Source organism: Chryseobacterium sp. Leaf394, assembly GCF_001424105.1.
Classification (GTDB): domain Bacteria; phylum Bacteroidota; class Bacteroidia; order Flavobacteriales; family Weeksellaceae; genus Chryseobacterium.
Map to the genome: position 1 here is coordinate 1 of NZ_LMQH01000014.1, position 42,522 is coordinate 42,522.

Sequence of the window (42,522 nt, forward strand, 5' to 3'; positions counted from 1 at the left end):
GGTTAAGGTTAAGGTTAAGGTTAAGATGGGATCTGCGGGATGCGGGTTATAGGTTCAGGCAATTTTGATAAACCAATACCATACACACCGGTCTGGTGTAAAGGCAAAAAATGCTGATCAGGCTTACTCAAGTATAAATCATCAAACATCATTTATCAATCATCATTTATTACACATTATCCATTGCTCATTGCTCATTGCTCATTACCAATTATTCTTGCCATAAGTTTGTTTTAGAAATGCTTTTCCGGCATACAAAATCCCCTAGCCCCGATAGCAGCGGCATCCTTTTTTGCTATTTATGAATTCTGTTTTGATCACGAGCCTTTGGGAAGCAAAAAAGATATAGCGGATAGCGGGAAACAGCTCCTGAAAAAAAACTATTTGAAACAGTTAATTTCTATTAACAAATAAGGAAATAGACTAAATCTTTCGTGATGGTCGTGCTTTATGTCGTAACTTTATATTATGAAAGAAAGAATTGTAAGCGGTTTCAGATTTGGAAACTATACGGCACCGGAATCTTCTGTCTTTGACCGGCTGCTGGAAATCTTTACAGATCTGCTCACCCATACCTCAGGCGATTTTGATGAAGCGATAGACTGGCTCAGGATGCTGGATGAAGAATATAAACTGACAACTCCCGATTACACTATCGAAGATTTTATTGAAGATCTGAAAAAGAAAGGTTACATCAGAGAAGAAATCCGTCCCGACGGAAGCGGAACCGGTATTGGACTAAGTGCAAAAATGGAGCAGAATATCCGTAAACAGGCACTCAACCAAATATTCGGAAATCTTGCTAAGAGTGGAAGTGGAAATCATAAAACCAACAAAAGCGGAACCGGCGAAGACAGCACCGGAGAATTCAGAAATTATACTTTTGGTGATCCGGTAGAGAAGATTTCAATTACTGAAAGTCTGAAAAATGCTCAGATCAATAACGGAATTGGAGATTTTCATCTTACAGAGGACGACCTGATTGTGGAAGACAGCATTCATCAGTCCCAGATGAGTACGGTTTTGATGATTGACATCAGTCACAGTATGATTCTGTACGGAGAAGATAGAATTACTCCCGCTAAAAAAGTTGCTATGGCTCTTGCAGAACTCATCACGACGCGGTATCCGAAAGATACTTTGGATATTATTGTTTTTGGTGATGATGCGTGGCCTGTGAAAATTAAAGAGCTTCCTTATCTGCAGGTTGGGCCTTATCATACCAACACTGTTGCGGGACTTCAGCTGGCAATGGATATTCTCCGCAGAAAAAGAAATACCAATAAACAGATTTTCATGATCACCGACGGAAAGCCGAGTTGTGTACGTGAATCTGACGGTACTTACTACAAAAACTCATTTGGTCTGGACGAGTACGTCGTTCAGAAGTGTTATAACATGGCGGCTCAGGCGAGACGTCTGCATATTCCCGTAACGACGTTTATGATTGCTCAGGATCCTTATCTGCAACATTTTGTAAGTGAGTTTACCGCAGCCAATCAGGGAAAAGCTTTTTATACAGGCTTAAATGGTCTGGGACAGATGATTTTTGAAGATTATGAAAGCAACAGGAAAAAGAGAATTCGTTAATCATTTTTAATGTAAATGAGCATTAAAAATTTCAATATTTAATTAGATTTTAAAAAAGATGACATCAAGACCGGAAATAAATACATTAGGACTACTGAAAACATCAGGCTACACAGTAAAAAGCATTAAAGATGAATTAAGAGACAATTTAAAAAAGAAAATACTCAATAAAAAAAATGTTTTTGAAGGCATTTTTGGATATGAAAATACGGTCATTCCTCAACTGGAACAGGCTATTTTAAGCCGACACAACATTAATCTTCTTGGCTTGCGGGGCCAGGCAAAAACGAGATTAGCGAGAATGATGACGACTTTACTGGACGAGTGGATTCCGTTTGTTGCAGGAAGCGAAATAAACGATGATCCTTTAAACCCAATTTCAAGATTTGCCAAAGAACTTATCGAGGCTGAAGGTGACAACACGCCTATTGAATGGCTTCACCGTGACGAAAGATTTTTCGAGAAACTGGCAACGCCGGACGTGACAGTTGCTGATTTAATTGGTGACGTGGATCCCATCAAAGCTGCCAATTTAAAACTGTCTTATGCTGATGACCGTGTGATTCACTTTGGAATGATACCGAGAGCCAACAGAAGCATATTTGTAATCAACGAACTTCCCGATCTCCAGGCGAGAATACAGGTTTCCCTGTTTAATATTCTGCAGGAAGGTGATGTTCAGATCAGAGGTTTTAAGGTGAGAATGCCTTTGGATATTCAGTTTGTATTTACAGCAAATCCTGAAGATTATACCAACCGTGGAAGTATAGTTACTCCTTTGAAAGACCGTATCGGTTCGCAGATTTTAACGCACTATCCTGAAAATATTCAGACGGCTAAAGAAATTACAAAATATGAATCTTCACTTGACGGGCGTCAGAATGAAATGGTCTATGTTCCTGAATTAGCTAAAGATTTATTGGAACAGATCAATTTTGAAGCAAGAGAAAGCGAATATGTTGATGCCAAAAGTGGTGTAAGTGCAAGAATGAGTATCACAGCTTTTGAAAATCTTTTAAGTACTGCCGAAAGAAGAGCTTTGATCACGGGTGATGAAAAGACATCTGTGCGCCTCAGCGATTTTGTAGGAATCGTTCCTGCAATTACCGGAAAAGTAGAATTGGTCTATGAAGGTGAGCAGGAAGGTGCCGAAGCCATTGCCGAACTGCTGATTGACAATGCAGTACGTACTATATTCGGAATACTTTTCCCGAAAATTGAAAAATTACAGAAAAAAGATGCTGCAACGCCGTACGATCAGGTACTCAACTGGTTTACGGATGATAAAGGTTTTCTTGAAATAACTGATAATTCTTCGGACGAAAATTACATCAGACAGCTGAATCAAATCACGCCACTGGATGACCTGATCAATGAATTCAGACCTGAAACTGATGAGAAAGACCGTCTGTTCTTAAAAGAATTTGTACTTTGGGGACTGGCAGTAAGTAAAAAGCTTAATAAAGAAAGATTCAGAACCGGAGTTTTCTTTTCTTAAGATATTCTGATTTAACATAACAAAAAAGCTTGAGATATTACATTTCAAGCTTTTTTTATAGTAAAAAATAATTTTAAGGTTGTACTTACGCTGTTTTAAGCGTTTTCCTGTCTTCAATAAGTTCAAAATGGAACTTGATATTGGCAATGTTTTTCCACGTTGCATATTTAAATAAAATAAAACCGATACACATTCCGAGCGTGTTGAGAAAAACATCATCAATGTCTGCAACACCTCTTCCGGAAATATACTGGATAGATTCAATTACAGTAATTATTACCAGAAAGAATGCTGTGATCGGAATCAGTGAATTAAATTTCCTGATACACAAACCCAGCCAGCCAAACGGGCTGAACACAAAAACATTTCCGACAATGTTGACTAAAAATGCTTCACTGTCTACATCATCTGTAAAAAAATGCTGTATCGTAATAAATGGCTGCATCTGTAAATATGAAACCTCTGAAGCTTCTCTTCCGGAAGCAAAAAACATCATATAAAGTAAAAAAATCGTATAAAGGCTGATAAAAACCACAAAATATCTTCTCATAACTCAATCGCATCGTTAACTAATTCTAAAAGGTGGTTATTAAGGGTAATTATGAGTTAACAATAATCTTTCCTTTTTCTTTTAAAACGCAATTTTTTATGAATCTTTAAAATTATTTAACATAATATATGAGATTTTAAAGATACAAAGATGCAAATTTTGCTGATGGATAGAGGATTTTAAATTTTAGCAGGATACTTTTTAAAGACTTAACATAATAATTTTAAAAATGATTTAGTCTGAATACGGTGACTATTTTTTTATCTCAGTTTGCTGCTGATAGCTTCCCTGAATATATTTCCGCTGTTCAACTTTTTCGGCTTTTGGAAACCAGAATTTTTCTCCGTAAGTCCGGGTGATTACTGAAAAACAATTTGACGATTTGTTGATGATCTTCACAACAACGGAATTAATGTAGGATGCAGGATTATTGGCAAACTGTGGAATTTTTTCTTCAGATTCCCGGGTAGAACCGTCCGCATAAGTCGCCTGCCAGTAGTAAGAATATTTCTGCGACATTCTGTTTGGGAAAAAGGACATGGTATTTTCATCCACTTTTACATCTTTAAAATCTGAAATTTCTATATCGCACTGTTTTTCTTTTTGCTGAGAAGGATTCTGAATTTCCAAATTTTTTTCGCAATTTGACTTTCCATCAGCAGTTTCTGTTGTCAAATTAATTTTTGCAGTTCCTGCCTTGAGAGCTTTCAGCGTAATTTTTCCTTCTGATGAATTGTGTATGGAGAGAAATTCATCAGAAGAAATATTCCATTTGTAGCAGTCGAGGCATTTTGCAGCCGTGTCAGACATTAATTGTAAACTGTCGCCGACTTTTACTGTTGACGGTCCAAGAATCTGGCACTGCGCCGGAAGCAGGAGGCTCGCTGCAGTAAGGATTAAGATTAGTAAAGATTTCATAGTTTTCAGTTTAGTTTTAATTTTTAAAATTTACCCAGTGAGGTATTGATGATTCACACAGCAAAAATCATACATTTAAAAATCAAATCAAACAAAAAAGCCTTACAGTTACGTAAGGCTTCCACACAAAATTATTTTTCAGTAATCAAACCTGAATTACACCCAAGTTAAATTTCTCAGTAATCGGAGAGTGATCTGCTGCTTCAATACCCATCGAAATCCATTTTCTGGTGTCAACCGGGTTGATGATGGCATCTGTCCATAATCGTGAAGCTGCATAAGTTGCTTCAGTCTGTTTCTGATATTTTTTTGTAATAGAATCGAGGATTTCTTTGTGCTCTTCTGCGGTAATTTCTTTTCCCTGTTTTTTCAAAGTAGATTCCTGGATCTGGGCTAAAACCTTGGCTGCCTGAGAACCTCCCATTACTGCAAGATCTGCCCATGGCCAGGCGACAATTAATCTCGGATCGTAAGCTTTTCCACACATCGCATAATTTCCGGCACCGTAGGAATTTCCTGTAATAATCGTGAATTTTGGCACTACAGAATTGGAAACAGCGTTTACCATTTTAGCTCCGTCTTTAATGATTCCGCCGTGCTCTGATTTTGAACCAACCATAAATCCTGTTACGTCCTGTAAAAAGATTAAAGGAATTTTTCTTTGATTGCAGTTCGCAATAAATCTGGTTGCCTTATCTGCTGAATCAGAATAAATCACGCCACCGAACTGCATTTCACCTTTGCCGCTTTTTACCAGTTTTCTCTGGTTGGCAACGATTCCTACAGACCATCCGTCGACTCTTGCGGTTGCGCAGATAATTGTTTTTCCGTAATCCGGTTTGTATTCTTCGAATTCAGAATTGTCTACAAGGCATTTGATGATTTCCAGAGTATCATATTGATCTGCTCTCGAAACAGGCATAATTCCGAAAATGTTTTCAATATTTTCTTTCGGTGGGAAACTTTCAATTCTGTCGAAGCCTGCTTTGTCGTAGCTTCCGACAGATTTCATAATATTTTTGATTCTGTCTAAAGCATCTTTATCGTCTTTTGCTTTATAATCAGTCACCCCAGAAATAGAGCAGTGTGTTGTTGCACCACCTAAAGTTTCATTATCGATTGTTTCACCAATCGCAGCTTTTACCAGATAGCTTCCTGCCAGGAAAATAGATCCTGTTTTGTCAACAATCATTGCTTCGTCACTCATAATCGGAAGGTAAGCACCACCAGCAACGCAACTTCCCATTACCGCAGAAATCTGGATAATTCCGGCAGCGCTCATTTTAGCATTGTTCCTGAAAATTCTCCCGAACATTTCTTTATCAGGGAAAATCTCATCCTGCATTGGCAGATAAACTCCGGCAGAATCTACAAGATATATGATTGGAAGTCTGTTTTCCATGGCGATTTCCTGAGCTCTCAGGTTTTTCTTTCCTGTAATCGGGAACCAGGCTCCGGCTTTTACAGAAGCGTCGTTGGCCACAACCAAACACTGCTTTCCTGCAACATAGCCCATCACCACCACAACGCCGCCACTCGGGCATCCGCCGTGTTCTTCGTACATTTCATATCCGGCAAAACCACCTATCTCTATAGAATCAGAATCTTTATCCAGAAGATATTCAATTCTTTCTCTGGCGGTCATCTTTCCTTCATCACGTAACTTCTGCAGTCGTTTTTCGCCACCACCCTTTTTTATTTCTTTAAAAATTCTGTTGATTTCGGAAAGTTTGAGTTTATTTTGATCTTCTCTTTTATTGAATTCTAAATCCATTAAATTTTATTTTATTGCGTTTTTAAATATACTACTTTTAGATAAATGAGATAAATAAGAATTTTTAGTTATTAAATATGTGGTATTCAGAAAATTATGAAATTTTTAACTATGCACCTCTTTGATTTTGGCAATACTTTTGCTAATTTTACAGTAGAGATAAACGGGATAACATCTTTGTTTACGCTCTAAGTTCCTAGTTTATTTTTTTAATAGTTTATTATTTGAAGGCCCTGAAAGTTTCATAGATTTTCAGGGTTTTTTTGTGCGCATACTTTCGAAAAGTTTTATACCCAATCAGCCTATCTAATTCGTACTTTTGCTGTGTTTAATTTATCAGAATACATGAAGCAACAGGCTCTTTTCAGGCTGCATTTTATCGTTTTTCTATGGGGTTTTACAGCGATTTTAGGAAAACTGATTACTTCGTCTGCTCCCGTGCTTGTATTTTACAGGATGCTTTTTGCTGCCTTTTTTCTGTATCTGTATTTAAGAATATTTAAGAAAGAAAGCATTAAAATTTCAAAAAAGCTATTTTTTCAGCTTGCAGGAATTGGTTTTGCTATGGCGCTGCACTGGTACTGTTTTTTTTATTCCATTAAAGTTTCGAATGTTTCCATCGCTCTGAGTTGTCTTTCATTATCAACGTTGTTCGCTTCTATAATGGAGCCGATTATTTTTAAAAGGAAAATTGATTTGACCGAGGTCATCATGGGAACCGTAATCGTAGCATGTATTCTTCTCATTTTTAAAACAGAATTCCAATACAAAGAAGGTATTTTTTACGGGATTCTATGTGCCGTTTTTGGGACTATATTTTCGGTTTTTAATGGTAAGATGTTCGGCAAAACCAGTTCGGGAAACATTATTTTTTATGAAATTTTTTCCGGATGGTTTATTTTAATGATTATTTATCTGGTTACAGGTCAGTTTTTTACTTTAAATGAAATAAATTTGCGTGATATTGCGTTAATAGTCTTGCTGGCAAGCGGGTTTACGGCCTTTCCAATGCTCGAATCTGTGAAGCTGATGAAATATATTTCGCCATTTACCTTAATTTTAACAGTAAATTTAGAACCGGTCTACGGAATTATATTAGCTTTTTTTATCTTTGGAGAATCAGAGCACATGAGTTCAGTATTTTACGTGGCCTCACTGGTAATGATTTTAGCCATTGTGGTGAACGGTTTTATAAAAGCAAAAAAACAAAAACAACTCAAATAAGCATCAATTTATATGATGAAAAAATATTTTTTACTGGTTTTCTCATTGGCATTTGGGATTTCTCAGGCACAGATTGTAAGAAAATATTCCAACGAATTCCTGAATATCGGCGCAGGTGCGAGAGGTTTAGGTATGGGTGGAGCTGTCATCTCCAATCAGGACGACGTCTATTCACCAATGTGGAATCCCGCGGGACTTTTGGGTATTCAGAAAGACTGGCAGGGAGCAGCGATGCACGCAGAGTATTTCGAATCCATAGCGAAATATGATTATTTAGCGTATGCTAAAGTTTTAGAAAACGGTGTATTCGGAGTTTCAGTCGTAAGGTTGGGGGTTGATAATATTTTAAATACAACACAGTTAATCGATGCTGAAGGAAATATTGATTATGACAAAATCACCCAGTTTTCTCAGTCAGACTACGCCGGAATTTTATCCTACGCATTCCGTCCCGGAGGAAGCGAAAATCTTGACGTCGGTGTGAATGCCAAAATTGTTTACAGAAATGTAGGAAAATTTGCCAGCGGATACGGTTTCGGATTTGATGTGGGAGCAATCTACAAATTAGACAGCGGTTATAAAATCGGTGCAATGTTGAGAGACGCGACTACTACAGTCAACTTCTGGAATGTAAATCAAAAAGAATTGTCAACAGTGGTGAATGGGGAAGAATTTAACCCTGCACCGACCGATAAAATGGAATTAACGATGCCTAAATTAAATATGGGCGTCAGTAAAAATTTCGCCATCAATAATACAATGTATATTCTTCCGGAAGCAGGAATCAATGTAGATTTTGCTAAGACGGCAGCTTTGCTATCAACGGATTTTGCAAGTATTACACCGTATGCCGGAGCAGAATTTGGTTATCAGAAAATGATTTTTGTCCGTTTGGGGGTCAACAGATTTCAGTCGATTACAGACATTGAAGACTTGAGCAGAAAAGTTTCTTTCCAGCCGAGTGCGGGTATTGGTATACGCTACAGAGGTCTGACTTTGGATTACGCCATCAGCAATTCAGGAATTGGAGCATCTAATTTTTACTCGAATTTCTTTTCTTTAAAGCTTGACATCGGAGAATTCAGAAACGACTAATCTGCTTTTGGCCATATGCTGATGTAGAAATAATGTAAATTAAATTTAGAAAATGAAAAAATTAGCCATTGCTTTTTCAATGCTGAGCTTTACTGCAATTTTTGCACAGAAAGTTTCAGATTATCAATATATCTCTCTTGCTGAGAAATTTGAAGGTTTTAAAGAGAGCAATTATGGTTTGGATAAAGCTTTAATTAAATCTTTAAACTCAAAAAAATATATTGTTTTACCTGCTAACCGAAACGAATGGCCTGCAGCAGCCATGCAGAATCCGTGTAACGTTCTTCTCGCAGATGTAGAGAATGACAGCGGAATGCTGAGAAATAAAGTTATTGTAAAGTTTAAAGACTGCAACAACAAGGTGATTGCTACCCAAAAAGGAGCGTCGTCTATCAAGGAATTTGAGGCAGGTTTTCAGGATGCTTTGAAGCAGGCGATGACTACTATCCCAACATCAGTTCCGGTGGAGAATTCTTTGGTTCAATCTTCGGTAAGTAACAACAGTATGCCCGAAATGACGACAAGAGAAGTAGTGTTAGAAGATACAAAGCCAGCTTCAGGAGCGGAGATGTACACCAATCAGAATATTAAATTCCAGAAAATTAAACTGAATGATAAACAGTTTATATTGGCTGATAAAAGTTCAACACCTTTTGCAACCTTTACAGCAACGACCCGAAATGATATTTTCAGAGTAAAACTGCAGAACGGAAGCGATACCATTGCTTATTTGGAAAATGGAAATATCGTAATTGAACTTCCCGTTTCTGATAATTCTTATATGAAACAGACTTTCAAAAAAGACTAAAATCTAAATAAAAATGCCCGATTCTTCAATGAACCGGGCATTTTTTTATATCTAAAAATTTTTATTCATTATTAAAATATGCGTAGACAAATTTCGCTTTCGATTTTCCTAAAATTTCCTCCAGAGTTTCAAGACTGGCTTCTTTTATTCTCTTTACAGATTTCAGTTTAGACAAAAGCAATTCGATCGTTTTACCACCTACACCAGGAATTTCCTCCAATTCCGTTTTGATAGTTGAGTTTTTTCGGCGTGTTCTGTGATGTCTTACTCCAAAACGGTGGGCTTCGTCCCGAACCTGTTGTAAAATTTTCAGCGTTTCAGATTTTTTATCTAAATACAATGGAATGGGGTCTTCAGGAAAAAAAATTTCCTCGAGCCTTTTCGCTATTCCGACGATGGTAATTTTGCCATACAGCCCGAGAAGTTTTAAACTTTTCACAGCGGAAGAGAGTTGCCCTTTTCCACCGTCAATAAGGATCAGTTGAGGCAGAGTTTCGCCTTCATCCAGCATTCTTTTGTAGCGGCGGTAGATGACTTCTTCCATCGTTTTAAAATCATCAGGTCCAACAACAGTTTTTGGGTGAAAAATTCTGTAATCTGCCTTACTGGCTTTGCCATTTTTAAAAACCACACACGCAGAAACGGGATTTGTTCCCTGAATGTTTGAGTTATCAAAACCTTCAATATGTCTTGGTTCAACCGGCATTCGCAACAGCTTCTGCATTTCAGCCATAATTCTGTTGGAATGTCTTTCAGGATCAACAATCTGAACCTGCTTTAATTTTTCAATTCTGTATTCTTTGGCATTTTTCTCTGAAAGTTCAACGATTCTCTTTTTGTCGCCAACCTTCGGAACGATCAGTTTTACATTCGGTATTTCTACAGATAAATGGAAGGGAAGAAGAACTTCTTTTGAATCAGAATCAAACTTCTGACGGATTTCAATCAAAGCTTCCTCCATAATTTCTTCATCCGTTTCCTCAAGCATTTTCTTGATTTCGGTGGTAAAACTCTGGATAATATTTCCGTTTCTGATTTTAAAATAATTCACGTAAGCCGCCGTTTCATCACTCGTCATCGCAAAAACATCCACATCATCAATGTTTGGATTTACAACCGTATGTTTCGACTGATAATCTTCCAGAATATGAAGTCTTTCCTTGATCTGCTGAGCGTTTTCAAACTGAAGATTCGAGGCATATTTTGTCATCTGATTCACAAGATATTCCCTTGCAAGACGGAAATCTCCCTTTACAATTCCACGGATGGCATCGATTTTTTCGTCATAATCCTGTTTGCTTTCCAGTCCTTCACACGGGCCTTCGCAGTTTTTGATGTGATATTCCAGACAGACTTTATATTTGCCCTCATCAATCTTAGACGGAGCTAAATTTAAATTGCAGGTACGGAGTTTATAAATATGCTTAATCGTATCCAGCAAAATCTTTGCGGGACGTACTTTTGCATATGGACCGTAGTATTCTGAGCCGTCCTTGATTTTGGTTCTGGTCAGAAAAATCCTTGGAAAATTTTCATTTTTAATACAGATCCAGGGGTAGGTCTTATCGTCTTTCAACATGATGTTGTAAAACGGCTGATGTTCTTTTATCAGATTGTTTTCCAGTAAAAGTGCATCGTATTCGCTGTTTACGATAGTGGTTTCCAGACGGTTAATCTTCCCGACCATGATTCTGGTACGGTATCCGGAAAGTGTTTTGTTGAAATAGGAGAGTACTCTTTTCTTTAAATTTTTTGCTTTTCCTACATACAGAAGATTTTCGTTTTTATCGTAATACCGATAAACGCCTGGTTCTGATGGTAAAGTTTTAAGCTGTAGTTCTAAAGAAGGATTCATAAGACAAAATTAAGCAATTTAAAGAACAAAAAAAGCCGCAGAAATTTCTGCAGCTTTGTAAAATTGTCTTTTTACAAAATTATTTTACAATCATTTTAAAATTCTTAGAAAACTCTTTTCCCGCAGAAACCTGAAGAGAATATGTTCCTGTCTGTAATCTTCCCTGATAATTAAAAATCTGCTTTTGTTCTCCATTCATTTTCTGGGTGTAAAGCAATCTTCCGGACATATCAAAAATGTTTAGATTAAAATCCTTTTTTCTTAAAATATGACCTTCAACAGTGAAAATACCGTTGTTGGGATTATCGTACAGCACAAGGTCTTGCAGTGCCGGATTTTCTGAAGTAGATAATACTTTTCGGTTGAATTTTGCAATGTAACCATTTAACACATTAGGTACACCGGTTGGCTGAATTGCTCCCGTGGAGGAAATCCCTATGGTAGATCTTGTGGTTCCGTACACATAGAAAGTGTCAGCATTAAATACTGAAATGCTTAAGCTTGGTGGAAAACCAGGCTGTGCTCCCGCTCCTCCATAGTAAGAAGACCATTCTCGCGATCCGTCACTGTTGAATTTAGCAAAGAATAAATAGTTGTGTGCCACATGGGTTGGTCCGGAATAGGGTGGTGGGCTGGAAAGATGTTCTCCCGGTGTTGCCAGATTGTCAGGTGCAACACTGTTAGGCGCAACGGTTTGAACCCCCGTAAGGTAGATATCTCTTCCATACACCGAAAGGCTGTTGTTGTTAAATGACGATATATCATCCGAGCTGCTCCCGAAATAAGTGCTCCATTCTCTACCGCCATCGTGGTTGAATTTCGTAAGATAAATATCACCGCTTCCCAAAGGTGTGGTCTGGAAACTTCCCGGTGTGCTGAAATAAGTATTGTTACTGCCGGTGAGATCAAAGATGTCTCCAGCGACATACAGCCCTGTGTCATTTACAGCAATACCTGAATTTAAATTTAAAAAATTGATGCCTGCAGGTCCATAGTAGGTTCCCCAGATTCGGCTTCCATCAGCAGCATTCAGTTTGGTAATCGATAAATTTGTTTTCAGGGTTTGAAAAGCATTGGTGGTAGCCATTTGCGTTAAAGCTGGATCGTCGTCATCGCCTCCTGTGAGGTATAGATTTCCGTTGTAATATTTTATTCTCTGGATTTGTGCAGGAAAATAGGTTGCCCAAACCAATTGTCCGGAGGAGTTGAGCTTTGCGATATAGGAATTTGACATTACGTTTCCGTTGTTGTCATATCTGATGACAAAAGAAGGTTGAAAAGATCCTGCGGTACCTATATTCTGATTAAGTGTTGTACCAATGATGAATGTGTTTCCGGAACTGTCATGGTTTATTTCATTAATAGAAGTATTTAGTGATGGTAAAAAGGTTTTCCACTGTAAAACTCCGGTATTGCTGTATTTTGATAATAAAATCTTATTTGCCCCTGCAGCAGCAGCTGTTGGAAACCATGTTCCTGCAGTTCCCGTTACACCTGTAATTCCTGTACTTGAGAACTGATAGGCAAATCTTTCTCCTGTATTATTAAAAGACATATTTGGCGCGTCAAAAGAAAGCGAATTGCCTACATAACCGGAAGATACGGCTGCGCCGGAAGGATTGATAATCCCTGTTAAAATATTAGATGCCTTTGTGATGTCATATCCTGCACCCGAAGTAGCAAACTGATTATAATAAGAAGCCTGGTAAGCACTATTGGTTTGCGTGCTTCCCAATAAGTTGATATTGTTACTGGAGTCAAACTGTAAAGTATTCAGAGTAGCATTGCCAAAAAAAGTATCTACCGGCCCATAATAGGTTCCCCATTCTCGTACAAACTCTTGAGCATTAAGCTGGATATAGCTCAATACAATATATAAAAAAAGGAATTTTCTTTTCATGCGATACATTTTGATTTGGTTGATGAATGTAATTTTATCTGAAAATCTACTGCTAATCAGATTTTTTGTGTAAAAATATAAAAAATAAACAGTTTTTTGTCATTATGTTGTGATATTTTATAAAATTGCTATGAATTTCACTTTTAATTTTCAGGAAAACTCAGACTGTAGAAGGTTGACCTTATAGTAAAAAAAAAGCTGCAGAAATTTCTACAGCTTTAGTATTTGTTTTAATTATATTTTACCCGTTGCTCATTTCAGTATATTCATAAACAAGAAAGCTGAAAAAGCCCCACTCAACAGATTTTTTAGGGTATTTTTTCATAAATTCTGCGTTGTCTCCGAAAAGAAAATCGTAGTTATCATCAAAATCATCTTTATGAAGCCACATTATTTTATCTCCTTTTTTTACATAATAAGATTTGACCACTCCGGCATTGCTTCCCAGTCTAGGTCCCATCCCGATATATGAACCACCAACTTCTTTCGCTCTTGGATCATGGTAAACGGTTATGATATCGTTAAATCCTGGATTAACGGTCTGCATTAGAAATTCCATATCATCCTTTTTATTTTTCAGAGAAACGGTCTGATTTACAAACTGTATTCTGTCATCGGTGAATGTTTTATTGATTTTATGGGTATTCATGCTTCTTACATTGCTGTAGTGTTTTGCAGCTTTAAAAATTTTCTCAAATTTTGAAGGGTAAATATACATCTCACTTATTTTCTCTGCATTAAATCTTCCAGGTTTTTTTGTAGCACTGTCTTTAATGGAAATTTCGTAGATCTGACCTTTTTTCATTTCAATATCATCGCAATATCCTTTATGAATGCTTCCATCTTTTAAAATAAGCGTTGATATTTTTTTAGGTGACGGCCCGGAAAATCCTTCGTTAAAAAGGTACTGTTCCATTTTTTTTACCTGATCTTTGGTGTATTTTACCTTCTCCTGTGCGAAGGCAGAAATGCTCATTACGGAAAGAGCTAATAGTAAAGCTTTAATTTTCATGGAAATAAGTTTTATTTTAAAGCGGTAAAAATATAAAATTTATTGTTGTTGCGGTGAATTATTTTATGCAATTTCAAAGCGTTTCCAGTTCGCTTCAAAATGTGTATTTTTAGCCAAATTTTTTTAGAATGATATACGGTATAGATACTTTCAGTTTCCATGATGTTCTGGAAATCTGTAAGACTCCAAATAAAGCTATGCTCAGCGAAGCGGCAAAAAATCAGATCATCAAATCTCAGAATAATGTTAAGCAGATCGTTGAGTCTGATCAGTGTGTTTATGGGATCAATACTGGATTCGGGCCACTTTGTGATACGAAAATTTCTGCTGAAGAGACGGCACAGCTTCAGTTTAATTTGATCATTTCTCACGCAGTAGGTGTAGGAAAACCGATTGATAAAGAATTTTCAAAAATCATGATGATTGCGAAAGTTCATGCCTTGTCTAAAGGCTTTTCGGGCGTTTCTCTGGAAGTGATCGAAAGATTTATTTTAATGCTTGAAAAAGACATTATTCCGGTTGTACCGGAGCAGGGTTCTGTAGGGGCTTCAGGAGATTTGGCGCCTTTGTCTCACTTGGTTTTACCTCTTTTAGGACTCGGACAGGTTTGGGTAGGAAACGAAATCTTCGAAACTGCTGAAATATTAGAGAAAAACAATCTTGAACCCTTAGTTTTAGGACCTAAAGAAGGTTTGGGATTGATTAACGGAACTCAGTTTATCCTGGCTCATGCCATTAAAGGTTTAGAAAAATTCGAATACCTTCTGGATCTTGCGGATATGACTGCCGCGATGAGTCTTGAGGCATACAGAGGATCGGCAAGTCCGTTCAAAAAAGAACTTCACGACATCAGACCTTTTGAAGGAAGTAAAAAGGTTGCAGCAAGAATGCTGAAATTTTTAAAGAATTCAGATAACCTGAAAGCGCATGAATATTGCGACAGAGTGCAGGATCCTTATTCCATGAGATGTGTTCCTCAAGTTCACGGGGCGAGCAGAAATGCTTTCGAACATTTAAAGCTACTTACCGAAATAGAATTGAATTCTGTAACAGACAATCCAATTGTTCTGAGTGCTGAAGAATCTATTTCCGGAGGAAATTTCCACGGACAGTTATTGGCAATGCCTTTGGATTACGCGACTCTGGCGGCGGCTGAGCTTGGGAATATTTCAGACAGAAGAAGTTATTTATTATTGGAAGGGAAATACGGGTTGCCAAGATTATTAACCGAAAGTTCAGGTTTAAATTCAGGATTTATGATCCCGCAATATACCGGAGCGGCTTTGGTTACGGAGAACAAAACACTTTGCTTTCCGGCATCGGCAGATTCTATCCCAACGAGTTTAGGTCAGGAAGATCATGTTTCGATGGGAAGTATTTCAGGAAGAAAATTCAATCAGGTTTTAGGGAATTTAGTTAATATTTTAGCAGTTGAACTGATGTTTGCTGCACAGGGATTGGAATTCAGAAGACCGGCGAAATGCTCGAAGATTATTGAAGAAAACCACGCCATTCTCCGTTCAAAGGTTGCCAAACTGGAAGATGACAGGTTAATTGGAAAAGATATGTTGGCAATCGCTCAATTGATTAATGAGAGGAAATTTGTAGTTAATTTTTAAAACATAGAAGATGAAAAAAATTACTATCTGTTGCGCCCTTATTCTTGGGATTTTTGCCTTTGGTCAGAATTCAAAAGAATTGAAAGTGAGGGAATTGATGACATTAACTGGTGCGGGAAATATTGGTGTGGACTCTTCAAAAAGAATTGCCGATGCTTTCAAAGAAGTTTATCCTAATATTTCTGAAGAATTTTGGAATGAGTTTTCAAAAGAAATAAAAGCATCAGATTTGGAAGATCTAATTGTTCCAATTTATTTAAAATATTATTCAGAAGAAGATTTAAATAATCTTATTTCATTTTATAGAACGCCAATTGGTAAAAAAATAATAGCGTCCACACCCTTAATAATGAAAGAAAGCAGTGAGGCTGGAATGAAATGGGGCAAAGAAATAGGACAAAAGATTCTGAAAAAATTAGAAGCTGAAGATTCTTCAGTTAGAGTTGAATTGCCACCTTCACCAATGAAAATGCCTTCAAAATGATGTAAGGTAACAAAATTTACATCTTTGTACTCAATTTAAGCTTCCAATCCGGAAGCTTTTTTTTGTTTAAATTTAATTTCAACCTTCTGTCTTTCAGTATAAATTAATAACTTGGCTTCACCAAACATTTTAAAATTTTATACATGAAAACAAAAGTATTTTGCATGCTTGTGGCGTTTTTGGCTTTCACATCATGCAGTCAGGACGAGTTGCAGACTAATCCTGCAGAAATGCAGATTACACAGACAGATCCGCTTACCGCAAAACAAATCAATGAGAAAATCAACGAAACCATCAAAACCGGAAAACGTTTTTCATGGAAAGAATCGTCAGATCATTTTGTCTGGAGCGGTATTTTTCAGGGAAATAAACTGGCATCGATCGGTTTTGGGAATTCTTTCGACCGAAGCGAAACTCCCGACAGCAAAGAGATTGAAAACATGATTCTGCAGACTATTGAAAAATATGAGGGCAAAAAAGACAGAATTTTACTGTCATCAGACGAGTTTTTAAATCAGATTGACGTCGTTCTTGAAAAGCAGGAAACTGTAATTGCTTTAAGAAAATTAAAACAAATCCGTTATCTTGAGCCAGCAGACTACCGTTATTTTGAAAATGAAAATAAATTCAGTGGTGCTGCAAAATCAAGTTCATCTTCAGGTTGTGGGTATGAATCTTTAGCATTAAATGCAGCAGACTATACAACTGTAACGCCAAATGCAAAAGCACCCTGGTCATTTGCAAAACACAACATCACAAACGCGTGGAGCTACAGCACGGGAGCAGGAGTGACGATTGGTTTGATTGATTCCGGAGTTTCTTCCAACCAGACCTTGTTGGGAAGCAGCTTCAATAACGGGAATTCTTCCGGACGAACCATCAGCAAAAACGGAGTTTATGTAGATTCAGTGTGGCCGTGGAGTACAGGTTTCGATGGTTCAGACGACAAGTGTGGTCACGGAACGAGCATGGCTTCGGCGATGGCAGCACCGAGAAATAATCAGGGACAGCCCGTTGGTGTGGCTTACAATGCAAACTTGATTTCTTACCGTGCCGCTTCGAATGTAGTTTTGGATGGCTATCACGAGCAGAATGGCGTGAAAACAGCGTTTACCAATCTTGGAAATACAGCAAGCGTTAAGATCATCTCCATGTCGATGGGACATGTTTTCTCGGTAGGAAAAATTGAAGACGGTGTGAAATATGCCTATTCAAAAGGAAAACTCATCTTCTGTGCTGGCGGAACTTCCACAAGCTTCACAACGTTCGTCGGTGTGATTTTCCCGGCCTGGATGCCAGAGACACAAGCAGTGACGGGCGTGAAAGAAAATACATCCAATCAGAAGTGTGACGTTTGCCATTCGGGTGAGGAGATTGATTTTACCTACCAGATGGAAAGAGCTTCGGGAAGCAATATTCCGGTGTTAAGTTATTACAATGGACAAACAGATTACGTGGGCGGTTCATCAGTCGCAACAGCTTCCACTGCGGGAATTGCGGCTTTGGTCTGGTCTAAAAATCCTTCATGGACGAGAGATCAGGTTTTAAATAAAATGAGACAGTCGGCAACATACTACCCAACAAAAAATGCAGATTACGGGTATGGAAATATCAATGTATTGCAGGCAGTTCAGTAAAATATAACGATTTGTAAAATGAAAGCTTCCGTTCTGGAAGCTTTTTGCGTTTAGTCCCCTAATTCATAATCTAAAGGCAGCAGATTTTCAATTTTATTGTTTGCAAATTCGCCCTGATTGGTAAGCATTCCGGGATTTGAAGTGTTTCCGTCGCTGCTGATTTCAAAAGTTTCACCCTCGGGATGCAGATATGAGGTCTGAACAATAGGGTTTTTTGTTTTTACAAACTGACCTTTTCTGTATTCGTAAAAATATTTTTTGAAGTTAATTTGCATCATATAATCATAATCTAGAATCAGTTTTCCATCTGTATTTTTTGTATAGTCTGTTTCAGGAATACGCATCTTCGTGATAGCGATTTTGTAGGCAGGTTCTGTACGTTTTCTGCCTGCAATGTCAGAAATGTCAGACGGTATGCTTAAGATTGCCTGTTTACTTTTTAGGCTTGCAGTATAATCATTCAACTTTTGAAGTTCTGCTGGTGTAGGGTATTTTTCATTTGGAAATTTCGTTATCTGATTGACAATAAAGCCTTCTGATTCTACTTTTTTAGCAAAAACACTCCTGAAAAAGTGAACCTGACTTCCATCGAAGGCATTCATTCTGTTGAGCTTCATTTTTGCGTTGTTCTTTGTCACAGTAAAAAAGCTGGTTCCGTAAAATCTTGTGGTATGATGATCAAATTCAGACACAAATTCCACCAGATTATATTGAATTGTATATCCAAGGTTTTTATTTTCAATGATTAAAGTCTGGGGAGCTTTTACACGGAGAATTTTATTTTCAGAATCGTAGGCAAACTTCAGTGTTCTCTGATTTTTAATCTTAACGTTTTCGTGGTCCATACCGATGAAAGCATTCAGAAAATGACCGATGTAGCGTTTGTATGTTGCTTCGGTGTAAGGAATTATTTTTACTTCTTCAATATTTCTGGCTTTAAGAAGACCTACTTTCAAAGTTTTATTTAAAACTTCTGAAACATTGACAGTATAAGTGTCGAAATTTTCTTTCTGAAAAACCAAAACTCCATTTTTACTGTTCGGAATGTTCAGGCTGAAACTTCCGTCCGCAGCCGAGGTAGTTGCAGTGGTAGTTCCGTCAAGATAAATGCTTACCTGAGGAATTGGTTTGTCTAAATCATTTACAACAGTTCCTTTAACGGTCTGTGCGAATGAGATAGAGAATGGCAGAATAATCAGTAAAAGTAATAGAGTTTTCTTCATAGAATACAATAATACTCTTTTTTGTGTGATTAAAAAAGAAGAATTTTATCCAATTCTCACGCTCGTCATGCTGAGCGATCCCGCAATTAATTCATCATTGAAAAGTTTGAGATCTTCTGATTTTTCTTTTAAACCTAAAGTGTAAAGCAACGGATAATAATGATCGGGAGTAGGGATTGCATATTCCAGGGATGTTCCGTGACTTCTGTAATCGATAAGATTCTGGAAATTTCCGTCAGTAAGCCAGTTGTTGGTTTTTTCTCTTGCTTCTATCGCCCAGTCCCAGCCGGCTCCAATGGTATTGATGTTTTTCCAGTCCACCATTCTCAGGTTGTGAACAATATTTCCGCTTCCGATAATCAGAATTCCTTTCTCTCTGAGTTTTGAAAGTCTTTTGCCTAAATCAAAATGATATTGAGGAGGCTTGTTATAGTCAATACTCATCTGAATTACAGGAATATCTGCATTGGGATACATATGTTTAATGACCGACCACGCGCCATGATCAAGACCCCAGCTGTGATCTTCTTCAGCAACCGGATTCAGAATGCTGATCACTTCCTCAGCCAGTTCCGGATTTCCGTGAGCAGGATACTGCACGTCAAATAATGCCTGCGGAAAACCTCCGAAATCGTGAATGGTTTTCGGCATTTCCATAGCCGTCACAAAAGTTCCTCCGGTCAGCCAGTGAGCCGAAATACAGAGAATTGCATTCGGTTTCTCAATTTCTGCAGCTGCTTTTCTGAATCCCTGTACAAACTGATTTTCCTCGACCGCATTCATCGGCGAGCCATGCCCAAGAAAGAGGGCAGGCATCTTCTGGGAAGATTTAAAACCGCTGCTGATATTTTCGAGATCGTGAAGATTCACAGTGTAAGAAATAGGAAACCTTCAAGGTTTTAAAAACCTTGAAGGTTTGAATTTTTGAGATTAAAAAGTATTAAGCCTGTTTCACAAATTGAAGCTCACCGGCAATTTTCACTTCTTCGCTTACCATTACACCTCCTGCTTCAAGAGCTGCATTCCAGTTCAGACCGAAATCCTTTCTGTTGATTTTAGTTTCAAAAGAAAAACCTGCTTTAGTATTTCCCCATGGGTCAACATTTACACCACCGAACTCCACGTTCAGAACAACAGGTTTTGTAACGCCGTTTACGGTAAGATTTCCTTCCACTTCGTCATTCAGAGAAGAAGATTCGAAGGTGATGGTTGGGTTGGCTTCTGCATTGAAGAATTCTGCAGATTTCAGGTGATTGTCTCTGTCGGTGTTGTTGGTGAAGATAGAATCTACGTCGATTGTAGCATTCACTTTTGCGTTTTTGAAAGTGTCGTCATCAGCATCAATTTCTGCATTAAAACTTTTAAACTGACCTTTGATGTTTGAGATCATCATGTGTTTTACTTTAAAAGTAACTTCGCTGTGTGTTGGGTCAAGGTTCCATTTTGTAGACATAATATTTTGATTTTTAATTGTTATTTTATGAAGCAAATTTAGGGCAAGACTCATTTTCCGTCCATTGATTTAGGATAAGAAATCTAATTTTAATAAAAATTTAACCTCAAAAATCTATAAACTCCTTCAAAACAATCATCCATCATCCATCAGCCATTACTCATTACTCATTTTTTTTTGGGAGCTGTTTCGTGCTATCCGCTCATACTCCTCGCGCCACCGCTGATGCCCGGGCTTGCTGTGGGGTAACCGCTGCTATCACGGCTAGGTGCTGTTTTAGAAATGGAACTGAGTCATTATAAAAGAATGTATTTTAAGAAACCATCCCGTCAAAAATTCTCTCGGATTTCACAATCGGTACTTCAATATTCACTGTTTATTTAATTGATCCGGCGAATCCCGTTACCCGATTTCCAGCGGAGGGTAATTTTTATACATACGTTCTTGAGATATAATTCTGTTTGAATATTAATTTGAAGTAAAAAATGTGAAAAAACATCAAAGTCCATCAATACAGGTCCCTGCACCCCTACAAGAGTTTTGCCGGTAAGCTGGAAAGTCTGTTGTACCTTAGCAACGACCTTTCCGGTAATTGAGAAAGTTTCCTGCACCGGTGATAAGGTTTCCGGTAAAAAAATGCGGAGATGCTCAGAATTTTCAACGAAAAAGTCCCACCGTGAGGCAGGACAAAAAATTAAGCGAACTAACTTTTTTTCTTTTTTTTCTTCCTTACAAATGTAGAAGGTTTCATAAAGATCTCATTCAGTATAAATACGTAATTTAATTTTTAATATTCGGAGATGCAGGTTATTTAATCAGTGGTAAAATTTTGTTCTCAAGCATCTTTTTAGAATTCTGCCAGTCTTTGTTATAATCTTTCCAGTTGGTCACGTAGAGTATTGTTCCAGTCCGGTCAATCAGGATGAATTTGCCATAATCGTTAATCATTTCATTGTGTTGGGGCGTAATTTCGATTGCAAGGGTCTTATTTCGCTTCCCTGTCCTCGTACCGTAAATTTCATCTTTTAAAACTCCAAATTTCACATTTTCAGATATGGATTTAATAAAATTGATGGCATTGACGAGTCTTTTGTCCTCTTCAGATTCTACAAGTACCACAAATAGATTTACCTTTCCGGTTTTTTCAAGTTCCACGGCATCGGGAAAGTGCAGCCGGCAGGGAGCGCACCATGAAGCCAGTGTATAAAAAATGGTGTAAGGTTTATCAGAATTTTTAGCAAGACAGATCATATCGTTCCTGTCAAACTTCAGTGCATCCGAGGCGTCCGATTTCTGAAGATTACAATTTGATATGTTCTGACCAGAAAGGCTGACGGAAATAAAAAGAAGCAGCAGATAGATGTTTTTGTTCATTTTAAACTTTAAAAAAATAGGTGATAAGATTTGATTCAAATTTAACCGGTACTGAATAAGAATTTGTAGGTCTGAATTCAAATACATGATCAGCTCAATTCAGTTCAAAATTAAAAGCTTTATTAGTAATATGCAATTAAAAGTGTGTCTTCTTTACTAAGATTTAACCTTAAACAGTTACGATTTAAAATTTCTTTTATGCTGTTGTAAAAAATGGTTTTTTGTTAACTAAAGCTAAAAAAACTGATTTGAATTTAAAAAAAAGGGCTGCCGGAAATAAATCCGGCAGCCCTCGCTTTGGTGTGAAAAAAATAAACCTAAGGTTTCCAGAAAGACCATACTTTACCATTATAAACAGCAATCTGCTTGGTAACGGTATCATAGGCCATAGTTCCTGGTTCAGGGTTAATAATGTTGAGATGCGGACTCGCTACTTTTGGAAGTATCATCGCCTGATTGGTATTCTCCAAAACCAGAATTCCCGGCGGAGTTCCTGATGAAGAAGGGCCAATATTTACTTTCGCATCCAGAAATTCACTGACGTTTGGGGCATCCTGCAAAGCGGTTGAAACTACGCCTGTAGTATCAAAACTGGTATTGGCACCCACTGTGGTAACTTCATTTTTTGAAAGTGCAAAATAAGAATTGGTACCGTTTTTCAACTTTACAACCTTATCACTCACATCGTAAAAGAAAGTTCCTGCTACAGAATTTGTAACAGCCGCAGCTGAGGTCACGTAGGGAAGTATTATGCCTTTTCCCAACTGTGGGCCGGCATAATCGCCAAACTCCAGTGAGATTGATGGGTTCGGAGTAGTGGTTGCAGGTAAAGGCGTTACAGATGCTTTCCCGATTGCGATCTGTGCAAATGCGAATTGCGCTGCACAGATCATTAATATACTGATTGATTTTTTCATGTTGTTGAATTTAAATTAATGTTAAACTTAAATTGTTAAAAATCCGGACAAGCCTGTGTGCTGTAGCATTGCCATCCGTTTGCCGCTCCTGTATACACTTTCAGACAGTTTACACCGTTGTCATACATGATCATTCCTTCTACATAATTCGCTGCAGGAATTGCAGCTGTAGGTGGAGTAGGTGGAGTAGCAGGGTTGCCATCTTCGTCAACAAAAGTTGTTCTGTTAATTACTAAACCTTTGGTTTTGGCTTCAAGTACCGTCCATGCTCCCTGTCTTACTGTCGGCCATTCTGTACTTCCTGATCCGGCTCTGTTAAGTGCGGTGATACCATGCTTCGAAGGAAGGTTTTTAACAGCTGTCGTGATTGGTTCTTTATAACAGTAACCAGGCAGATCCAGTGAAGTGAGGTACAACGATGCAGTAGAGCAAGCTGGTGTAGGCGTGGCACTGTTACAGGTTGTATACGGAATTACATACGTGCCCACAAATGTTGGAAGCGGTAAGAATGTATAAGCTCCTGTTGAACTTACAGTAATTGTACCCACTCCCGGAACCAATATTCCTGCGCCTGTTGGTGCGGCAGCTGTTCCATTGATTGTTACGCTCGTTACAGACAGTGTTCCTGTACCTGTTGAGGTATCGTTGGTGAGCATATTTCCACTTGCTGAAACACCTTTCACTGTTGCTTTGGCATCGTCATTTGCAAAAACCACCGGTGGAGCCGTTGCTGCTTTTACTTCAATGTTTACAACAGCAGTATCTGTTCCTCCGTTACCATCACTGATCGTATAGGTAATAGGGTTTACAGTTCCTACGAAACCTGCAGCCGGAACAAATGTATAATTTCCTGCTGTGGTACCTGTTCCTGTCAGAGCAAATGTACCTGCAGTAACTGTTGCACCTGATGAATTTATTCCTGTTACAGTTACAGGTGTTCCCGCATTTCCAATTGTTGTGCTTCCTTGAGTTGCACCTGTTACAGTAATTGTGTTTCCAGCATTAGGGTCGCTGTCATTTCCTAAAACATTTGAAGTTAAAGTTACACCCGATTTAGTTACTCCCGTATCGTTTAATGCTATCGGCGCATCATTCGCTGTTGGGTTCGTAACCGGAATCACCTGAATTTCCAGTGATGCAGTATCACTTCCTCCAACCGCATTGGCTGCGGTATAATTTAACGGCACTGTACCTGTAAATCCTGTAGCAGGAATGAAACGGTATTCACCAGTTGAATACACACGGATAGTACCTGCAAGAGTACCTGTTGAAGTGTAAATTGAAGTTGGTGTACCAGTTCCTGGTGCTGTTGTAATTACTGGTAAGTTTGCTAAAGTTCCCGCTGTAGAAGTGTAGAATTGTGCTGATGTCAATGTTACAGCACCCTCTCCGCTTACATCATTGGTAAGTAAGAAACCTGCAACCGCAATATTCACTGGTGTTTGGTTGATATCATTTTTTGCATCGATGTAGCAAGGGCTTTGATTAGCTATTAATGCTGTACCTACTCCCTGACCGTTTCCTGCCAAAGGCGGAATTCCCAGATTTGCTCCGGTTTGACCAACCGGGCCAGGTAAATTTGCGTTAGCAGCAGAAGATCCAGTACCTACAGTTACAGTTCCGCCGGCGGTTGTGAGCTGAGAACTTGCAATTGTTGCACCACCTTCAATGGCATCCAGACATCCATCATTATCAGAATCTAAATCCAGATAATTTGGTATGCCGTCTCCATCAGTATCTGTACCAGATGTAGGACAACCAGATGTAGAAACAAGTCTGAAAAGTAAAACCCCTCCTAAAACTGCATTTGGATTGGTTAAAGTGTAAGTGATTGATTGTGTTCCGGCAGTTCCTGTGAATGATGCTACAGTATTTGTAATACCATCATTTTCTGAGCTTCCTGGAAATGCATTGGTGTCAGTAGAATATGTGCCGTTTGAATTGGTTATAGCAGTGTTGAACACGGTTGTCCATCCGTTTGAAATAATAATTCCGCTATCATTAGATGTACCACCATAGGCGAGCAACAAATTGTTTTGCGCCAGAGTACCTGTAGGTTGAGTTGTAGATGCCATTGGTGCATTTACTGTAACTGATCCCGGATAGTTACTGGTATTGTCGAAACCTGAATATCCTGCATTTTCTATATTCACAACGTTGTCATACACTAAAACATTCGCAACAAATTCATCTCCAGTGTTTATGGGATTAGCAAAGGTAGTAAGACTTATAGTTTGAGCGCCGGCAGGAATGCTGGAATCAGGCAAAACATAAACATATTGAGATCTGCTCAGTCTTGCAGTGGAACCCGAACCTCCAGTAGCACCATGAAATGCATAGCTAAACTGCTGTTTAGTCATGGCTGTTCCTCCATAAGAAACATTAGGCATGTTGGCAATTCCTCCAGCCTGATATATTGCAGATTCCCAGTTATCTGCATAAGGTGTAGGTGTATGATCTCTCTCTACGCTGAGTAATAATACCACCATTCTTTTGCCAGAACCTGTAATTGGGGTTTCGAATGAGATCGTTGGTTTTCCTGCAGCACCACTTCCAGTCGCTGTAAATTGCTGAGATTTAATCAAATTTGGAGTTGATTGGCAAAAGCCTTCAGCATAATTTTGTATTCCGTCGTTATCATTATCAAGATCGTAGAAATTAGTGATGCCGTCACCATCGCTGTCTAAATCTGCAATTGTAACAGTGTGACCGCATGTCGTTGTACTGTTATTGAGGCGAATGGTTAGCTGTCTTGTTCCGGGAGCTCCGTTTCCTGTATAAGTAACGGGAACGTCAATAAAGGTTGTGGAAGATGTTACATTTACGGTCGCAGAAGTAGATTGGAAATCAGGTCCTGAAACGTTAAGAGTGTAAGTTCTTCCTGTAATTGATGATATTACATTTGAAATTGGAACTCGTAAAATCTTTGTAATAGGTACTCCTGCATTAAGTGGAGTGGCTGCATTTGCTCCAGTAAAGGTTGAAGTACCACAGGTTAAGACGAATGGCGTAAAATAGTCTGCTGAAGCCAAATCTCCGTTACCCCCTCCTATTGTACCTCCACTTGGTCCTGTGTACGTTGTTACAAAACTTAATAAACCATTTGAGAGGTCAATGCTTCTAATCTGAACCGTGTTGGTCGTAGCATTTGTAGCCAAATAAATTTTACCATTAAAATACGCTACGCCAACAGCGCTACCTGGCATTGCTTGTGAACTGGTATCAACTTGTAAAAACTGAGTTGCCACAAGTGTACTCAGGTTCATTTTGTACAGATATGTATTGCCTCCCGAACTAACCAGCTGAAAGGCATTGTTCTCGTAGTCAAAACATATATCAGCTCCTACAAAAGTTCCATTAGTAAATGTAGTATCTCCTGTAAAAGTAATAGGCGTGGAACTTGGATTTGGAAAAATTCTGTAAAGATTTCGACCCGACTGACCATAAGTAATACCAAAATAGGGACCAGGAGTATTGTTTGTTCCTAAGCCTCCGACTCCTAAAGGGAGATTTGATTGGGTATCCGAACCATTTTTAAAAATAGAATTTCCTGCTCCGGTACTTGCTGAAAAAAAAGATAATGATCCACCGCCGGATATTGATGTGTCGAATCCGACAGCTAAGCTGCTCATATTTGTTGCAGGAGTTGCAAATATAGCATTTTCTGTTGGCAAAGTTCCTGTAGAATTCCCGTTATTAAGAGTAGTAATGTCGTATGCTCTACCTGCATTTCCAGATGTGTAATACAGTTTAACTGTCGTTGGAGCCTGAGCAATTGCACTTACGCTTATAAGCGCTGTCGCAGCAATCGCCAGACATTTTTTTATAAATTTAAAATTCATTTTAGTTAGTTTTTACGTTAAATTTTTTTTATTTTAAAAAATAAAATATAGGTTAACATAAAACTGGGGGAGGTCTTACGGATAAGACTTTTGTGAAACCAAATTTTTTGCTTTGGCTGTTGTAATCGAATATTTTTTTCTCCTGCAGATAGTTGAATGTTCTGATCAGGATCAAATATTGTTTTTCTGATATTGTCTTTTGAAAATCCTGGGTAGGTGAAGGTTTGATGAAATTCGGCTTCAGAGATCCTCCCAAATGAGCAAACTGTTCCGAAGAATGAGTTTTTATATTGTCCTCTAAATTATATTTTACCTTTGAAATTGTTGCGTTTATTTTTTTGTCAACAGATTTCTTTACCTCTTCAAGCTTTTTTTTCTGGGCTATTTTTGCCTCTTCAGCAAAAGTTATTTTTTTTGACTGATTTTTAATAATAAGTTTTGAACCTATCTTTTTTATGCTTAGAAGACTTTGTTGATCATTGTGAATCTCTATCTTTTGAGATGCTACCTGAGCATTGAATAATTCATCGGAAGAATGTACCGATGCATTTCCCTTTAAAAAAATTCCTACCTGTTCGGGCTTGCCAGTTCCAAAATCTACCTGTGCATTTAATTTAGTGCCGAAAAGTGAAAAAACGAAAAAGAGCATCGCCCAGAACGGGAAACGCTTTACGGTAAAAACCATCGGAAGGCAAAGGGAATTAGCCAAGGTTATTAGTTTTTTAATTTTTTCAATAGTGTTATGCAAATATAATTATATTTTTCAATAATATTCACTAATAAATTTATATTATTAAACTAAATCATTAAATTTTATTAATATTTTAATTAATTTGTGATTTTCTGCTAAAAATTTGTAGAAATTGTAATATTTATGGGTGTAAATCCTGAAATTTGGCTTTTTCTGTCTCCGGCTTACCAAAAATCTTCTGAAAAATCTGCTTTCCATAGCTGTAAATTATATAGTAAAACAACGTTACTGAAAAATATTTTACATCAAATTCTATTTTATGCCAATCACCAACAATAAATTGTCTGATTAATCCCCAAACGTAAAAAGGGTAATCTAAAATCGCGGCATAATTATATCTGATTTCGTAATAAGAAAAAGAGATCACGAAAAACAGATTAAAGACTCCATAAAGAAATAGGAAATAATGGATGTAGTTTTTTGAGTTGAAAAAGGAAAAAGGATGCTTAAGAAAGTCATTCACTTTTTTACCTGATTTGTCCAGTAAGTTAGCTACTCCTGTCAAGTCGCTTAGTAGCCAATATCCATCTGATCTTATAAAAGGAAGTATCTGAATAAAACACATATAGACCAATACTTTACTGAATGCAACAAAAAAATCATTCCCAGTGTAAGTTCCGGCGATGTAAAATACCAGCACAAACCAAAGCTGCATGTAAATACCTGCAAGATTTGCAATTACTTTCTGTTGTTTTGTTGCATGCCACACTGCACTGATGTTGGAGTAGAAAACCGGATAAAGGATATAAATTCCAAAACCGATGCCCCCATTCTTGTCTGTAAATCTTCTGCAAGCCGCCACATGACCGAACTCGTGAAATAGAATTGTTACAAAATAAAGAGCAAAGGTATAAATAATTGATACTGAAAAATTTCCATTATTGTTTGTGCTTGCATCAAAAAAGATATTATAAACTGAAAATATAGTAAGTGAAGAAAACGCAATCCAGAATAATGGCGGATAAAATAAAAAACTGATAAGTTGAGATATTGTACCGGCTGTTTTTTCAGGAATTAGAATTTTTTCAAACAGGAGAAAACTCTTCTTTTTGTTATTTAAATCAAATTTCTTTAAAAGTTCTGTACTGTAATATGTGAAATCTTCCTCAGAATGAACCTCTTGGGTGTATTCATTGTAAAGATCTGTGGCCTGAGAATAATTTTTAGCCCGAGCGAGTGCGAGCATGACGGTTTTTACTTCTTCGTCGATATCGAAAAAGCTGTTGTCGATTTCCATTACATAATTACCATTTTTCGTTTTGGTAAAAACAGGCTGGGCACCAAGCAGATTCATCATCAAATAAGTTTTGAATTTTCTGTGATTGCGTTACTTCGTAATTTTGTTAACAAGTTTGATGCTCTCGTTTACTTCCTCAATAATTTGGTTTAACCAGATTTTAAGTTCAGGGAAATCAATTTTTTTAGAATTCAGCAACGCTTTCTTGTATTGATCTAATGCATAAAGACTGTATTTTTCACACAATCCCGATGCGTAAAAAATGCGTTCTTCAAAACGGTCCAGATTTTCATCATTGACTAAATTTTCATCAGCAATGATTTTTCTTACATCGCTGTGAAGTAAATTCCACTGTCCGGAAGCCAGATCTTTAGCAAAATCATCAATATCATCCATCATCTGCATTCCGTTAAAAATACAGGTGAAAATATTTTTAATGTCATCATATCTGGCCTGAGCTTCGAAAAGCCAGTTCATTCCTCTAATGGGAACCAATGCAAGGTTATGCTTGTTGTAAGACATTTCTTCAAAATCAGAAATTTCCAAAACTGGTTTTCTGATGTTGTTATATTTTTCTTTGGTAATGTAGGAGTAATACAGTTTTTCTTCTACAGCAAGATAATCCCAAAACTGATGATCAGTAGGAAATATTTGTAGTAGAGAAAAGATCGCATTTTTGTAATGTTGGTTGGATTGGGCAAAAATGTTCTCGCTGTTTTCTACCTGAGAAACCCAATCGATATCGTTGTCAATTATTCCATCCTGTAAAAAAACAAAATTCCTGTATTCTTTTACCCCATTTTGAAATGTGGAGAATACGCTTTTGTTATCTATTTTGTACCCTGTAGATATGATGAGTAGGAGATTTTGAAAAAGGTAAAAACCTATGCTGTTTTCATTTTTCATCTTATGGAGGAGGATTGGTTAAAAATAGAAAAAACGAGCCCTGAAGCTCGCTTTTCTTTTTAGCTTATGAAAGTTCTACCAACCTCCACCGCTACCGTTTCCACCACCGTTTCCTGGATTCGTTGGAGGAGTTGTAGGAGGAGTTGTCGGTCCACATGGTGGCTGTGGATTGCAATTCTTAATTGTGTAGAAAGTGAACTCTTTTCTCTCTTCAAGCTGCTCGATCTTAAGACCAGCTAATTTTTCTTTTAAATTTTTCATTGGTATGATGTTTTTAAGTTTTAAAATACGATTGGTGTATTTTTTTAACTTGATGCAAATATAAATACTTTATGTAATATAAAACCAAAAAATATTCATGTTTTTATTAATTTTACTTAATTTATTTTTTTAATAATATTTTAATAATTTAAATTTTAATATCACTCGCAGTTTGGTACGTAATTTATTTTAATATTTTATGTGAAATTCGTTACTTTATTCAACTTTGGATTCGACGCTGTTGTGGGTTTGTCTTCATTGTAGCCAATGTTTAAGTCATTGATTTTTAATGATTCTTTGTGTATTCCGAAATTAAATTGTAATTTTGCAGTCACTTTTGGCGCAAAAATTTGTATAAAAATTTCTAAAATACTCTATATCAGCTCTTTCATGTCTTTTTGAAAGAGGTTTTGCTATGTTTATTTTAAAAATATTTGGCATTTCTGCCTCAAAAGTCCTTAAAAATATTTTGCATTACGCTGTGAAAAGATATACCAGCGTTGCAGTTAGAAAGATCTAGATGTAGTTTAAAGTATTGAGGTTCTTACTGTTTGCGCCAAAAAACACTTTTACCTTTTTATTTTACTGTGCTTCTTCTCTTTCTGATATTTTTTCTAATCAAAATATTTTTTAACCTTTCTTAAAAGTTTTATGAGTAAAACAACAGCTACAACTCAGGAGAAAAGAATTAATTTCTCGTCAGCGAAAGGGAAAATCGTAACGCCTGACTTTTTGGATATCCAGATTGAGTCGTTTACAGAATTTTTCCAGCTGGACACACTTCCTGAAGACAGAACAGACGAAGGTTTGTATAAGACTTTCCAGGAGAATTTTCCTATTACAGACTCCAGAAATCAATTCGTTTTAGAATTTATTGATTATCTGGTAGATTCACCACGTTACTCAATCGATGAGTGTGTGGAAAGAGGGCTGACGTATTCAGTACCTTTGAAAGCAAGACTTAAATTGTACTGTACAGACCCGGAACATGAAGATTTCCAGACTGTTGTGCAGGATGTTTATTTAGGTCCGGTTCCTTATATGACTCCGAGTGGATCTTTCATCATCAATGGTGCTGAAAGGGTTATCGTTACGCAGCTTCACCGTTCACCTGGTGTATTCTTCGGACAGACTTACCACGCAAACGGAACGAAATTATACTATTCAAGAATTATCCCTTTCAAAGGATCTTGGATGGAATTTACAACCGATATCAACAGCGTAATGTACGCGTATATCGACCGTAAGAAAAAATTACCTTTAACTACATTATTAAGAGCAATCGGTTATGAATCTGATAAAGATATTCTTCAGATTTTCGACCTTGCAGAAGAAGTGAAAGTTTCTAAAGCTGCCCTTAAGAAAGTAGAAGGAAGAACTTTGGCTGCGAGAGTATTGAACACATGGTTCGAAGATTTCGTAGACGAAGACACCGGTGAAGTTGTTTCTATCGAAAGAAACGAAATCATCTTAGACAGAGAAACTATTCTTGAAAAAGAACATTTAGATCTTATTTTGGATGCTGGTGTGAAATCTATTTTGATTCACAAAGAAAATTCAAACGAATTCTCTATCATCCAGAATACATTGCAGAAAGACCCTACCAATTCAGAAAAAGAAGCGGTAGAATATATTTACCGTCAGCTTAGAAATGCAGATCCGCCAGATGAGGAAACTGCAAGAGGAATTATCGAAAAATTATTCTTCTCTGAGCAGAGATATTCATTAGGTGAAGTAGGACGTTACAGATTAAACAAAAAGTTAGGTCTTAATATCCCAACTACTACTGAGGTTCTTACAAAAGAAGATATCATTGCGATTGTAAGACACTTAATTGAATTGGTAAACTCCAAAGCTGAGGTTGATGATATTGACCACTTATCAAACAGAAGAATTAAAACTGTTGGTGAGCAGTTGGCAGGACAGTTCGGTGTAGGTCTTTCAAGAATTGCAAGAACGATTAAGGAGAGAATGAACGTTAGAGATAACGAAATCTTTACTCCGCTTGATCTTGTTAATGCTAAAACTTTAACATCAGTAATTAACTCATTCTTTGGTACCAACCAGCTTTCTCAGTTCATGGACCAAACCAACCCGCTATCAGAAATCACGCACAAGCGTAGACTTTCTGCCCTGGGACCTGGTGGTTTATCAAGAGAAAGAGCAGGTTTCGAGGTACGTGACGTTCACCATACTCACTATGGTAGAATTTGTCCTATCGAAACTCCTGAAGGACCAAACATTGGTTTGATTTCATCTTTAGGTATTTATGCTAAAATCAACAGACTTGGTTTCATCGAAACTCCGTACAGAAAAGTAGAAGCTGGTAAAGTAGCATTAAACGATGCACCGGTTTACTTAAATGCAGAAGATGAAGAAGATAAAGTAATTGCACAGGCAAACGTAGAATTGGATGACAGCGGAGCGTTCCTTACAGACAGAATTATTGCCCGTCTTGACGGTGATTATCCTGTAGTAGAGCCTTCTGAAGTTAACTTAATCGACGTTGCGCCAAACCAGATTTCCGGTATTTCAGCTTCATTGATTCCGTTCCTGGAACATGATGATGCGAACCGTGCATTGATGGGATCCAACATGATGCGTCAGGCAGTTCCGTTGTTGAAGCCACAGGCTCCAATCGTTGGTACAGGGCTTGAGCAGCAGGTTGCAAGAGATTCAAGAATTTTGATCAATGCTGAAGGTACAGGTACTGTAGAGTATGTAGATGCTGACAGAATCGTAATCAAATATGACAGAAGCGAAGACGAAGATTTAGTACAGTTTGAGTCTGCTACTAAAACATATAAACTGACTAAATTCAGAAAAACCAACCAAAGTACTACCATTACATTAAGACCAAACGTAAGAGTAGGTGATGTGGTACAGAAAGGTCAGGTTCTTTGCGACGGTTACGCAACCGAAGACGGAGAATTGGCTTTAGGTAGAAACTTAGTGGTAGCCTTCATGCCTTGGAAAGGATACAACTTTGAGGATGCAATTGTAATCAACGAAAAAGTTGTGCGTGAAGACTGGTTTACTTCAATCCACGTGGATGAGTATTCTCTTGAAGTTCGTGATACCAAATTAGGTATGGAAGAACTGACAGCAGATATTCCAAACGTATCTGAAGAAGCTACAAAAGATCTTGATGAGAACGGAATGATCAGAATCGGTGCTGAAGTGAAGCCTGGTGATATCATGATCGGTAAGATTACTCCAAAAGGAGAATCAGATCCTACTCCGGAAGAAAAACTTCTTAGAGCAATCTTTGGTGACAAAGCCGGTGATGTGAAAGATGCTTCATTAAAAGCAGATTCATCATTAAGAGGTGTTGTAATCAATAAAAAGCTGTTCTCAAGAAACATCAAAGACAAAAAGAAGAGAACTGAAGAAAAACTGAAGCTTGAAGAGATTGAAAATACTTACAAAGCAAGGTTTGACGAGTTGAGAAATACTTTAATTGAAAAATTAAATACACTTGTCGGAGGTAAAACTTCTCAGGGAGTAACCAACGACTTGGATGAAGAAATCATTGGTAAAGGAACTAAATTTACCCTGAAACTTCTTCAGTCCGTAGAAGATTATGTAAACGTCAGCGGTTCAGACTGGACGGTTGATAACGATAAGAATGAACTGATCAAACAGTTGATTCACAACTACAAAATCAAATTCAACGATATCCAAGGGGTTAAAAACCGTGAGAAATTTGCAATTTCTATCGGTGATGAACTTCCGGCAGGTATCATGAAACTGGCTAAAGTTTATATCGCTAAAAAACGTAAACTGAACGTTGGAGATAAAATGGCAGGTCGTCACGGTAACAAAGGTATCGTTTCGAGAATCGTCCGTCAGGAAGATATGCCGTTCCTTGAAGACGGAACACCGGTTGATATCGTATTGAATCCACTTGGGGTACCTTCACGTATGAACATCGGACAGATCTACGAAACAGTTCTTGGATGGGCTGGTCAGAAACTGGGAATGAAGTTCGCTACACCAATTTTCGACGGTGCTACTCTTGATCAGATCACTGAGTACACTGAGAAAGCAGGAGTTCCTAAATTCGGTCACACTTACCTTTATGATGGTGGTACAGGAGAGAGATTTACTCAGGCTGCGACAGTAGGTATTATCTATATGTTGAAACTTGGACACATGGTAGATGACAAAATGCACGCACGTTCTATCGGACCTTATTCACTGATTACTCAGCAGCCTTTAGGAGGTAAAGCTCAGTTTGGTGGACAGCGTTTCGGAGAGATGGAGGTTTGGGCTCTTGAAGCATTTGGTGCATCAAATATCCTGAGAGAAATCCTTACTGTGAAGTCGGATGACGTGATTGGTAGAGCAAAAACTTATGAAGCAATAGCAAAAGGAGAAGCAATGCCTGAACCAGGTATTCCGGAATCTTTCAACGTATTACTTCACGAGTTACAGGGTCTTGGATTAGACGTAAGATTGGAAGAGTAATAAGACAAGAGACGCATAGACATGAGAGAAGAGACAATTGTACAATCAAAGTCTCAAATCTCAAATCTCTTAATCTTTAAATCTAAAAATAAAAAAATGTCAAATAAAAATAAATCAAGTAGATTTAATAAAATAACCATCGGTTTAGCTTCTCCTGAGTCCATTTTACAGGACTCAAGAGGGGAGGTTTTAAAACCGGAAACCATTAACTACAGAACGCACAAGCCTGAAAGAGACGGTTTGTTCTGTGAAAAAATCTTCGGTCCTATCAAAGATTACGAATGTGCTTGTGGTAAATACAAGAGAATCCGTTACAAGGGGATCGTTTGTGACCGTTGTGGTGTAGAGGTTACGGAGAAAAAAGTACGTAGAGAAAGAATCGGACACATCGGTTTGGTTGTTCCTATCGCGCACATTTGGTATTTCCGTTCTTTACCAAACAAAATAGGTTACCTTTTGGGTATTCCTTCCAAGAAATTAGATATGATCATCTATTACGAGAGATATGTTGTTATTCAGCAGGGTATCGCTAAGAAATTAGATGGTTCTGATTTTGACGATAAGGAGTTCCTTACAGAAGAAGAATACCTTGATATCATGGAAACTCTTCCTGTAGAAAACCAGTATCTTGATGATTCAGATCCTAACAAATTCATCGCCAAAATGGGTGCTGAAGCTGTTGAGGAATTGTTAAAGAGAATCGATCTTGATGCTTTATCTTTCGATTTGAGACACAAAGCTCACAACGAAGGTTCAAAACAAAGAAGAACTGAAGCTCTGAAAAGATTGAACGTTGTAGAAGCACTGAGAGGTGCCAATACAAGAATGATCAACAGACCGGAGTGGATGATTATGCGTGTGCTTCCGGTTATCCCACCAGAATTGAGACCATTAGTTCCGTTGGATGGAGGACGTTTCGCAACTTCTGACTTAAATGACCTTTACAGAAGAGTAATTATCAGAAATAACCGTTTGAAGAGATTATTGGAGATCAAAGCTCCTGAAGTAATCCTGAGAAACGAGAAGCGTATGCTTCAGGAATCTGTAGATTCATTATTTGATAATACAAGAAAATCTTCTGCAGTAAAATCTGAATCAAACAGACCGTTGAAATCACTTTCAGATTCATTGAAAGGTAAACAGGGTCGTTTCCGTCAGAACTTATTGGGGAAAAGGGTAGATTACTCTGCGCGTTCGGTAATTGTTGTAGGTCCAAACTTACAGCTTCACGAATGTGGTATTCCTAAAGATATGGCAGCTGAGCTTTACAAACCGTTTATCATCAGAAAACTGATCGAAAGAGGAATTGTAAAAACAGTAAAATCTGCCAAAAGAATTATCGACAGAAAAGAACCTGTAGTTTATGATATCTTAGAAGGTGTAATGAAAGGTCACCCTGTTTTACTGAACAGAGCACCTACTTTGCACAGACTGGGTATTCAGGCTTTCCAGCCTAAGATGATCGAAGGTAAGGCAATCCAGTTACATCCATTAGTAACAACAGCATTCAACGCCGATTTTGATGGTGACCAGATGGCGGTACACTTACCGTTAGGCCCTGAGGCAATTTTGGAAGCTCAGTTATTGATGTTGGGTTCTCAGAACATTTTGAACCCTGCAAACGGTTCTCCAATTACGGTACCATCTCAGGACATGGTTCTTGGTCTGTATTTCATGACCAAAGAATTAAGCTCTACTGAAGATATGAAAGTATTGGGTGAAGGTCTTGCATTCTATTCTCCGGAAGAAGCAGAAATCGCTTATGCTGAAGGCAGAGTTTCATTGAACGCTAAAGTAAGATGTAGACTTCCAATTAAAGAAAACGGTGAAATCACTACGAAATTAACTGAAACTTCTGTTGGTAGAATCTTATTTAACCAGATCGTTCCTAAGCAGTCAGGATATATTAATGAACTTCTTACAAAGAAATCATTAAGAAATGTAATTGGTAAAGTACTTGCCGATACAGATTTCCCTACCACTGTGAAGTTCCTCGATGCAATGAAAGATCTAGGATATTCAAATGCATTCAAAGGAGGTCTTTCTTTCTCATTAGGTGACATCGTAGTTCCTGTTGAGAAAAAGAAAATGATCGCAACATCTATTGAAACTGTAGACGAGATCAGAGCCAACTACAACATGGGTCTTATCACAGATACGGAAAGATATAACCAGGTAATCGACGTTTGGACAAACACCAACGCCGGATTAACTGAAATGATCATGAGCAGAATGAAAGTTGACCAGGGTGGATTCAATTCTGTATACATGATGCTTGATTCTGGTGCGAGGGGTTCTAAAGAACAGATTCGTCAGTTATCAGGGATGAGAGGTTTGATGGCAAAACCGCAGAAAGCCGGTTCTACCGGAGCGGAAATTATCGAAAACCCGATTCTTGCAAACTTTAAGGAAGGTCTTTCGATCTTAGAATACTTTATCTCTACCCACGGTGCCCGTAAAGGTCTTGCGGATACCGCTCTTAAGACTGCCGATGCTGGTTACTTAACGAGAAGACTGGTAGACGTTGCACAGGATGTTATCGTAACAGAAACTGACTGTGGAACATTGAGAGGTACAGAAGTTACTGCACTGAAGAAAAATGACGAAATTGTTGAAAAAATCTCTGAAAGAATCTTAGGTAGAGTTTCATTGCATAATGTATACGATCCTGAGACAGACGAAATCATCGTTAATGCAGACGAAGTAATCAACGAAGCGTTAGCCAAGAAAGTCGAAGAGATTGGTCTTGAAGCTGTTGAAGTACGTTCACCATTAACCTGTGAGGCTAAAAAAGGTATCTGTGCTAAATGTTACGGTAGAAACCTTGCTACAGGGAAAACCATTCACATGGGTGAAGCTGTAGGGGTTATCGCTGCACAGTCCATCGGGGAACCGGGAACTCAGCTTACGTTGAGAACCTTCCACCAGGGTGGTGTATCTACCAACGTATCAGAAAATCCTGCAATTATCGCAAGAAGAGACGGTATCGTAGAATTGGATGAGGTAAGAACAATTACTTCTGAAGACGAAAACGGTAACACTGCTGAAGTAGTGGTATCACGTACTACAGAATTCAGATTGGTAACTGACAACGAGGCGAGAACTCCTCTTATGGTTGCCAACGTACCTTATGGTGCTATATTAGCTGTAAAACCAGGTGATAAAGTAAGCAAAGGTGATGTAATCTGTAAGTGGGACCCGTATAACGCGGTAATCATTGCTGAAACTGCCGGTAAGGTAGAATATGAAGACATCATCCAGGGTATTTCATTCCAGCTGGAGATTGACGAACAGACAGGATTTGAAGAGAAAGTAATCTCTGAATCAAGAAATAAGAAAGCTGTACCTACATTGAAGGTAGTAGATTCTAAAGGTGTTGAGCAGAAAGGCTACAACTTACCGGTAGGAGCCCACTTAATGGTAAATGACGGTGAAAAAATCAAGGCTGGTAAAGTCTTAATCAAAATCCCGAGAAAAGCTGCAAAGACAGGGGATATCACCGGAGGTCTTCCGAGAGTTACCGAATTATTCGAAGCAAGAAATCCATCAAATCCAGCTGTAGTAACAGAAATCGACGGTGTAGTTTCTTACGGAAAAATCAAGAGAGGTAACCGTGAATTGATCGTGGAAGCTAAAACTGGTGAGAGAAAAATTTATTTAGTTAAATTATCAAACCAGATCTTGGTACAGGAGAATGACTTCGTAAGAGCTGGTTCGCCACTTTCTGACGGTTCAGTTACTCCGGATGACATCCTGAAGATCAAAGGGCCAACTGCGGTTCAGGAATATTTAGTAAACGAAATCCAGGAAGTTTACCGTCTTCAGGGGGTAAAAATCGACGACAAACACTTCGAAATCATCGTAAGACAGATGATGACAAAAGTATCTATCGTTGATGGAGGTGATACTCAGTTCCTTGAAGGTGCGCTTGAGCACAAATACGACTTCCTTGAGGAGAACAACAGAGTATTTGGTCTTAAAGTAGTAACCGAAGCCGGAGATTCTAAAACTTTCCAGCCGGGACAGATGATTACTGCAAGAGAATTGAGAGACGAAAACTCTAAACTGAAGCGTGAAGATCAGGCTTTAGTTGAGGTTAGAGAAGCACTTCCTGCTACGGCAACGCCGGTATTGCAGGGGATTACAAGAGCAGCTCTACAGACCAAGTCGTTCATGTCTGCAGCATCGTTCCAGGAAACAACTAAAGTTCTGAACGAGGCAGCAGTTGCAGGTAAAGTAGACAGCCTGAACGGTCTTAAAGAAAATGTAATTGTAGGACACAGAATTCCTGCAGGTACAGGTCTTAAAGAGTATCAGAATGTAATCGTGGGTTCTAGAAAAGAATTCGAAGATCTTAACTAAAATTAATAATTTGAAATTTGAGGTTTGAAATTATTTTTATACTTTCACAATCTCAAATTTCAATTTTAAAAAATATAATTTATAAAATGGACAACAATCAAAATCCACAAGACGGAAACATCAACATCCAGTTAAACGAAATGGTAGCTTCAGGAGTTTACTGTAACCTTGCTTTAGTAAACCACTCTCCATCTGAGTTTGTAGTAGACTTCATCCAAATGATGCCAGGTGTACAGCAGGCAAACGTAAGATCAAGAGTAATCCTGGCTCCTCTTCACGCGAAGAGAGTTTTGGCTGCACTTCAGCAAAACATCACCAACTACGAGCAGCAGTTCGGAGAAATCAAGGAAGTTGAGCCTTTCGTATTAGGAGGAAACAACGTACAGGCATAAGATTTTTCTTATCAGATATAAAAGAATACCCCGGCGGAAGTTGGGGTATTTCTTTTTACTTACAACTCAGGTATTTTTTTATTTGGGCGCCAATTTCCGTCCTCCGTTCCCGCTTTTTTGTGCCACCGCTTTTTCCCTCGCTTACAAAAAGAGCTCCACTCAGGCCGGGGCGCGGGAGTCTGCTTTTTCCCCAACATCTCATAAAGTCCGAAGGGTTAAATTCGTATAACTTTAGGTGAACTATGGAAGCGACAGCACAAATAACCCGAAATGTTCAATTCGAATACCTTTAGGGTGAACTTATGGAAGCAAATCATTCACATCACACAAAACCCGCAGGGTTAAATTCAAATAGCCGTAGGTGAAACCTATGGTAATAAAATAATTCGCACTACAAAAGAACCCGAAGGGTTTAATTCGTATAGCTTTAGGTGAACTATGGAAGCAAAATCATTCACATCATTAAGAATCCACAGGGTTAAATTCGAATAGCTTTAGGTTTATCTATAGACGAAAAATTATTCCATCACAGAGCTCCTGAAAGATTAAATTCCAGCTTTAGGTGAACCTATGGGCGTAAAATCATTCGCATCACCAAAAACCCGCAGGGTTAAATTCAAATAGCCGTAGGTGAAACCTATGGTAATAAAATTATTCGCACTAAAAAGGGAACCCGAAGGGTTCAACAGTCTCCCGCCTCCCATTTTCCCGCCTCTCATCCAACATAAACTATTAAGAATCGTTCAAAATTACAATCCTACGAAAATAAATATCAAACGACAATTTCAATTTTATACCTTTGATTTCGTAATTATTCAAAAAATATGTTAGATAATCAGTTTATTGTTGATAAATTTGAGTTTTTAGGCTCAGAATTTTTAAAAGAAATCAGTAAACATGCTGTCATCACTGCAGTAAAAGCTAAAACTGAAATCGTAAGAGAAGGGCAGAAAAATAAATTTGTTCCGTTTCTCATTAAAGGTTCCGTCAGAGTTTTTACACTTAACGATGGCCGCGAACTTATATATTATTACGTTCGGGAAAACGACAGTTGTATGATGACTTTTTCCTCTATTTTCACAGATTACATCAGTCGGATTTATGCCGTTGCAGAAGAAGATTCGGAAGTTTTACTCATTCCGGTGTCCGTAATGCATGACTGGCTGCTCCGTTTTCCTGCCATCAACAAACTTTTTTTTCAGGAATACGACAAGCGATTTTCCGATGTGATGAACATGGTCAACGAAGCCGTTTTCCACAAACTCGACAAAAGAATCTTAAGCTACATCAAACAACAAATTACCATCACTGGAAATCATCCCATCAAACTTACCCACCGTGAAATCGCCACCAATCTCGGCACATCAAGAGAAGTCGTGAGCAGAGTAATGAAAAAAATTGAGAATGAAGGTGAGATTTCTCAAAGCAGAGAAGGCATCAGAATACCAGAATCTGTCGATGTTAGTGTTATCTAATAAATTTGTTTTAGTACTTTTATTATTCCGATTGATAAAAACAATATCATCGGTGACTTTTATCACCAAGTTTTAGAAAGAGAAGTCTCTAAGTTTGTCGTACTAATTTTAAACAAAAACGTGTATGACAAAAACTCTCTTATTTTTGTCGGTATTTTCTTCAGTTCTTGCTTTTTCTCAGGAAGATCTGCTCAAAGATATCGACACCATTTCAACCAACAGTACAACTTCTCCACCGGCTTTCAAAGCACTTCAGATCGTCACCGGACAATCGACCAAACTCACTGCAAAAAATGAATGGTATTTTGTAGTAGCACACCGTTTTGGAGATGTGAGTGAAGGTTTTAAAAACTTTTTCGGACTAGACGATGCTTCCACCAAACTCGGAGCAATTTATGGTTTAACAGACGGAATTTCTTTAAGCCTCTCCAGAGAAACGAATATGAAAACCTTTGAATTCGGAGCAAAATACAGGCTTCTGAAGCAGAGCGAAAACATTCCGGTAGATCTCGTAGGCTACAACGTGATGGCAATGAACACCGATCTGGATAAAGATACATATCCGCATCTGAAGTTTGGCGACAGGCTTTCGTACCTGACTCAGGCTTTGATTTCACGAAGATTTAATGAAAACTTTTCGCTGCAGCTGTCGCCGTCTTATGTTCACAAAAATCTCTATGAACCAACGGTTGAAAACGATAATCAATTTCTGACCGGATTGGGCGGACGGTACAAAATTTCCAAAAGAATCTCCATCAATGCAGAATATTTTGTGAATTTTGATAAGCACAGTTTCTACAAAAATCCTTTGTCTTTGGGAATGGATATTGAAACAGGAGGCCATGTTTTCCAGCTTTTATTCAGCAATTCACAGTTGAATTCTGACATTGGTTATCTCACCAACGCAACCGGAAAGTGGGAAAAAGGACAGATTTTCTTTGGGTTTAATCTTTACAGAGTATTTTAAAATGAAAAAAGTAATCTACACCGCATCGCTGATTTTTTTCATAACATCCTGTGAAAGCAGAACCTATGAAGAGATTTCAGACAATACGCCGATTACCAGTGTGGTAAAATACGGGTCAGATTTAAAACCGATTATGGACAGTAACTGTACAAGTTGCCATTCTGCGTCAGGTTTTAAACCTCTCAATAATTACAATTTGGTAAAAGAAAACATCGACATCATTATTAACCGTATTCAACGACCGGCGGGAGATCCTTTGAAAATGCCTCAGGGCGGATCTTTATCGCCAAATCAAATTAATCTTTTCGTGAAATGGAAAGCGGATGGTCTGATTGAAAACTAAAAATTATTTAAAATGAAAAATCTACTTTTAATATTGACTTCATTACTGCTGAGTAATCTTCTTTTGGCTCAAAAATACAGCTCTAAAACAGGAAAAGTCACCATCGAAGCATCAGTTCCGATGTTTGAAGATGTTTTTGCGCAGGATGACAGTAATGTTGTGGTTCTCAATGCTGATAACGGAGAAATGGCTTCAGTTTCGGTAGTCAAAAACTTTAAATTTAAAGTGAAACTGATGGAGGAGCACTTTAATGAGAGCTATGCCGAAACTGCGAAATATCCGAAGGCAACATTCAAAGGAAAAGTTGTAGCGTTTGATAAAACAAAACTGACTGCAAACCCTCAGAAAGTTACTGTTCAGGGCATATTAAACTTTCACGGTGTTGACAGAAATGTTTCTTCTGCCGCAACCATTTCTGCCAAAGACGGAAAGATTTACCTGAAAGGAAATTTTGTTGCAAAATCAGCCGATTTTAAAGTAACCATCCCGAAAATGGTGATGAAAAAAGTTGCTGAGAATGTAAACGTGGAATATAATTATACATTAGTAAAACAATGAGACGGTTAATTTTATTCGCATTTTTTT

At 38.0% G+C, this 42,522-nt stretch carries 32 protein-coding genes; 15 read left to right on the forward strand and 17 right to left on the reverse strand.

Annotation, left to right across the window (positions count from 1 at the left end; translation table 11 throughout):
• Nucleotides 1–468: 468 nt before the first annotated feature.
• A complete protein-coding gene (locus tag ASG21_RS17915) occupies nucleotides 469–1,590 on the forward strand; it encodes a VWA domain-containing protein (RefSeq protein ID WP_056083938.1) in 1,122 nt (373 codons plus the stop codon).
• Between the two features lie 58 nt (nucleotides 1,591–1,648).
• Nucleotides 1,649–3,088 (forward strand): sigma 54-interacting transcriptional regulator, encoded by a 1,440-nt coding sequence (locus ASG21_RS17920; RefSeq protein ID WP_056083941.1) that lies wholly within the window; start codon nucleotides 1,649–1,651, stop codon nucleotides 3,086–3,088.
• Nucleotides 3,089–3,173: 85 nt separating this feature from the next.
• Here the strand turns inward: ASG21_RS17920 and ASG21_RS17925 are convergent, their stop codons facing one another.
• From ASG21_RS17925 to ASG21_RS17935, 3 genes are all read right to left on the reverse strand, one after another.
• The gene (locus tag ASG21_RS17925; RefSeq protein ID WP_056083944.1) at nucleotides 3,174–3,638 is read right to left on the reverse strand and encodes a VanZ family protein; all 465 of its coding nucleotides are present in this window, start codon (nucleotides 3,636–3,638) and stop codon (nucleotides 3,174–3,176) included.
• Nucleotides 3,639–3,890: 252 nt separating this feature from the next.
• Nucleotides 3,891–4,556, reverse strand: a complete 666-nt coding sequence (locus ASG21_RS17930; protein WP_056083947.1) for a hypothetical protein — start codon at nucleotides 4,554–4,556, stop codon at nucleotides 3,891–3,893.
• 145 nt (nucleotides 4,557–4,701) lie between these two features.
• Entirely contained in the window at nucleotides 4,702–6,330 is a 1,629-nt protein-coding gene (locus ASG21_RS17935; RefSeq protein WP_056083950.1) for a carboxyl transferase domain-containing protein, read from the reverse strand.
• A gap of 345 nt (nucleotides 6,331–6,675) precedes the next feature.
• Here ASG21_RS17935 and ASG21_RS17940 point away from each other — a divergent pair, with 345 nt between their 5' ends.
• Genes ASG21_RS17940 through ASG21_RS17950 form a run of 3 tightly spaced genes read left to right on the forward strand, consistent with a single transcriptional unit; the run spans nucleotide 6,676 to nucleotide 9,457 of the window.
• On the forward strand, nucleotides 6,676–7,554 hold the full coding sequence (locus ASG21_RS17940; RefSeq protein ID WP_056083953.1) for a DMT family transporter: 879 nt from the start codon (nucleotides 6,676–6,678) through the stop codon (nucleotides 7,552–7,554).
• A 12-nt stretch (nucleotides 7,555–7,566) separates the two neighbouring features.
• A complete protein-coding gene (locus tag ASG21_RS17945) occupies nucleotides 7,567–8,649 on the forward strand; it encodes a PorV/PorQ family protein (protein WP_056083956.1) in 1,083 nt (360 codons plus the stop codon).
• Between the two features lie 52 nt (nucleotides 8,650–8,701).
• Nucleotides 8,702–9,457, forward strand: a complete 756-nt coding sequence (locus tag ASG21_RS17950) for a hypothetical protein (protein ID WP_056083959.1) — start codon at nucleotides 8,702–8,704, stop codon at nucleotides 9,455–9,457.
• Nucleotides 9,458–9,518: 61 nt separating this feature from the next.
• Here the strand turns inward: ASG21_RS17950 and uvrC are convergent, their stop codons facing one another.
• The 3 genes from uvrC to ASG21_RS17965 form a co-directional block, all read right to left on the reverse strand.
• A complete protein-coding gene (gene uvrC, locus ASG21_RS17955; protein WP_056083962.1) occupies nucleotides 9,519–11,312 on the reverse strand; it encodes an excinuclease ABC subunit UvrC in 1,794 nt (597 codons plus the stop codon).
• A 79-nt stretch (nucleotides 11,313–11,391) separates the two neighbouring features.
• Nucleotides 11,392–13,212, reverse strand: coding sequence for a T9SS type A sorting domain-containing protein (locus tag ASG21_RS17960; RefSeq protein ID WP_157844538.1), 1,821 nt, complete (start codon nucleotides 13,210–13,212; stop codon nucleotides 11,392–11,394).
• A 241-nt stretch (nucleotides 13,213–13,453) separates the two neighbouring features.
• Nucleotides 13,454–14,224, reverse strand: a complete 771-nt coding sequence (locus tag ASG21_RS17965) for a hypothetical protein (RefSeq protein WP_056083968.1) — start codon at nucleotides 14,222–14,224, stop codon at nucleotides 13,454–13,456.
• Between the two features lie 128 nt (nucleotides 14,225–14,352).
• On the opposite strand from ASG21_RS17965, the gene hutH reads away from it, so the two are divergent.
• From hutH to ASG21_RS17980, 3 genes are all read left to right on the forward strand, one after another.
• Nucleotides 14,353–15,843 (forward strand): histidine ammonia-lyase, encoded by a 1,491-nt coding sequence (gene hutH / locus ASG21_RS17970; RefSeq protein ID WP_056083971.1) that lies wholly within the window; start codon nucleotides 14,353–14,355, stop codon nucleotides 15,841–15,843.
• Nucleotides 15,844–15,853: 10 nt separating this feature from the next.
• Complete coding sequence (locus tag ASG21_RS17975) at nucleotides 15,854–16,327, forward strand: DUF2059 domain-containing protein (RefSeq protein ID WP_056083974.1); 474 nt, start codon at nucleotides 15,854–15,856, stop codon at nucleotides 16,325–16,327.
• A 143-nt stretch (nucleotides 16,328–16,470) separates the two neighbouring features.
• Complete coding sequence (locus ASG21_RS17980) at nucleotides 16,471–17,964, forward strand: S8/S53 family peptidase (protein WP_056083977.1); 1,494 nt, start codon at nucleotides 16,471–16,473, stop codon at nucleotides 17,962–17,964.
• Nucleotides 17,965–18,014: 50 nt separating this feature from the next.
• Here the strand turns inward: ASG21_RS17980 and ASG21_RS17985 are convergent, their stop codons facing one another.
• The 10 genes from ASG21_RS17985 to ASG21_RS18035 all read right to left on the reverse strand — a co-directional run bounded on the left by ASG21_RS17985 (nucleotide 18,015) and on the right by ASG21_RS18035 (nucleotide 29,928).
• A complete protein-coding gene (locus ASG21_RS17985; RefSeq protein ID WP_056083981.1) occupies nucleotides 18,015–19,187 on the reverse strand; it encodes a carboxypeptidase-like regulatory domain-containing protein in 1,173 nt (390 codons plus the stop codon).
• 45 nt (nucleotides 19,188–19,232) lie between these two features.
• Nucleotides 19,233–20,057, reverse strand: a complete 825-nt coding sequence (gene ygiD, locus ASG21_RS17990) for a 4,5-DOPA dioxygenase extradiol (RefSeq protein ID WP_056083983.1) — start codon at nucleotides 20,055–20,057, stop codon at nucleotides 19,233–19,235.
• 70 nt (nucleotides 20,058–20,127) lie between these two features.
• The gene (locus ASG21_RS17995; protein ID WP_056083986.1) at nucleotides 20,128–20,640 is read right to left on the reverse strand and encodes a YceI family protein; all 513 of its coding nucleotides are present in this window, start codon (nucleotides 20,638–20,640) and stop codon (nucleotides 20,128–20,130) included.
• A gap of 807 nt (nucleotides 20,641–21,447) precedes the next feature.
• Nucleotides 21,448–22,014 (reverse strand): hypothetical protein, encoded by a 567-nt coding sequence (locus ASG21_RS18005; protein WP_128414355.1) that lies wholly within the window; start codon nucleotides 22,012–22,014, stop codon nucleotides 21,448–21,450.
• A 317-nt stretch (nucleotides 22,015–22,331) separates the two neighbouring features.
• A complete protein-coding gene (locus ASG21_RS18010; protein WP_056083995.1) occupies nucleotides 22,332–22,931 on the reverse strand; it encodes a hypothetical protein in 600 nt (199 codons plus the stop codon).
• Nucleotides 22,932–22,966: 35 nt separating this feature from the next.
• Nucleotides 22,967–26,773: an Ig-like domain-containing protein gene (locus tag ASG21_RS18015; RefSeq protein ID WP_056083998.1), complete on the reverse strand. Its 3,807-nt coding sequence runs from the start codon at nucleotides 26,771–26,773 to the stop codon at nucleotides 22,967–22,969.
• Nucleotides 26,774–26,825: 52 nt separating this feature from the next.
• Entirely contained in the window at nucleotides 26,826–27,482 is a 657-nt protein-coding gene (locus ASG21_RS18020) for a hypothetical protein (RefSeq protein WP_128414356.1), read from the reverse strand.
• A gap of 163 nt (nucleotides 27,483–27,645) precedes the next feature.
• Entirely contained in the window at nucleotides 27,646–28,821 is a 1,176-nt protein-coding gene (locus ASG21_RS18025) for a hypothetical protein (RefSeq protein ID WP_128414357.1), read from the reverse strand.
• Nucleotides 28,822–28,851: 30 nt separating this feature from the next.
• On the reverse strand, nucleotides 28,852–29,667 hold the full coding sequence (locus ASG21_RS18030; RefSeq protein WP_056084010.1) for a hypothetical protein: 816 nt from the start codon (nucleotides 29,665–29,667) through the stop codon (nucleotides 28,852–28,854).
• A gap of 75 nt (nucleotides 29,668–29,742) precedes the next feature.
• Entirely contained in the window at nucleotides 29,743–29,928 is a 186-nt protein-coding gene (locus tag ASG21_RS18035; RefSeq protein ID WP_056084013.1) for a hypothetical protein, read from the reverse strand.
• Nucleotides 29,929–30,579: 651 nt separating this feature from the next.
• Here ASG21_RS18035 and rpoB point away from each other — a divergent pair.
• From rpoB to ASG21_RS18050, 3 genes are all read left to right on the forward strand, one after another.
• Complete coding sequence (rpoB, locus tag ASG21_RS18040) at nucleotides 30,580–34,398, forward strand: DNA-directed RNA polymerase subunit beta (RefSeq protein ID WP_056084016.1); 3,819 nt, start codon at nucleotides 30,580–30,582, stop codon at nucleotides 34,396–34,398.
• A gap of 96 nt (nucleotides 34,399–34,494) precedes the next feature.
• Complete coding sequence (gene rpoC, locus ASG21_RS18045; protein WP_056084019.1) at nucleotides 34,495–38,760, forward strand: DNA-directed RNA polymerase subunit beta'; 4,266 nt, start codon at nucleotides 34,495–34,497, stop codon at nucleotides 38,758–38,760.
• Between the two features lie 86 nt (nucleotides 38,761–38,846).
• Complete coding sequence (locus tag ASG21_RS18050) at nucleotides 38,847–39,152, forward strand: DUF3467 domain-containing protein (RefSeq protein WP_056084768.1); 306 nt, start codon at nucleotides 38,847–38,849, stop codon at nucleotides 39,150–39,152.
• A 545-nt stretch (nucleotides 39,153–39,697) separates the two neighbouring features.
• On the opposite strand, the gene ASG21_RS20260 is transcribed toward ASG21_RS18050, so the two are convergent.
• Complete coding sequence (locus ASG21_RS20260; RefSeq protein WP_157844539.1) at nucleotides 39,698–39,871, reverse strand: hypothetical protein; 174 nt, start codon at nucleotides 39,869–39,871, stop codon at nucleotides 39,698–39,700.
• A 105-nt stretch (nucleotides 39,872–39,976) separates the two neighbouring features.
• Between ASG21_RS20260 and ASG21_RS18055 the strand changes: the two genes are divergently transcribed.
• The 4 genes from ASG21_RS18055 to ASG21_RS18070 all read left to right on the forward strand — a co-directional run bounded on the left by ASG21_RS18055 (nucleotide 39,977) and on the right by ASG21_RS18070 (nucleotide 42,495).
• Complete coding sequence (locus ASG21_RS18055) at nucleotides 39,977–40,627, forward strand: Crp/Fnr family transcriptional regulator (RefSeq protein WP_056084022.1); 651 nt, start codon at nucleotides 39,977–39,979, stop codon at nucleotides 40,625–40,627.
• 124 nt (nucleotides 40,628–40,751) lie between these two features.
• Nucleotides 40,752–41,594, forward strand: a complete 843-nt coding sequence (locus ASG21_RS18060; protein WP_056084025.1) for a DUF5777 family beta-barrel protein — start codon at nucleotides 40,752–40,754, stop codon at nucleotides 41,592–41,594.
• A gap of 1 nt (nucleotide 41,595) precedes the next feature.
• Nucleotides 41,596–41,937: a hypothetical protein gene (locus ASG21_RS18065; RefSeq protein WP_082482469.1), complete on the forward strand. Its 342-nt coding sequence runs from the start codon at nucleotides 41,596–41,598 to the stop codon at nucleotides 41,935–41,937.
• Nucleotides 41,938–41,949: 12 nt separating this feature from the next.
• Complete coding sequence (locus ASG21_RS18070; RefSeq protein ID WP_056084030.1) at nucleotides 41,950–42,495, forward strand: YceI family protein; 546 nt, start codon at nucleotides 41,950–41,952, stop codon at nucleotides 42,493–42,495.
• Nucleotides 42,496–42,522 lie beyond the last annotated feature (27 nt).

Excerpts from the sequence above, each read along its gene's own strand:
- ASG21_RS18015 (WP_056083998.1), bottom strand. The coding sequence starts at position 26,773 with ATGAATTTTAAATTTATAAAAAAATGTCTGGCGATTGCTGCGACAGCG.
- ASG21_RS18070 (WP_056084030.1), top strand. The coding sequence starts at position 41,950 with ATGAAAAATCTACTTTTAATATTGACTTCATTACTGCTGAGTAATCTT.
- ASG21_RS17940 (WP_056083953.1), top strand. The coding sequence starts at position 6,676 with ATGAAGCAACAGGCTCTTTTCAGGCTGCATTTTATCGTTTTTCTATGG.
- ASG21_RS18035 (WP_056084013.1), bottom strand. The coding sequence starts at position 29,928 with ATGAAAAATTTAAAAGAAAAATTAGCTGGTCTTAAGATCGAGCAGCTT.
- ASG21_RS18030 (WP_056084010.1), bottom strand. The coding sequence starts at position 29,667 with ATGAAAAATGAAAACAGCATAGGTTTTTACCTTTTTCAAAATCTCCTA.
- ASG21_RS18025 (WP_128414357.1), bottom strand. The coding sequence starts at position 28,821 with ATGATGAATCTGCTTGGTGCCCAGCCTGTTTTTACCAAAACGAAAAAT.
- ASG21_RS17960 (WP_157844538.1), bottom strand. The coding sequence starts at position 13,212 with ATGAAAAGAAAATTCCTTTTTTTATATATTGTATTGAGCTATATCCAG.
- rpoB (WP_056084016.1), top strand. The coding sequence starts at position 30,580 with ATGAGTAAAACAACAGCTACAACTCAGGAGAAAAGAATTAATTTCTCG.
- ASG21_RS18065 (WP_082482469.1), top strand. The coding sequence starts at position 41,596 with ATGAAAAAAGTAATCTACACCGCATCGCTGATTTTTTTCATAACATCC.
- ASG21_RS17980 (WP_056083977.1), top strand. The coding sequence starts at position 16,471 with ATGAAAACAAAAGTATTTTGCATGCTTGTGGCGTTTTTGGCTTTCACA.
- ASG21_RS17965 (WP_056083968.1), bottom strand. The coding sequence starts at position 14,224 with ATGAAAATTAAAGCTTTACTATTAGCTCTTTCCGTAATGAGCATTTCT.
- uvrC (WP_056083962.1), bottom strand. The coding sequence starts at position 11,312 with ATGAATCCTTCTTTAGAACTACAGCTTAAAACTTTACCATCAGAACCA.
- ASG21_RS17995 (WP_056083986.1), bottom strand. The coding sequence starts at position 20,640 with ATGTCTACAAAATGGAACCTTGACCCAACACACAGCGAAGTTACTTTT.
- ASG21_RS17975 (WP_056083974.1), top strand. The coding sequence starts at position 15,854 with ATGAAAAAAATTACTATCTGTTGCGCCCTTATTCTTGGGATTTTTGCC.
- ASG21_RS20260 (WP_157844539.1), bottom strand. The coding sequence starts at position 39,871 with ATGAGAGGCGGGAAAATGGGAGGCGGGAGACTGTTGAACCCTTCGGGT.
- ASG21_RS17930 (WP_056083947.1), bottom strand. The coding sequence starts at position 4,556 with ATGAAATCTTTACTAATCTTAATCCTTACTGCAGCGAGCCTCCTGCTT.
- ASG21_RS17915 (WP_056083938.1), top strand. The coding sequence starts at position 469 with ATGAAAGAAAGAATTGTAAGCGGTTTCAGATTTGGAAACTATACGGCA.
- ASG21_RS17920 (WP_056083941.1), top strand. The coding sequence starts at position 1,649 with ATGACATCAAGACCGGAAATAAATACATTAGGACTACTGAAAACATCA.
- ASG21_RS17935 (WP_056083950.1), bottom strand. The coding sequence starts at position 6,330 with ATGGATTTAGAATTCAATAAAAGAGAAGATCAAAATAAACTCAAACTT.
- ASG21_RS17925 (WP_056083944.1), bottom strand. The coding sequence starts at position 3,638 with ATGAGAAGATATTTTGTGGTTTTTATCAGCCTTTATACGATTTTTTTA.
- ASG21_RS17950 (WP_056083959.1), top strand. The coding sequence starts at position 8,702 with ATGAAAAAATTAGCCATTGCTTTTTCAATGCTGAGCTTTACTGCAATT.
- ASG21_RS17945 (WP_056083956.1), top strand. The coding sequence starts at position 7,567 with ATGATGAAAAAATATTTTTTACTGGTTTTCTCATTGGCATTTGGGATT.
- hutH (WP_056083971.1), top strand. The coding sequence starts at position 14,353 with ATGATATACGGTATAGATACTTTCAGTTTCCATGATGTTCTGGAAATC.
- ASG21_RS17985 (WP_056083981.1), bottom strand. The coding sequence starts at position 19,187 with ATGAAGAAAACTCTATTACTTTTACTGATTATTCTGCCATTCTCTATC.
- ASG21_RS18050 (WP_056084768.1), top strand. The coding sequence starts at position 38,847 with ATGGACAACAATCAAAATCCACAAGACGGAAACATCAACATCCAGTTA.
- ASG21_RS18055 (WP_056084022.1), top strand. The coding sequence starts at position 39,977 with ATGTTAGATAATCAGTTTATTGTTGATAAATTTGAGTTTTTAGGCTCA.
- ASG21_RS18005 (WP_128414355.1), bottom strand. The coding sequence starts at position 22,014 with ATGAACAAAAACATCTATCTGCTGCTTCTTTTTATTTCCGTCAGCCTT.
- rpoC (WP_056084019.1), top strand. The coding sequence starts at position 34,495 with ATGTCAAATAAAAATAAATCAAGTAGATTTAATAAAATAACCATCGGT.
- ASG21_RS18010 (WP_056083995.1), bottom strand. The coding sequence starts at position 22,931 with ATGAAAAAATCAATCAGTATATTAATGATCTGTGCAGCGCAATTCGCA.
- ASG21_RS18060 (WP_056084025.1), top strand. The coding sequence starts at position 40,752 with ATGACAAAAACTCTCTTATTTTTGTCGGTATTTTCTTCAGTTCTTGCT.